Origin of the sequence: Ectorhizobium quercum (assembly GCF_026552795.1) — a bacterium.
Taxonomy (GTDB): Bacteria; Pseudomonadota; Alphaproteobacteria; order Rhizobiales; family Rhizobiaceae; genus Ectorhizobium; species Ectorhizobium quercum.
Window position 1 is genome coordinate 974,549 of sequence record NZ_JANFPI010000001.1, and the last position, 55,225, is coordinate 1,029,773.

53 protein-coding genes (2 of these 53 cut by a window edge) are annotated in these 55,225 nt (G+C 66.1%); 22 read left to right on the top strand and 31 right to left on the bottom strand.

Features of this window, described 5'->3' with window-relative positions:
* On the top strand, positions 1 to 394 hold the 3' end of the coding sequence (glyS, locus tag NOF55_RS04390; protein ID WP_306410083.1) for a glycine--tRNA ligase subunit beta. It extends 1,781 nt beyond the left edge of the window; the window shows 394 of its 2,175 coding nt (coding positions 1,782–2,175); its start codon lies beyond the left edge, outside the window; its stop codon occupies positions 392 to 394.
* A gap of 222 nt (positions 395 to 616) precedes the next feature.
* Here glyS and NOF55_RS04395 read toward each other — a convergent pair whose 3' ends face one another.
* Positions 617 to 1,087, bottom strand: a complete 471-nt coding sequence (locus tag NOF55_RS04395; RefSeq protein ID WP_306410084.1) for a plant virulence effector HPE1-like domain-containing protein — start codon at positions 1,085 to 1,087, stop codon at positions 617 to 619.
* Positions 1,088 to 1,260: 173 nt separating this feature from the next.
* Positions 1,261 to 2,532, bottom strand: coding sequence for a phosphoribosylamine--glycine ligase (purD, locus tag NOF55_RS04400; RefSeq protein WP_306410085.1), 1,272 nt, complete (start codon positions 2,530 to 2,532; stop codon positions 1,261 to 1,263).
* A gap of 316 nt (positions 2,533 to 2,848) precedes the next feature.
* Between purD and NOF55_RS04405 the strand changes: the two genes are divergently transcribed.
* The 4 genes from NOF55_RS04405 (at position 2,849) to ubiA (ending at position 8,566) form a co-directional block, all read left to right on the top strand.
* A complete protein-coding gene (locus tag NOF55_RS04405; RefSeq protein ID WP_306410086.1) occupies positions 2,849 to 5,155 on the top strand; it encodes a Tex family protein in 2,307 nt (768 codons plus the stop codon).
* A gap of 126 nt (positions 5,156 to 5,281) precedes the next feature.
* Complete coding sequence (locus NOF55_RS04410; protein WP_306410087.1) at positions 5,282 to 6,538, top strand: cyclopropane fatty acid synthase; 1,257 nt, start codon at positions 5,282 to 5,284, stop codon at positions 6,536 to 6,538.
* A gap of 124 nt (positions 6,539 to 6,662) precedes the next feature.
* The gene (locus NOF55_RS04415; RefSeq protein ID WP_306410088.1) at positions 6,663 to 7,466 is read left to right on the top strand and encodes a MipA/OmpV family protein; all 804 of its coding nucleotides are present in this window, start codon (positions 6,663 to 6,665) and stop codon (positions 7,464 to 7,466) included.
* Between the two features lie 140 nt (positions 7,467 to 7,606).
* A complete protein-coding gene (gene ubiA / locus NOF55_RS04420; RefSeq protein WP_306410089.1) occupies positions 7,607 to 8,566 on the top strand; it encodes a 4-hydroxybenzoate octaprenyltransferase in 960 nt (319 codons plus the stop codon).
* 99 nt (positions 8,567 to 8,665) lie between these two features.
* Here ubiA and NOF55_RS04425 read toward each other — a convergent pair whose 3' ends face one another.
* On the bottom strand, positions 8,666 to 9,232 hold the full coding sequence (locus tag NOF55_RS04425) for a DUF6101 family protein (RefSeq protein ID WP_306410090.1): 567 nt from the start codon (positions 9,230 to 9,232) through the stop codon (positions 8,666 to 8,668).
* A gap of 350 nt (positions 9,233 to 9,582) precedes the next feature.
* On the opposite strand from NOF55_RS04425, the gene NOF55_RS04430 reads away from it, so the two are divergent.
* The 4 genes from NOF55_RS04430 to modC all read left to right on the top strand — a co-directional run bounded on the left by NOF55_RS04430 (position 9,583) and on the right by modC (position 14,898).
* Positions 9,583 to 12,114 carry a DUF1217 domain-containing protein gene (locus tag NOF55_RS04430; protein ID WP_306410091.1) on the top strand — a complete coding sequence of 844 codons (2,532 nt, stop codon included), beginning with the start codon at positions 9,583 to 9,585 and terminating at the stop codon, positions 12,112 to 12,114.
* Positions 12,115 to 12,250: 136 nt separating this feature from the next.
* On the top strand, positions 12,251 to 13,036 hold the full coding sequence (modA, locus tag NOF55_RS04435) for a molybdate ABC transporter substrate-binding protein (protein WP_306410092.1): 786 nt from the start codon (positions 12,251 to 12,253) through the stop codon (positions 13,034 to 13,036).
* A gap of 6 nt (positions 13,037 to 13,042) precedes the next feature.
* Positions 13,043 to 13,732: a molybdate ABC transporter permease subunit gene (gene modB, locus NOF55_RS04440; protein ID WP_306410093.1), complete on the top strand. Its 690-nt coding sequence runs from the start codon at positions 13,043 to 13,045 to the stop codon at positions 13,730 to 13,732.
* Complete coding sequence (gene modC, locus NOF55_RS04445; protein WP_306410094.1) at positions 13,729 to 14,898, top strand: molybdenum ABC transporter ATP-binding protein; 1,170 nt, start codon at positions 13,729 to 13,731, stop codon at positions 14,896 to 14,898. Before modB ends, modC begins: the two co-directional genes overlap by 4 nt.
* Here modC and NOF55_RS04450 read toward each other — a convergent pair.
* From NOF55_RS04450 to NOF55_RS04460, 3 genes are read right to left on the bottom strand one after another with little or no spacing between them, the layout of a single operon-like run.
* Positions 14,805 to 15,170: a winged helix-turn-helix domain-containing protein gene (locus NOF55_RS04450; RefSeq protein WP_306410095.1), complete on the bottom strand. Its 366-nt coding sequence runs from the start codon at positions 15,168 to 15,170 to the stop codon at positions 14,805 to 14,807. The genes modC and NOF55_RS04450 overlap by 94 nt on opposite strands.
* A complete protein-coding gene (locus NOF55_RS04455) occupies positions 15,167 to 16,609 on the bottom strand; it encodes an FAD-binding oxidoreductase (protein WP_306410096.1) in 1,443 nt (480 codons plus the stop codon). Before NOF55_RS04455 ends, NOF55_RS04450 begins: the two co-directional genes overlap by 4 nt.
* Positions 16,606 to 17,601, bottom strand: a complete 996-nt coding sequence (locus NOF55_RS04460) for an L-threonylcarbamoyladenylate synthase (protein ID WP_306410097.1) — start codon at positions 17,599 to 17,601, stop codon at positions 16,606 to 16,608. The genes NOF55_RS04455 and NOF55_RS04460 overlap by 4 nt, the downstream gene beginning before the upstream one ends.
* Positions 17,602 to 17,830: 229 nt before the next feature.
* Here NOF55_RS04460 and NOF55_RS04465 point away from each other — a divergent pair, with 229 nt between their 5' ends.
* The gene (locus NOF55_RS04465; RefSeq protein WP_306410098.1) at positions 17,831 to 18,334 is read left to right on the top strand and encodes a BA14K family protein; all 504 of its coding nucleotides are present in this window, start codon (positions 17,831 to 17,833) and stop codon (positions 18,332 to 18,334) included.
* 216 nt (positions 18,335 to 18,550) lie between these two features.
* On the top strand, positions 18,551 to 19,309 hold the full coding sequence (locus NOF55_RS04470; RefSeq protein WP_306410099.1) for a crotonase/enoyl-CoA hydratase family protein: 759 nt from the start codon (positions 18,551 to 18,553) through the stop codon (positions 19,307 to 19,309).
* 33 nt (positions 19,310 to 19,342) lie between these two features.
* Here the strand turns inward: NOF55_RS04470 and NOF55_RS04475 are convergent, their stop codons facing one another.
* Together NOF55_RS04475 and NOF55_RS04480 are read right to left on the bottom strand one after the other, a co-directional pair.
* The gene (locus tag NOF55_RS04475) at positions 19,343 to 20,593 is read right to left on the bottom strand and encodes a class I SAM-dependent RNA methyltransferase (RefSeq protein WP_306410100.1); all 1,251 of its coding nucleotides are present in this window, start codon (positions 20,591 to 20,593) and stop codon (positions 19,343 to 19,345) included.
* Positions 20,590 to 21,342 (bottom strand): TlyA family RNA methyltransferase, encoded by a 753-nt coding sequence (locus tag NOF55_RS04480; protein WP_306410101.1) that lies wholly within the window; start codon positions 21,340 to 21,342, stop codon positions 20,590 to 20,592. The genes NOF55_RS04475 and NOF55_RS04480 overlap by 4 nt, the downstream gene beginning before the upstream one ends.
* A 299-nt stretch (positions 21,343 to 21,641) precedes the next feature.
* Here NOF55_RS04480 and NOF55_RS04485 point away from each other — a divergent pair, with 299 nt between their 5' ends.
* Together NOF55_RS04485 and NOF55_RS04490 are read left to right on the top strand one after the other, a co-directional pair.
* The gene (locus tag NOF55_RS04485; RefSeq protein ID WP_306410102.1) at positions 21,642 to 23,687 is read left to right on the top strand and encodes a methyl-accepting chemotaxis protein; all 2,046 of its coding nucleotides are present in this window, start codon (positions 21,642 to 21,644) and stop codon (positions 23,685 to 23,687) included.
* 111 nt (positions 23,688 to 23,798) lie between these two features.
* Entirely contained in the window at positions 23,799 to 24,698 is a 900-nt protein-coding gene (locus NOF55_RS04490; protein WP_306410103.1) for a GGDEF domain-containing protein, read from the top strand.
* A 34-nt stretch (positions 24,699 to 24,732) separates the two neighbouring features.
* Here NOF55_RS04490 and dxs read toward each other — a convergent pair whose 3' ends face one another.
* From dxs to NOF55_RS04525, 7 genes are all read right to left on the bottom strand, one after another.
* Positions 24,733 to 26,667, bottom strand: a complete 1,935-nt coding sequence (gene dxs / locus NOF55_RS04495) for a 1-deoxy-D-xylulose-5-phosphate synthase (protein ID WP_306410104.1) — start codon at positions 26,665 to 26,667, stop codon at positions 24,733 to 24,735.
* Positions 26,668 to 26,767: 100 nt separating this feature from the next.
* Entirely contained in the window at positions 26,768 to 27,691 is a 924-nt protein-coding gene (locus NOF55_RS04500) for a pirin family protein (RefSeq protein ID WP_306410105.1), read from the bottom strand.
* 75 nt (positions 27,692 to 27,766) lie between these two features.
* On the bottom strand, positions 27,767 to 28,135 hold the full coding sequence (locus NOF55_RS04505) for a DUF1850 domain-containing protein (protein ID WP_306410106.1): 369 nt from the start codon (positions 28,133 to 28,135) through the stop codon (positions 27,767 to 27,769).
* On the bottom strand, positions 28,132 to 30,237 hold the full coding sequence (locus NOF55_RS04510) for a TRAP transporter permease (RefSeq protein WP_306410107.1): 2,106 nt from the start codon (positions 30,235 to 30,237) through the stop codon (positions 28,132 to 28,134). The genes NOF55_RS04505 and NOF55_RS04510 overlap by 4 nt, the downstream gene beginning before the upstream one ends.
* Positions 30,238 to 30,384: 147 nt before the next feature.
* Positions 30,385 to 31,344 (bottom strand): TAXI family TRAP transporter solute-binding subunit, encoded by a 960-nt coding sequence (locus tag NOF55_RS04515; RefSeq protein ID WP_306410108.1) that lies wholly within the window; start codon positions 31,342 to 31,344, stop codon positions 30,385 to 30,387.
* 134 nt (positions 31,345 to 31,478) lie between these two features.
* Positions 31,479 to 31,733 (bottom strand): exodeoxyribonuclease VII small subunit, encoded by a 255-nt coding sequence (locus NOF55_RS04520; RefSeq protein ID WP_306410109.1) that lies wholly within the window; start codon positions 31,731 to 31,733, stop codon positions 31,479 to 31,481.
* A 2-nt stretch (positions 31,734 to 31,735) separates the two neighbouring features.
* Positions 31,736 to 32,671, bottom strand: coding sequence for a histone deacetylase family protein (locus NOF55_RS04525; RefSeq protein WP_306410110.1), 936 nt, complete (start codon positions 32,669 to 32,671; stop codon positions 31,736 to 31,738).
* A 79-nt stretch (positions 32,672 to 32,750) separates the two neighbouring features.
* Between NOF55_RS04525 and NOF55_RS04530 the strand changes: the two genes are divergently transcribed.
* Positions 32,751 to 33,152: an acyl-CoA thioesterase gene (locus tag NOF55_RS04530; protein WP_306410111.1), complete on the top strand. Its 402-nt coding sequence runs from the start codon at positions 32,751 to 32,753 to the stop codon at positions 33,150 to 33,152.
* Positions 33,153 to 33,337: 185 nt separating this feature from the next.
* Here the strand turns inward: NOF55_RS04530 and NOF55_RS04535 are convergent, their stop codons facing one another.
* The 3 genes from NOF55_RS04535 to NOF55_RS04545 are packed head-to-tail and all read right to left on the bottom strand — an operon-like array spanning position 33,338 to position 35,211.
* Positions 33,338 to 33,901 carry a biotin transporter BioY gene (locus NOF55_RS04535; RefSeq protein WP_306410112.1) on the bottom strand — a complete coding sequence of 188 codons (564 nt, stop codon included), beginning with the start codon at positions 33,899 to 33,901 and terminating at the stop codon, positions 33,338 to 33,340.
* Positions 33,902 to 33,931: 30 nt separating this feature from the next.
* On the bottom strand, positions 33,932 to 34,534 hold the full coding sequence (locus NOF55_RS04540; RefSeq protein ID WP_306410113.1) for a CbiQ family ECF transporter T component: 603 nt from the start codon (positions 34,532 to 34,534) through the stop codon (positions 33,932 to 33,934).
* Positions 34,531 to 35,211 (bottom strand): energy-coupling factor ABC transporter ATP-binding protein, encoded by a 681-nt coding sequence (locus NOF55_RS04545; RefSeq protein ID WP_306410114.1) that lies wholly within the window; start codon positions 35,209 to 35,211, stop codon positions 34,531 to 34,533. Before NOF55_RS04545 ends, NOF55_RS04540 begins: the two co-directional genes overlap by 4 nt.
* A gap of 111 nt (positions 35,212 to 35,322) precedes the next feature.
* On the opposite strand from NOF55_RS04545, the gene NOF55_RS04550 reads away from it, so the two are divergent.
* Positions 35,323 to 36,513 (top strand): winged helix-turn-helix domain-containing protein, encoded by a 1,191-nt coding sequence (locus NOF55_RS04550; RefSeq protein WP_306410115.1) that lies wholly within the window; start codon positions 35,323 to 35,325, stop codon positions 36,511 to 36,513.
* Between the two features lie 223 nt (positions 36,514 to 36,736).
* Here NOF55_RS04550 and ribB read toward each other — a convergent pair whose 3' ends face one another.
* The 3 genes from ribB to NOF55_RS04565 form a co-directional block, all read right to left on the bottom strand.
* Positions 36,737 to 37,837, bottom strand: coding sequence for a 3,4-dihydroxy-2-butanone-4-phosphate synthase (gene ribB, locus NOF55_RS04555; protein WP_306410116.1), 1,101 nt, complete (start codon positions 37,835 to 37,837; stop codon positions 36,737 to 36,739).
* A 16-nt stretch (positions 37,838 to 37,853) separates the two neighbouring features.
* The gene (aroC, locus tag NOF55_RS04560; protein ID WP_306410117.1) at positions 37,854 to 38,951 is read right to left on the bottom strand and encodes a chorismate synthase; all 1,098 of its coding nucleotides are present in this window, start codon (positions 38,949 to 38,951) and stop codon (positions 37,854 to 37,856) included.
* Between the two features lie 124 nt (positions 38,952 to 39,075).
* Entirely contained in the window at positions 39,076 to 42,204 is a 3,129-nt protein-coding gene (locus NOF55_RS04565; protein ID WP_306410118.1) for a bifunctional diguanylate cyclase/phosphodiesterase, read from the bottom strand.
* Positions 42,205 to 42,482: 278 nt separating this feature from the next.
* On the opposite strand from NOF55_RS04565, the gene NOF55_RS04570 reads away from it, so the two are divergent.
* Positions 42,483 to 42,764 (top strand): DUF1344 domain-containing protein, encoded by a 282-nt coding sequence (locus tag NOF55_RS04570; RefSeq protein ID WP_306410119.1) that lies wholly within the window; start codon positions 42,483 to 42,485, stop codon positions 42,762 to 42,764.
* Between the two features lie 106 nt (positions 42,765 to 42,870).
* Here the strand turns inward: NOF55_RS04570 and NOF55_RS04575 are convergent, their stop codons facing one another.
* The 4 genes from NOF55_RS04575 to NOF55_RS04590 all read right to left on the bottom strand — a co-directional run bounded on the left by NOF55_RS04575 (position 42,871) and on the right by NOF55_RS04590 (position 46,408).
* Positions 42,871 to 43,461 carry a histidine phosphatase family protein gene (locus tag NOF55_RS04575; RefSeq protein ID WP_306410120.1) on the bottom strand — a complete coding sequence of 197 codons (591 nt, stop codon included), beginning with the start codon at positions 43,459 to 43,461 and terminating at the stop codon, positions 42,871 to 42,873.
* Between the two features lie 127 nt (positions 43,462 to 43,588).
* Positions 43,589 to 44,407, bottom strand: coding sequence for an enoyl-ACP reductase FabI (fabI, locus tag NOF55_RS04580; RefSeq protein WP_306410121.1), 819 nt, complete (start codon positions 44,405 to 44,407; stop codon positions 43,589 to 43,591).
* Positions 44,408 to 44,623: 216 nt separating this feature from the next.
* On the bottom strand, positions 44,624 to 45,820 hold the full coding sequence (locus tag NOF55_RS04585; protein WP_306410122.1) for a DnaJ C-terminal domain-containing protein: 1,197 nt from the start codon (positions 45,818 to 45,820) through the stop codon (positions 44,624 to 44,626).
* A 141-nt stretch (positions 45,821 to 45,961) separates the two neighbouring features.
* On the bottom strand, positions 45,962 to 46,408 hold the full coding sequence (locus tag NOF55_RS04590; RefSeq protein WP_370868915.1) for an RT0821/Lpp0805 family surface protein: 447 nt from the start codon (positions 46,406 to 46,408) through the stop codon (positions 45,962 to 45,964).
* Between the two features lie 54 nt (positions 46,409 to 46,462).
* On the opposite strand from NOF55_RS04590, the gene pdxH reads away from it, so the two are divergent.
* On the top strand, positions 46,463 to 47,083 hold the full coding sequence (gene pdxH, locus NOF55_RS04595) for a pyridoxamine 5'-phosphate oxidase (protein ID WP_306410124.1): 621 nt from the start codon (positions 46,463 to 46,465) through the stop codon (positions 47,081 to 47,083).
* Between the two features lie 27 nt (positions 47,084 to 47,110).
* Here pdxH and NOF55_RS04600 read toward each other — a convergent pair whose 3' ends face one another.
* On the bottom strand, positions 47,111 to 47,863 hold the full coding sequence (locus tag NOF55_RS04600; RefSeq protein WP_306410125.1) for a sulfite exporter TauE/SafE family protein: 753 nt from the start codon (positions 47,861 to 47,863) through the stop codon (positions 47,111 to 47,113).
* Between the two features lie 187 nt (positions 47,864 to 48,050).
* Between NOF55_RS04600 and NOF55_RS04605 the strand changes: the two genes are divergently transcribed.
* Positions 48,051 to 48,359, top strand: coding sequence for a MazG nucleotide pyrophosphohydrolase domain-containing protein (locus NOF55_RS04605; protein WP_306410126.1), 309 nt, complete (start codon positions 48,051 to 48,053; stop codon positions 48,357 to 48,359).
* Between the two features lie 6 nt (positions 48,360 to 48,365).
* Here the strand turns inward: NOF55_RS04605 and NOF55_RS04610 are convergent, their stop codons facing one another.
* From NOF55_RS04610 to NOF55_RS04620, 3 genes are read right to left on the bottom strand one after another with little or no spacing between them, the layout of a single operon-like run.
* Entirely contained in the window at positions 48,366 to 48,779 is a 414-nt protein-coding gene (locus NOF55_RS04610; protein WP_306410127.1) for a bleomycin resistance protein, read from the bottom strand.
* The gene (tldD, locus tag NOF55_RS04615; protein WP_306410128.1) at positions 48,779 to 50,197 is read right to left on the bottom strand and encodes a metalloprotease TldD; all 1,419 of its coding nucleotides are present in this window, start codon (positions 50,195 to 50,197) and stop codon (positions 48,779 to 48,781) included. The genes NOF55_RS04610 and tldD overlap by 1 nt, the downstream gene beginning before the upstream one ends.
* 57 nt (positions 50,198 to 50,254) lie before the next feature.
* Positions 50,255 to 50,827, bottom strand: coding sequence for an invasion associated locus B family protein (locus tag NOF55_RS04620; RefSeq protein ID WP_306410129.1), 573 nt, complete (start codon positions 50,825 to 50,827; stop codon positions 50,255 to 50,257).
* A 214-nt stretch (positions 50,828 to 51,041) separates the two neighbouring features.
* Here NOF55_RS04620 and ispH point away from each other — a divergent pair, with 214 nt between their 5' ends.
* From ispH to NOF55_RS04640, 4 genes are all read left to right on the top strand, one after another.
* Complete coding sequence (ispH, locus tag NOF55_RS04625; protein WP_306410198.1) at positions 51,042 to 52,073, top strand: 4-hydroxy-3-methylbut-2-enyl diphosphate reductase; 1,032 nt, start codon at positions 51,042 to 51,044, stop codon at positions 52,071 to 52,073.
* Between the two features lie 114 nt (positions 52,074 to 52,187).
* Entirely contained in the window at positions 52,188 to 53,153 is a 966-nt protein-coding gene (locus NOF55_RS04630; RefSeq protein WP_306410130.1) for a homoserine kinase, read from the top strand.
* Positions 53,153 to 53,593 carry a ribonuclease HI gene (rnhA, locus tag NOF55_RS04635; protein WP_306410131.1) on the top strand — a complete coding sequence of 147 codons (441 nt, stop codon included), beginning with the start codon at positions 53,153 to 53,155 and terminating at the stop codon, positions 53,591 to 53,593. Before NOF55_RS04630 ends, rnhA begins: the two co-directional genes overlap by 1 nt.
* A gap of 49 nt (positions 53,594 to 53,642) precedes the next feature.
* The gene (locus NOF55_RS04640) at positions 53,643 to 53,951 is read left to right on the top strand and encodes a Dabb family protein (protein WP_306410132.1); all 309 of its coding nucleotides are present in this window, start codon (positions 53,643 to 53,645) and stop codon (positions 53,949 to 53,951) included.
* A 199-nt stretch (positions 53,952 to 54,150) separates the two neighbouring features.
* Here NOF55_RS04640 and NOF55_RS04645 read toward each other — a convergent pair whose 3' ends face one another.
* Together NOF55_RS04645 and NOF55_RS04650 are read right to left on the bottom strand one after the other, a co-directional pair.
* Complete coding sequence (locus NOF55_RS04645) at positions 54,151 to 54,636, bottom strand: peroxiredoxin (protein WP_306410133.1); 486 nt, start codon at positions 54,634 to 54,636, stop codon at positions 54,151 to 54,153.
* A 70-nt stretch (positions 54,637 to 54,706) separates the two neighbouring features.
* A protein-coding gene (locus NOF55_RS04650; RefSeq protein WP_306410134.1) for a protein-disulfide reductase DsbD domain-containing protein crosses the window boundary here: on the bottom strand, positions 54,707 to 55,225 show its 3' portion. The gene runs 273 nt beyond the window's last position; 519 of the gene's 792 nt are visible here — the last part of the coding sequence; its start codon lies beyond the right edge, outside the window — the gene reads right to left on this strand; the stop codon is at positions 54,707 to 54,709.

Consider the following 55,225-nt stretch of genomic DNA (forward strand, 5'->3'; position numbering starts at 1 on the left):
CGTCGAGGCGTTGACGGCCTTCATCACCGGCGATGAGGGGTTGAACCTTCTGGCCGGAACCAAGCGCGCCACCCAGCTTCTCGCGGCGGAAGAGAAGAAGGGAGCCGTCGTCGGCGATACGATCGACGAGGCGCTTCTGAAGCTCGATGCGGAAAAGGCGCTCCACGCGGCAATCCGCACCGCCTCGGCCCAGGCGGCGGAAGCCGTGCAGGCGGAAGACTTCCGTGGCGCGATGAAGGCCCTGTCGGCGCTGCGCGCCCCGGTCGACCGCTTCTTCGAGGACGTGCTGGTCAACGACGAAGACCCGGCCATCCGCGCCAACCGCCTGGCGCTGCTGAAAGCGATCCGCGCCGCAACCGGCACGGTCGCCGATTTCTCGAAGATCGCCGGCTAAGGGGGCTGCCGTAGCATACAGAAGCCGCCGGAGTGACGCGGCGGTTCAAACTGCTGACAAACGGTTCATTGCCCACTTTCGTCATGGTCGGGCTTGACCCGACCATCCACCGCGCCGCTTGCGGCGTGGAGCCTTGGGGCTCGAGCCCGAGGGTGACAAAGGAGAGGGTACGTCAATACATTAAGCCGCCGGATCGCTTCGGCGGCTTTTTTTATCGCATTTCTACCGCAGGCGCAGTTCGAAGTCCGGGAAGTCGTTCGGCGGTGCGGCGGGGGCTTGCGGGGCGACGGCGGCGGTCGTTGCGGTGGAGTCGATGCCGTCGGCGGGGGGCGGGGCGGCGGCGACGGGGGGCGTATCGGTGCCGATCAGCGGCTTGCCGGTCATGGCCGCTTCCATTTCGGGCGTCAGCCTCTGGTAGAACACGGCCGGCGAGCCGCCCATCCACCTGTCGGTGCGCATGATGACGCGCTCGCCGTGGAAATCGCGGATTTCCTCTTTCTGCACGCCGCTTTCCAGCACGGGCACCTTGTATCCGGAATAGGTTTCCGGCGGCTTCGGCGCCGGGCAGTCGGGGCAGCTCATGCGGATGATGCTGCCGTTTCCAAGGCGCGTGCCGTTGATCACCTCGATGGACGAAGCGAAGGACGGTGCGGCGGCAAAGGTTGCGATGGCGGTCAGGGCAATCACGCGCATGACAGTTTCTCCCTCATCATGGGGAGACGATAGCGCCGCTTCGTTTCGATCCCGTCAGAAGAAAGGGTAAAATTTGAATGAAGCGGCCGCTTCCGGGCAAAAACGGCGGCGCGTGAGCAGCCCTTTCGCCCGTTCGTGCGCCAGAACGGGGCAGTATTCGTTTGCCCCGGGGCTCAGACCTTTTCGCGGGCCACGGCGCGCCAGCCGATGTCGCGGCGGCAGAAGCCGTTTTCCCAGTCGATGCGGTCGACGAGCGCATAGGCACGGGCCTGCGCCTCGGCCACGGTCGCGCCGGTCGCCGTCACGTTGAGAACGCGCCCGCCGGTCGCCACCAGTTGGCCGGACTTCAGAGCCGTTCCGGCGTGGAAGATCTTCTCGCCTTCGCCGGTTTCCGGCAGCGGGGCGATCGGCGTGTTCTTCTCGTAGGAGCCCGGATAGCCCTTCGAGGCCATGACGATCGTCAGCGCCGGGCCATCGTGCCATTCGGCGCTCACCCGGTCGAGCGTGCCGGTGGCGGTAGCGTGAAGGAGCGGCAGGAGGTCGGATTTCAGCCGCGTCATCAGCACCTGGCATTCCGGATCGCCGAAGCGGACATTGTATTCGATCAGTTCGGGGCCTTTTGCGGTGATCATCAGCCCGGCGAAGAAAACGCCGCTGAACGGATGGCCGTCCGCCGCCATCCCGGCGATCGTCGGCTCGATGATCTCCCTCATGGTGCGCTCGACCATCTCCGGCGTCATGACCGGGGCGGGGGAATAGGCGCCCATGCCGCCGGTGTTCGGGCCGGTGTCGCCGTCGCCGACGCGCTTGTGGTCCTGCGCGGTCGCCAGCGCCAGCGCGTGCGTGCCATCGGACAGCACGAAGAAGCTCGCCTCCTCGCCGTCGAGAAAGGCCTCGACCACCACTTCTGCACCCGCTTCGCCGAACGTGCCGGAGAAGCAGTCGTCGATGGCCGCCAGCGCCTCGTCGAGCGTCATGGACACCGTTACGCCCTTGCCGGCGGCAAGGCCGTCGGCCTTCACGACGATGGGCGCGCCCTGTTCGCGCACATAGGCTTTCGCGCTTTCGGCGTCCCTGAAGCGCTGATAGGCGCCGGTCGGGATGCCGTGGCGGGCGCAGAGATCCTTGGTGAAGCCCTTCGAGCCTTCGAGCTGTGCGGCGGCGGCGGAGGGACCGAAGACGGCGATGCCGTCGGCCCGCAGCCGGTCGGCAAGACCGGCGACCAGCGGTGCTTCCGGCCCGACGACGACGAGGTCGATACCCTTTTCCGTCGCGAAGGCGGAAACGGCGGCGTGCTCGTCCGGGTCGATGCCGGCAGGCTCGGCGTGCTCGAAAATGCCGGGATTACCCGGCGCGGCATAGAGCGTTTCGAGAAGCGGCGACTGCGCCAGCTTCCAGGCCAGCGCATGCTCGCGTCCGCCCGATCCGATCAGGAGCACTTTCATGGTCAAATCCCCGCGAGAGCCTTTAGTGCGTAAGACAAAACGTACCTTACAGGGGCGGTTAAGGGCAGGGGGCGAAAAGGTCAAGCGGAGATTGGGATTGAGCCCCCCTCATCCGGCTGCCGGGACCTTCTCCCCGTCGGGGAGAAGGGGAAAACGGAGACCTCGTGGCATACCCCTTCTACCCTTGGGGAGAAGGTGGCGGCAGCCGGATGAGGGGGGCTCCCCGGCTTTCCCTGTGGAATCGAACACCCCCGCGTTGCCATGCCGCATTTCCCCGCTAGATTGCCGGCTCCTCATAACGAATCCGAGAGTGACGATGGCCAACGACATTCAATCCCTGAGCGTGACGATCGCGGCGGTTATCGGTGCGAAGCCGGCGCAGGCAGCGGCCGCCATCGAGCTTCTGGACGGCGGCGCGACGGTGCCGTTCATCGCCCGCTACCGCAAGGAAGTGACCGGCGGTCTGGACGACACGCAATTGCGCGATTTGTCCGAACGCCTCGTCTATCTGCGCGAACTGAACGCGCGCCGCGCGTCCATCGTCGAATCGATCCAGACGCAGGGCAGGATGACGGACGAGCTTCTGGGCAAGCTCAACGCTGCCGCCACCAAGGCCGAACTGGAAGACCTCTACCTGCCCTACAAGCCGAAGCGCCGCACCCGCGCCGAAATCGCCCGCGAACGCGGCCTCGGGCCGCTGGCCGAAGCGATCCTCGAAAACCGCGCCGCCGACCCGTCGAAGCTTGCGGAAGCCTATCTCACGCAGGAGGTGCCGGACGTGAAGACGGCGCTGGACGGCGCGCGCGATATCGTCGCCGAGGGCATCGCCGAAAACGCCGATCTGCTGAAGGTGCTGCGCGACCATATGAAGGCCCGCGCCGTGCTGCGGTCGAAGGTGGTGGACGGCAAGCAGGAGGCGGGCGCGAAATTCTCCGATTATTTCGACCATGTCGAACGCTGGGCCACCGTTCCCGGCCACCGGGCGCTCGCCATGCTGCGCGGCTGGAACGAGGAAGTGCTGTCGCTGACCATCGAGGTGGATCAGGACGATCCCTCGCCGGTCAAGCCGGCCCAGGCGAAGATTGCGGCCGCTTGCGATATCCGTGATCGCGGCCCGGCCGACCGCTGGCTGATGGATGTCGCCGGCTGGACCTGGCGCGTCAAGCTGTCCGTTTCGCTCTCGCTCGACCTGATGCGCGAGATGCGCGAGCGGGCGGAGGAAGAGGCGATCCACGTTTTTGCCCGCAATCTCAAGGACCTGCTGCTGGCCGCACCCGCCGGCTCCCGCGCGACGATGGGGCTCGATCCGGGCATCCGCACCGGCGTCAAGGTGGCGGTGGTGGACGGCACCGGCAAGCTTCTGGAAACCGCGACGGTCTATCCCTTCCAGCCGCGGAACGACGTGCGCGGCGCGCAGGCCGAGCTGGCAGGACTCATCCGCCGGCACAAGGTGGAACTGATCGCCATCGGCAACGGCACGGCCAGCCGCGAGACCGAGCGGCTCGTCGCCGACCTGCTGGCGGACCTGCCCGCGCCGAAACCCACCAAGGTGATCGTTTCGGAGGCGGGGGCTTCCGTCTATTCGGCATCGCAGACGGCGGCGAACGAGTTTCCCGGCCTCGACGTGTCGCTGCGCGGCGCGGTGTCCATCGCCCGCCGCCTTCAGGACCCGCTGGCCGAACTCGTCAAGATCGAGCCGAAATCCATCGGCGTCGGCCAGTACCAGCACGATGTCGACCAGGGCAGGCTCGGCCGCTCGCTCGATGCCGTGGTGGAGGATGCGGTGAACGCCGTCGGCGTCGATCTCAACACGGCCTCGGCGCCGTTGCTCGCCCGGGTTTCCGGCCTCGGCGGCTCGCTGGCGGAAGCCATCGTCGCCCATCGCGATCAGGAAGGCCCGTTCCGCAGCCGCAAGGAGCTGATGAAGGTGCCGCGCCTCGGTGCCCGCACCTTCGAGCAATGCGCCGGCTTCCTGCGCATCCCGAACGGCGCGGAGCCGCTCGACGCCTCCGCCGTCCATCCGGAAGCCTATGACGTGGCGCGCCGCATCGTCGCCGCCTGCGGCCGCGACCTGCGCGCGCTGATGGGCGACAGCGCGGCCTTGAAGGCGCTCGACCCGCGCCGCTTCATCGACGGGAAATTCGGCCTGCCGACCGTGAAGGACATTCTTTCCGAGCTTGAGAAGCCGGGCCGCGACCCGCGTCCGAGCTTCAGGACCGCGACCTTTGCGGACGGGGTGAACGAGATTTCTGACCTGAAGCCCGGCATGATGCTGGAGGGCACGGTGACGAACGTCGCCGCCTTCGGCGCCTTCGTCGATATCGGCGTTCATCAGGACGGGCTCGTCCACGTCTCGCAGCTTGCCGACCGGTTCGTGAAGGACCCGCACGAGGTGGTGAAGGCGGGCGACGTGGTGAAGGTGCGCGTGGTGGAGGTCGATGCGAAGCGCAAGCGAATCGGCCTTTCCATGCGCAAGGACGACGGCAGCACGTCAGCGGCCTCGCCGCGCGGCGAGCGCCCGGCGCCCGGCGGGCGGCCGCCGGCGAAAATGTCGACCCGGCCGGAAAAGCCCGCGCAGGGCGCGCTCGGCGCCGCACTTGCAGAAGCATTGAAAAAGCGTTGAGAAAAACTCATCATGACGCGATCACTCAGAAGTGATTTCGTCACTTCAAAGGGCTTGCCTCGCTGGCGCAAGGGATTAAGTTTCATGACACGGGCATGAAAGTTAATGCGGTTCCGGGGGTGTTGAATGACCTCTTCCTTGCGTTTGCTATTGCATAAAATCATTGCGACCGGCTCCCTCCGGTTGACGGACCATTCAGGAGCGACGGAAACCTACGGAGATGGCAGCGGAAAGGCCGTCGCCATCCGCTTCACGGACGAGGAGGCGGAGGAGGCCGTCGCCAACGACCCGCTCCTCAAGCTCGGCGAAATGTACATGGACGGCCGGATGGTGCTCGAAGAGGGCGACATCTACGACTTTCTGGCGCTGGTGAAGGAAAATACCCGCAGCGAGGCGCTCACCTGGAAGATGGTCGGCCTCACCGTCGCTCGCATCGCCGCCGCACAGGTCAGGTCCCGGCTGCCGGTCAACCACAACCGCCGCAATGTCGCGCACCATTACGATCTGAACGCCAGGCTCTTCGACCTTTTCCTGGATCGGGACTGGCAATATTCCTGTGCCTATTTCAATCCGCCGGGCATTTCGCTGGATGAGGCGCAGCAGGCCAAGAAACGCCATATCGCCTCCAAGCTTCTGCTCGAGCCCGGGCAGAAGGTGCTTGAGATCGGCTCCGGCTGGGGCGGGATGGCGATGTATCTGGCGGAGGCCGCGGCTGTCGACGTCACCGGCATCACGCTTTCGGAGGAGCAGTTGCGCGTCTCGCGGAACCGGGCCGAAAAACGCGCACTGGCCGACACGGTGCGCTTCAAGCTTCAGGATTATCGCTATCTGCCGCCGCAGAAATACGACCGCATCGTTTCGGTCGGCATGTTCGAGCATGTCGGCATCGGCAATTACGGCCGCTTCTTCGGCAAGGTGGCCGAGGTGCTGGACGACAACGGCGTGATGCTGCTGCATTCCATCGGCCGACCGAAGCCGAGCTATGTCACCAACCCCTTCATCGAGAAGTATATTTTCCCGGGCGGCTATATTCCGGCCGTCGGCGAGGTGCTGCCTGCCATCGAGAAGGCCGATCTTCTCATTCGCGACGTGGAAATCCTGCCGCTGCACTACGGCCATACGCTGCGTCACTGGCGCGAGCGATTCGTGGCGCGCAAGGAGGAGGCGGTCGCCCTTTACGACGAGCGTTTCTTCCGCATGTGGGAGTTCTATCTGGCCGGCTCGGAAATGGCCTTTACCCACGAGGAACTGTTCATCTTCCAGATCCAGATCGCCAGGAACCAGAACGTCGTGCCTGACAACCGCGATTACATCGCCGAGGCCGAGGCCCGGTATCGCACCTTCGAGGCGGGCCGCCCGCCGCTGGAGCCGGTCGCGTTCTGAGCGTCGCGGGTCTCTTCGCGCCCCGCCGGTTAACGCGACGGTAAGCCTAACGGATTATTCTCCGCGCAGTTGAGCGGCCCCGCCGGTGGGCCGTTTTGTATTGCGTTTTCCGGAGACATGATCTGTGTTCAAGCCCGCATTCGTTCTTCTCGCCCTCGGTTTCCCTCTTCTCCATGCCGGAACCGCTGCCGCGGAAGGCAGTCTCTGGTCCGGAAACTGGGCGTTGACGCTCGGTGGAACCGGCTTCGTCGGCCCGAAATTCGAGGGCTCGAAGAAGAGTTCGTTCCAGTTCTCGCCGATCATTTCGCTCGGCAAGCAAGGGGAGGGCCCGCGTTACGTCTCCCGCAACGACAACGCGTCCGTGTCCCTGTTCGACCAAGGCGCCTTCCGCGCGGGTATCGCCGGCAAGCTCGTCATGCCGCGCGATGCCGACGACGAGCGGGAATTGCAGGGCATGCGGGATATCAAGCTCGGCGTGGAACTCGGCGGTTTCGCGGAAGTCTATCCGACGGAGAATTTGCGCGTCCGCGGCGAAGTGCGGCAGGGCTTCCGTAGCCATCACGGTGTCGTGGCCGATGTCGCGGCTGATGCCTTTGTCGATGTCACGCCGAACATCCGGGTTTCCGCCGGCCCGCGCATCCGCTTCGCCAGCGCCGACTACTTCGACCACTATTACGGCGTTTCCGCCGCGCAGGCGGCGTCGGGCGGCCCGAGCGCCTACAATCCGGGCGGCGGCGTTCATTCGGTCGCCGTCGGCGGCGCCATCGATTGGAAGCCGACCGACAGGTTCACGGCGTCCTCCTTCGTGGAATATCGCCGCCTGACGGGCCCCGCCGCCGATTCCAGCCTTGTGCGTGAACGCGGCTCGGCCAACCAGTTCGTGGTCGGCCTGTCCGCCAGCTACAAGTTCAATTTCACGCTGGATTAGACGCGGCTCTGGCCCGACCGGGATCGCGCCGGCCGCGTGAGGCTTGACCACGGCCGGGGCGGGCCGGTACTGGAAAGGGCAGGGGAGCCGCCGCATCGTGCCGGCAGCGCAGTCCCCGTCTTCGGGTACGGGAGCCTTCGATGGCGGAAAGTGCAGGCAAGGACTGGCGCGTGTCGGACGCGCCGTCTGAAAACTGGGTCTATCGTTTCCTGCCGCGCGGCCTTTGGCCCTATGCGCAGCTTGCGCGCTGGGACAGGCCGATCGGCTGGCAGCTTCTGATGTGGCCCTGCTTCTGGTCGTCGGCGCTCGCCGCCAACGTCGCCAAGGCGGAGCATCAGTTTTACCTGCCGCTGTTCGTCTTCCATCTGTTCCTGTTCTTCGCCGGCGCGGTCGCCATGCGCGGCGCGGGCTGCACCTGGAACGACCTCGCCGATCACGACATCGACGCGCAGGTCGCGCGCACCCGGTCGCGGCCGCTGCCCTCCGGGCGCGTCACCCGCTTTCAGGCGAAGCTTTTCATGGCCGCGCAGCTTGCCGTCGGGCTGCTGGTCCTGCTCCAGTTCAATACATTCTCCATCCTGCTGGCCATCTCCTCGCTGCTGGTCGTGGCGGTCTATCCCTTCGCCAAGCGCTTCACCGACTGGCCGCAGCTCTTTCTCGGCCTTGCCTTCTCCTGGGGCGCGCTGATGGGCTGGGCCGGCATGTTCGGCACGCTCTCGGTCGCCGCCGTCCTGCTTTATGCGGGAGCGGTCGTCTGGACCATCGGCTACGACACGATCTACGCCCATCAGGACAAGGAGGACGACGCGCTGGTCGGCGTGCGCTCGACGGCCCGGTTGTTCGGAAGCCGGACGAAGATCTGGCTCTGGCGGCTTTACGGCGCGACTTTCGTCGCCATCGCGGCCTCCTTCGCGCTGGCCGGTGTCGGCGCGGCCGCCTATCTCGGCCTCCTCGCCGCCGCCGCCGTGCTGGTCTGGCAGATCGTCGTGCTCGATATCGACGATCCCGTGCAATGCCTCGCCCTGTTCAAGGCCAACGGCCGGGTCGGCGCGCTGGTCTTCGCCGGATTGGTGCTTGCCCTTTTCTTCCTCCCGGGCTGAGCCGGGAGGCGAAACGGAAAGGACCCGGCTTCGTGGGAAGCCGGGCCCGGTCATGCGCGGGGCGGTGGATGTGCCGGAACCGGAGAGCGATCCCGCGGTTCAGGTCCGCGCGATGATCTCCTTGCCCTCGATCTTCATCGCCACGCCGAGCGAGCCGGTCTTGCGGCGAACGAGGAAGCGCGGGCGGCGGTTGGCGAAATAGGAATGGCGCCGGCGTTGCGTCGCCATGTCGGGGCGCGGCTCGCCGATATGGTCTTCCAGCGGGCGGGCGATGCCGTCGGCCTCGACCATCAGCATCGGCAGGCGGAAGGCCACCGACCATGTGCGCCAGTCGGCGGCGATGTCGCAGAGATCGTGCGCGACCAGCAGCGGAATGCACAGGTTCGGGTCCTGGTGGTGAAGCTCCAGCGTCACCGTCATGCCGCCGTCGCCGTGGTCGATGGCGCGGGCGGCAATGCCCTTGAATGCGCGGGTCGGCAGGGCGAAGGAGATCGGCAGGCCGCTGGAGGGCAGCATCCGGCGCAGGACGGCGCCGCGCTCGTCGAGCGTCACGCTGACATTGCCGTTTTCTCCGCTCAGCGCGTACTCCACCTGCTGTGGAAAACGGGCCGGATCGATCCGGAGTGCTGCTTCTGCCCATGCGGGCTTGAGAACCGTGTTAGCCATCGAGATTCTTTCCCTTGTCTTGCCTTCGGAGTCTTCCGCTCCTGAAGTGGCGGGACGTTTTCGTCCTCTGATGGCTCTCACGATATCGCCGCTCCGTTCGATACCGCTTAAAAATCGCGGTAAAGAAACCCTTGCCGTTTCTGATGGTTAGCGGTTTTGCCAACGGACAGGGTTGAGAAAGTGTTTCCTCCTGTCCCGCAAGGAGACGCAAGCGCCAGCCGGCCGGGCCGGGAATGTGTAAAGCTTCGGTTAAGGAAGCGGCGCTAGAATGGCCGCCTGATCGTGCGACGCGATGTTTGCGTTACGATACGGGCCATGACCTCGGCCTTTTCCATCAAAGGAATTGTTGCGTGGCCCTGTCGACCTATACCAGCTACCTCATCGTTTCGAAGGACGTGAACACGTCGCTCAACCGGGTGGCATCGCAGGCGATGGTCAAGCGCGACACGGAGTATTATCAGGCCAATATCGGCAACGTGACCTCCGTCGACGAGTTCATGGCCGACTACCGCCTCTATTCCTATGCGACGAAGGCTTACGGTCTGGAAGACATGACCTATGCCAAGGCGTTCATCCGCAAGGTGCTGGAAAGCGACCTGACGGACAGCAACAGCTTCGCCAACAAGCTGACCGACAAGCGCTACCAGGAATTCGCCGCCGCCTTCAATTTTACCGGCGGCACCAGGGCGGCCCAGTCCGGCGCCCAGGAGGCCGACCTGCTGGCGGCCTACGAGGCGTCGTTCAGTGCGCAGGAAGCCGGGATCAACGCCGAGACGAGCTATTACGATACAACCATCGACGCCATCACCAGCGTCGACGGTCTGGTGAACAACAGCCGGCTGATGAGCTACGTGCTCAAGGCCAACGGCGTCTATTCGGATTACTACTCGCAGGACAAGCTGAGGCAGTTCCTGACCAGCGACATGGACGATCCGTCGAGCTATGCCAATGTCGAATATGTGCAGAAGCGCGCGACGCTGCTTCAGGACAACAGCGACATGCAGCAGATCACCAGCGTGATCTCCAGCCGCAACACCCTCGTCAACGCCAATGCGAACATCGACGCGCAGCTCAACAATCCGGACTCGACGCTGACGGCAGAACAGCGCCAGCAGCTCGAGGCGACCAGAGCCGCCAACCAGCAGACGATCGCCGGTTACGACAGCACCCTTCAAAGTGCCGTGGGCACCACGGACACCGCCGAACTGGCCGCCATCCGCTCGCGCTACAGCGCGGCGATCAGCGAGAACACGCGCCTCGTCGGGGTCATCGATTCCTTCCTGGCGCTGAAGGAGCAGTTTTCCTTCAACGCCGACGGCTCGCTGGCGGGCGCCACCGCGCAGACGGCGGAACAGAAGGAGGCGGTGACGACGGCCTATCTTCAGAACGTCTCCACCGGCCCGTCCTACACGCTCTTTACCGCCAACAAGGCGCATTACGAGCAGGTCATCGCCAATGCCACGACCGTCGACGATCTGGTCAACGACGCGCGTGTCGTGGAATATATCAAGACGGCCTACGGCATCAGCGCCATCACCGACGCATCGACCCTTCGCGGCATGCTGCTGAGCGACCCGGACAATTCCGGCAGTGCCGCCGCGATCAAGGGCTTCCAGGATTTCCCGCGCCTGTTCAACTTCAATTCCGACGGCACCGTGAAAAGCGGCATGACCGCGCAGAGCAACGAGACGATCACCTACACGAATGCGCGGGGCGTCGAGGTGACGGTCAACCCGCTGGCGGATAGTGCGTCCCGCTACAGGGCGAACTATCTCACGGCCTTCCAGGACGACATCGACGTCGCGATGGAGAACTACGAGAAGCGCATCGACGCGGTGCAGTCGGTCGACGATCTTTTCACCACGAACACGAGCTACTGGCAGAGCAATTCCGTCCAGTCCAGCGACTATGCGACCTACAGCAAGCAGCCGGAACTCTGGCAGATGGCGCTGGATGCATTCGGCGTGGATTCGACCAAATATTCCGAACACAAGCTTCGCCGCATCCTGACCAGCGACCTCGACGATCCGAAGAGCTACGTCTATTCGTTCAAGGACGAGAACCTGGTGAAATTCGCCAAGGCGTTCAACTTCGACACCCAGGGCAATATCGACGTGCCGCAGCAGGCGCAGTCGGAGCAGGTCGTCAACGATCTCACCTCGGAATACAAGTCCCGCATGGTCCGCTTCCTCTCCGGCAAGGAAGCCGAGACTGCCGCCGAGAAGGCCGATGCGGAGATCGGATACTACAAGGAGCAGGTCGCGCGCATCACGACGGTCGACGAGCTTCTCGCCGACTCGCGGCTCGTGAACGTCATGCTCCAGTCGCGCGGCATCGACCCGACGTCGGTCACGACCGCCGATCTGAAGAAGATGTTCCTGTCGGATCTGTCCGATCCGAAGAGTTTCGTGAACCAGCAGGACAACAGGGAACTGGCGGAGCTGGTCGCCTCGTTCAACTTCGACAGCGAGGGCAATCTCACTCAGGACAAGGACGTCATCGGCACCGTGCAGCAGCGCGGAGACGTGATCGAGACCATCAACCTCTATGTCCGCCAGACGCTGGAGGAGAACGAAGGCAATGCCTCCGAGGGCGTGCGCCTGGCGCTCTATTTCCAGCGCAAGGCGCCGGACATCACCACCGCCTACAACTTCCTCGCCGACACCGCGCTGACGCAGTTCTTCACCACGGCCTTCAGCCTGTCCGACTATTTCTCCAGCATGGACGTGGATCGCCAGAAGGAGATGGTCGAGAGGATGGTCGACGTGAAGCGGCTGGGCGATCCGGATTACGTGCGCACGCTGGTCCAGCGCTACACGGCCCTCTACGATGCGGCCAATAACACCGTTTCCTCCGCGGCACTGACCCTGCTGACGTCGTAGTGCCGCGCCGGTTTTTCACAGCCTTTTTTCCGGGCCGGTTCGCATGCACCGGCCTCTTTCATATTCGCGGATTCGAGGCGTTGACGTATTTCGGCCTTCGATATATTCGGTGAAACATATCGAAAGGAAGATTGCCATGAAACGTTTCACCGTGTCCGCCCGCCTTGGCGGCTTCATGCTCATGCTGCTGGCGCTGTTCGCCACTGTCCCCGCCCAGGCCGCCGAAAAGGTCACGGTGTTCGCCGCCGCCAGCCTCAAGGACGTGCTCACCGCCATTTCCGACGACTGGAAGGCGGAAACCGGCAACGATGTCGTCCTGTCCTTCGCCGGCAGTTCGGCGCTCGCCAAGCAGATTGGCGAGGGCGCGCCGGCCGACGTGTTCATCTCCGCCGACCTCGACTGGATGGATAATGTCGAGCAGCAGGATCTCCTGAAGGAGGGCACGCGCTTCTCGCTGCTCGCCAACCGCATCGTGCTGGTCGCACCCGCCGATTCCACCGCTGCGCTGACGATCGCGCCCGGCTTCGACCTGGCCGGCACGCTCGGCGACGAGAAGCTTGCGATGGCCAACACGGACAGCGTTCCCGCCGGCAAGTACGGCAAGGCCGCGCTGGAGAAGCTCGGCGTCTGGGATGCCGTCGCACCCAAGGTTGCGCAGGCCGAGAACGTCCGCGCCGCGCTGCTGCTCGTCGCCCGCGGCGAAGCGCCGCTCGGCATCGTCTACGAAACCGATGCCAAGGTCGATCCGCAGGTGAAGATCGTCGACCGTTTCCCCGAGGATACGCACGCGCCGATCATCTATCCCGCCGCCGTTCTCAAGGATGCCAGCTCCCCGGTCGCCACCGCGTTCCTCGACGCGCTGAAGACGGACAAGGCGAAAGAGGCCTTCGAAGCCGCCGGTTTCACCGTTCTGGCGCAGTAAGCCGGAATGGACCTGTCCGATGCCGAATGGGTCGCCGTCGCGCTCAGCCTGAAGGTGGCGGTGGTTGCCGTCGCCTTTTCCCTGCCCGTCGGCGTGGCCGTGGCTGTGCTCCTGTCACGCAGCCGGCTGCCGGGCATGGGCATCCTCAACGGGCTCGTGCATCTGCCACTCATCCTGCCGCCGGTCGTCACGGGCTATCTGTTGCTGATCGCCTTCGGGCGGCGCGGCTTCTTCGGCGCGTTTCTCGACCAGTGGTTCGGGCTGGTCTTCTCCTTCCGGTGGACGGGGGCGGCCCTTGCCGCCGCCGTCATGGGCTTTCCGCTCATGGTGCGCTCCATCCGGCTTTCGCTGGATGCGGTGGACCGCAAGCTGGAGGCGGCGGCCGCGACGCTCGGCGCCAGCCCCGTGAAGGTCTTTTTCACGGTCACGCTGCCGCTCATCCTGCCCGGCATCGTCGCAGGCGCCATTCTCGGCTTCGCCAAGGCGCTCGGCGAATTCGGCGCCACGATCACCTTCGTCTCGAACATTCCGGGTGAAACCCAGACGCTCGCCGCAGCCATCTACACCTACACCCAGGTTCCCGGCGGCGATGCGGGCGCGGCGCGGCTGACGGCGATCTCGATCGTCATATCGCTTGCCGCCCTGATCGGCTCCGAATTCCTGTCGCGGCGGATCGCGCGGAGGGTCGGCGCATGACGTTGCAGGTCGACATCACCCAGAAGCAGGGCGATTTCACGCTCCGGGCCGCTTTTTCCGGCGCGGACGGCCTCACGGCGCTGTCCGGGCCGTCCGGTTCCGGCAAGACGACGCTCATCAACCTGATCGCCGGCCTCGTGCCGCTCCAGGAAGGCCGCATCGTCTTCGGCGGCACGGTGTGGAACGACACGCGCAAGGGCATCTTCGTGCCGCCGCACCGGCGCCGGATCGGCTATGTCTTTCAGGAGGCGCGGCTCTTTCCGCATATCAGCGTGCGTGCCAATCTGGCCTATGGCATGGGCCGCGTTCCCAAGGCCGAACGCCCGGCGCGCATGGCGCGCGTCGCCGGCCTGCTGCGGATCGACCATCTGCTGGATCGCCGTCCGTCCGGCCTCTCCGGCGGCGAGAAGCAGCGCGTCGCGCTTGGCCGCGCGCTTCTGTCGGCGCCCGACCTTCTGCTGATGGACGAGCCGCTATCGGCCCTCGACGCCGCGCTCAAGGCGGAAATCCTGCCCGATATCGAACGCATCCGCGATGCCGAAGGCATTCCCATCCTCTATATCAGCCACTCGATGGAAGAGGTGGCGCGGCTCGCGACGCGGGTCGTGGCGATGGAGGCGGGTCGCGTCGTCGCAACCGGCGGCCCGGAAGCGGCGCTCGCCAGCGCGATCCCGGGAAAGCGTGCCGGCGCCTTCCTTGACGCGACGATCGCCGAGATCATGGACGGGGAGGGGCTGATGCTGGCCCGCTCCGCCGCCGGGCCGCTCTATCTGCTTGCCGCGCCGGTTTCCGTCGGAAAGGCGGTGCGCGTCTTCGTGCCGGCGTCGGAGGTGATGCTGTCCGTCGGGCTGCCGCAGGAAATCTCCGCCCTCAACCGTCTTTCCGGAACCGTTGCCGGCGTCAAGGAAGGGGCGGCGTCCGTCACCGTGGAACTGGATTGCGGCGGCGAGACCGTGCTTGCCGAAGTCACCCGCCGCTCGGCCGAGCGGCTGGGGATCGCGCCGGGCGTGGCGCTCAACGCACTGTTCAAGGCGGTGCGCATGGAGCCCGAAAGCCTGTTCCGGCAGACGGGTCAGCCGGACCTTTCCGAAGCGGCCAGCGCCGAAGCGAGACAGTCTAGGTCGCTTTCGATGGTGCTGCGCGTCGCCTGCTCCATGCGGCGGTAGCGGGCGAGAAGTTCCTGACCGAACGGGGTCAGTTCCGCGCCGCCGCCGGCCTTGCCGCCGTGTCGCGTCACCACCGAAGGCTCGCGGAACATGCGGTTGATCTCATCGACCAGCATCCAGGCGCGGCGATAGGACATGTCCATCGCCGCCCCGGCCGCGCTGATCGAGCCGTGCCGCTCCACGAGTTCGAGAAGATCGGCCTTGCCCGGCCCGAGACGGAAACCGTTCGGAAAATCGATGCGCAGCGACGTTCTCGCAACCCCTTCGTTCATGATTGCGCCTTGAGCACCTTGTCCGGGTTCATGATGCCCGCCGGATCGAAGGCGGACTTGATGCGGCGCATGAGCTGCATCTCGATGCCATCGCCGCGCACCTCCGCCAGTTCGTCGCGCTTGATCTGGCCGATGCCGTGTTCGGCGGAAATGGAGCCGCCATGCCGGATGACGATGGCGTGGACGATGCGGTTGATCTCGTGCCAGCGGGCGAGGAAGGCCTGCTTGTCGGCGCCGATGGGTTGCGAGACGTTGTAGTGGATATTGCCGTCGCCCATGTGGCCGAAGGCGCAGATGCGCGCGCCGGGGATCGCCTCCATGACAGCGTCGCCCGCCTCGGCGATGAAGGCGGGTATCCGCGAAACGGGCACGGAAACGTCGTGCTTGATCGAGCCGCCTTCGGGGCGCTGCGATTCCGACATGCTCTCGCGCAGGTGCCACAACGCATCCTGCTGGGCGACGGAGGAGGCGATCACGGCGTCGTTGATGATGCCGCGCTCGAAGGCCTGTTCGAGAACGCTGGTCATCATCGCGGCGGCCGTTTCCTCGGAATCGGCGGTGGAGATGTCGATCAGCGCGTACCAGGGATGCACGCCATCGGGCAGCGGGTCGCGCACGCCCTCGATGTGCCTGACGGTGAATTCGAGACCGATGCGGGCGATGATCTCGAAGCCGGTCAGCGCCGTGTGGCACAGGCCGGAGGCGAGATCGAACAGGGCCAGCGCGTCTTCCGGCGTATTCAGCCCGGCAAAGGCCACCTGATGGCCGACGGGGCGGGGGAAGAGCTTCAGCACCGCCCCGGTGATGACGCCGAGCGTGCCTTCCGAGCCGATGAAGAGGTCGCGCAGGTCGTAGCCGGTATTGTCCTTCTTCAGCCGGCGCAGCCCGTCCCAGATCTCGCCGGTCGGCAGCACCACCTCAAGGCCGAGGCAGAGGTTGCGGGTGTTGCCATAGGCGAGAACGCCGGTTCCTCCCGCATTGGTCGCAAGGTTGCCGCCGATGCGGCAGGATCCTTCCGCGCCGAGCGACAGCGGAAACAGTCGGTTGACGCCTTCCGCCGCCTTCTGAACATCGGCCAGGATGACGCCGGCGTCGCAGACCAGCACGTTGGCCACCGGGTCGACATCGCGGATGCGGTTCATACGCTCGATCGAAAGCACCACGTCCGGCTTGTCCCGGCGCGGGATCTGCCCGCCGACGAGGCCGGTATTGCCGCTCTGCGGCACGATGGCCGTGCCGGTTTCGCTGGCAAGTTTCAGGATCGCCGCGACCTCCTGCACCGAGCCGGGGCGCAGGACGAGGGGCGAGGCGGCCGGGTAGAAGGCGCGCGGCTCGCGCAGATAGGGTTCCTGCGCCGCCGGTTCGCGGATCGCATAGGCGCTGCCGACGATGGCGGCGAAACGGTCGAGAAGGGCGCTGGAGGGAGCGGCGTCGGTCATGATGCTTCGTCTTTTTCCGGTCTCGGGGCGGCGGCGCGGGCCAGCCGGTCGTTGACGGCCTCGCCAAGGCCGGTCGGGGGAATGGGGGAAACGGCGATGGAGGTGGCGCCGGTCTCGTCGGCCCGCTTCATCAGTTCGAACAGGCGGGAGGCGGCCTCCGCCGGATCGCCCGCGGCGCTGAGCGCGAAGACGGCGACGGCCGCGTCCTCGCCCGGAACGGCAGCGGAGCCGAATTTCAGGAACGCCTCGCCGGGGCGCACCTCGGTGGCGCCGATGCGCACGGCGGCGCGCGGCGCGTAATGCGAGGCCAGCATGCCCGGCGCCTCGATGGCCGCCGACGCGGCCTGGCCGCGGCTGACCGGCACGCCCGCGACGCGCTCGATGTCGTCGACGGAAAGCCCGCCGGGCCGCAGGAGCCTCAGCGTGCCGTCGCCCTCCACCTTGACGATGGTGGATTCGACCCCGACCCGGGCCGGGCCGCCGTCGAGAATGAGTTCGATCCGCTCGCCCAGTCCCGCCTCGACATGGGCGGCGGTCGTCGGGCTGATCCGTCCGGAGGGATTGGCGCTCGGCGCGGCGAGCGGCTTTCCATAGGCGGCGATCAGCCTGCCGGCAAAGCCGCGTGGAACGCGGATGCCGACGCTCGGCAGGCCGGCGGTGGCTTCCGGCGCGATCGGGCTGCCGGCCCTGAGCGGCAGGACGAGGGTGAGCGGGCCGGGCCAGAAGGCTTCCGCCAGCCGCCGCGACAAGGGGTCGAAATCGGCATGACGCTCGGCCATGACGAGATCGGACATGTGGCAGATCAGCGGGTTGACGCTCGGCCGGCCCTTGACGGCGTAGATGGTGCGCACGGCGCCGGAATCGGTGGCGTCGGCGGCGAGCCCGTAGACGGTCTCGGTGGGGATCGCGACCGGCAGGCCGCGTGCGAGCACGGCAACCGCCTGCGCGAGCGAGGCTTCCTCCTGCCCTTCGATCTGAAGCGTTTTCGCCATTCCGTTCCGCCTTCCGAAGGCCCGAGTCCTTAGCGCGGAACGATACGGGCAATCAATCGTTTTAGCCGTGCAGGCGACGCGCAAAAGCACTTTTTCGTTGAGCGCTCTGTTCCCCCGCGGCATCGTGGGGGTGGGAGGTTCCGTTAATGCGCGGTTCAGGCGGCGCAGGCTAGAACGGATACATCAAGAGGTCGGCAGGCGCCGACCGATAACTGGAGGGATGCAAAAGATGAGCAGGCTTACCAAGACGCTTCTCTCGGCCGGTCTTTCGGCGATCATGGTTGTCGGCACGCTTCTGCCGGTCCAGGCCATGCCGCTGGTCAGGGCCCCGGCTGCGGTCGATGCCAATATTGAACTCGCCCAGTGGGACCGGAGGGACTACCGCCACAGGCCGCCGCCGCGCTACGACGACCGTCGGGGGCCGCCGCGCAACTTCAATCGCGCGCCGCCGCCGCGCCAGGGTTGGCATAACGGCCACCGCGGCTATCGCCAGGCGCGTCCGGGCTACCGTTATCACAACGGCTACTGGTTCCCGCTTGCGGCCTTCGCGGCCGGCGCCATCATCGGCGGCGCGGCTTCCCAGCCGACGGTTCCGCGTGCGGCTCCGTCCTCGGGCATCAACCCGCGGCATTACGACTGGTGTTCGTCGCGCTACCGCTCGTACCGGTCCTACGACAACACGTTCCAGCCCTATAACGGGCCGCGCCAGCAGTGCTATTCGCCCTATTTCTGAGCGCGGGAACGGTTTTCCATCCTTCGACGCCCGGCCTTCGTGCCGGGCGTTTGCATGTCCGGCACACTCTTTATTTGACGTTTACGTAAAATCCTCTTAACAGAAAACGGAAACGTTTCGCTAAAAGCTTTGCAAAGCGTTTCAGGGATTGGCAGGAAGTTCTTGCGATGCTCGACGGAGGCTGGGATCGCGAAACGCGCCGGAGGAGAGATATCGATGTCCGAACACCACATTCTCCTGGAACGGGTGGAAACCTATCCGGGTGTGCAGATCATCCGCTTCAACAGGCCGGAGAAGAAGAACGCGATCACCGAGGCCATGTATGCCCGCATGGCGGAGGCGCTGACGACGGCGAACACGGATTCCGCCGTCCGCGCCATCGCCTTTCTCGGCACCGACGGCTGTTTTACCGCCGGCAACGACATGAAGGATTTTCTCGCCTATGCGATGGGCGGTTCGCTGGCCCGTCCCGTCGCCTTCGACTTCCTCCAGGAACTGGCCGATAGCGCCAAGCCCATCGTCTCCGGCGTCGACGGCCTCGCCATCGGCATCGGCACGACGATCAACATGCATTGCGACCTGACCGTCGCTTCGCCGCGCAGCCTGTTCAAGGCGCCCTTCGTCGATCTCGGCCTGGTTCCCGAGGCGGGATCGAGCCTGATCGCGCCGCGCGTCATGGGCTACCAGCGCGCCTTCGCCCTGCTTGTCGCCGGCGAAGGCTTTTCCGGCGTCGAGGCGAAGGATGCCGGGCTGGTCTACCGCGTCGTCGAACCGGACGAGGTGGCGCCGGAAACCCTGCGCCTCGCCGCGCGCCTCGCCAGCCTGCCGCCGGAGGCGCTCGCCATCTCCCGGCAACTGCTGCGTGGTGATCGCGGCCCGCTGATGGAACGGATGAACGAGGAACTGGTCTCTTTCGCCGCCCGCCTCAGGAGCGCGGAAGCCCGCCGCGCCTTCGAAGCCTTCCTCAACCGGTGACGGAGCGGCGGCAGGGGACGGTCCCCCGCCGGTTCATTTCGAAAGCAGCGCCACCGTTTCCACATGCGTCGACCAGAGGAATTGGTCGATGGGCGTGACGCTGTTAATGCGATAGCCGCCGTCCGTGAGAAGTTTCAGGTCGCGGGCAAGCGTCAGCGGATTGCAGGAAACGGCCGCGACCCGCGAAATGCCCGAGCGCACCAGCTCTTTCACCTGCGCTTCCGCTCCGGCGCGGGGCGGATCGAAGACGAGGCCGTCATAGGCCTTGAGTTCGCTGGTCATCAGCGGCCGGCGGAAAAGATCGCGCTTCTCCACCGTCACCGGCTTCAGCCCCTGCGTGTTGCGTGCCGCATGGTCCAGTGCCGCCAGCGCCTTGCCGTCGCCCTCGACGGCGTGGACTCTCGTCCGGCGCGCCAGCCGCAGCGCGAACGTGCCGGCGCCGGCAAACAGGTCGGCGACCTTCTTTGCCTTCGAAAGATGCCCGAGCACGAGTTCGGCCATCGCGTCTTCCGCCGGCCGGGTGGCCTGCGTGAAGCCGGCGGGCGGCGGCACGACGGGAATGCCGCCGAAATCGATGAGCGGCTTCACCGGCTCGATCAGGATTTCGCCGTCGAGCGAGACGCGGGCGATGCCCCTGAGTTTCAGAACGGTCTGGGTCATGGCCCGGCGCTCCCTGTCGCCGGCCTTGCGGATGCCTTCGAAGCCGAGGTCGAGCCCGGTCGAGGTTTCCAGGACGGTGACGCGGAATGGATCGGGACCGGTCGCCAGCGAGGCGGCGATGGCACGGATATCGGCAAGCCGCGCCACGATGCCCGGCGCGGCGATGGGACATTCCGCAATCGCGATGATGTGGTGGCTGCCGGCCTGGTTGAAGCCGAGCAGCATGTCCTTTTCCGTCCGGCGCAGGGTGAAGACGGTGCGCCGCCGCTCGCCCGGCCGGGCGGGAATAAGCGCGCCGACCTCGGTGTCGAGGCCTTTGGCCTTCAGCGCATCCGCCACCAGCGCGCGCTTGAAGGCGCGGTAGGGCGCGTCGGCGTAATGTTGCAGCGAACAGCCGCCGCAGGCCCCGCCCTCGGCATCGGGGCCGAAGTGGCGACAGGGCGGTTCGCGCCGGTCGGGAGAGGCAACGGAAAGCGACATGATCGTGCCGTGGTTCCTGACCCGCGCGATGGCCGCGACCTCGCCGGGCAGGGCGAAGGGCACATAGACCGTGCCGCTGGCGGTGTGGGCGATGCCGTCGCCTTCGGCCCCGAGGCTGGCGATCGTGACCGTTTCCGTGCTCATGCTTTTCTCCCGGCGAGCAGGAACTCGCGGTTGCCGTCGCCGCCCTCGATGGGCGAGGGGATCAGTCCGAGGCTCGTCCAGCCCATGTCGAGCACCAGCCAGTCTTCCAGCCCGGCGGCGACGGCGGGCGCCGTTTCCGGCTCCTTCAGAAGTCCCGCCTTGCTGATCGCCTCCCGCCCCGCCTCGAACTGCGGCTTGACCAGCAGGACGCAGGACGCGCCGGGGCGCGCGAGCGTGAGCGCCGGCGCCAGCGCCAGTTTCAGCGAGATGAAGGAAACGTCGGAGACGATGAAGCCCACCGCAACGTTACCGATGTCGCCGGCCGTCAGGTGGCGCGCGTTCAGGCCCTCGATGTTCGCGACCTTCGGATGGGCGGCAAGCGTCGGATGCATCTGGCCGTGCCCGACATCGACGGCGGTGACGCGATCCGCGCCGCGTTCGAGCAGCACCTGCGTGAAGCCGCCGGTAGATGCGCCGACGTCGAGGCAGGACAGGCCCGCCGGCGACAGCGCGAAAGTGTCGAGCGCCGCCACGAGCTTCAGCGCCGCGCGCGACACATAGGCCTGCGCCGGGTCGTCGATGGCGATATCCGCATCGGCCGCGACGTTCGCCGCGGGCTTCGTCACCGTGCGGCCGTTCACCGTCACCGTGCCGCGCTGCACGGCGTCGCGGGCCCGCGAGCGGCTTTCGAAAAGGCCGCGTGCCAGCAGAAGCTGGTCGAGCCGCAAATCTTCGGTTTTCTGTCCCATGCGACCGTCAATGACCGGCCTTTGCGGCGCGCGCAAGAAAATTGTTGTGCAAAACCGCCCGGCGCGCCGCGAAAATCCGCCATGCGGCGGAACGCCGCGCGGGGAGGGCACTTTCTTGGGGAAGCGGGTTAACATGATTTCAATACAAGCGCCGGACACTTGGCAGCGAGTTTACTGCCGGACATTACGGCAGCGCCGCCATGAGGGCGGCCATCTCCCACTTCGTGTCAACGCAAGCATGCGGCGGCAACGCCGGTTCCGGCGGCGCCTCGCCGGCCATAGTTCTGGAATTAAGTCCGATGTCCCTGAAGAATCTCTCGCTCAACCTGAAACTGGTTCTGACGTTCATGGCCATCATGAGCGTGTGCGCCTTCGCGTCGGCCTGGGTCTTCTGGAGTTCCATGCAGAACAACATGGCATCCGACGAGGTCGACCGCTTCAGCGAGGTGATGCTGAAGGCCGACGATGCGCAGGCTGCGATGCTGGAACAGGCCGTCAACCAGCGCGGCTACCTGTTGCTGCGCAGCGAGGGTGCCTACAACGACGTTTTCGCCAGCCGCGACAGGATGCTGGCGGCGCTGGACGACGCCGCCCGGCTGGCCGACGGAGACGCGCAGGCGCTGGCCGGGCTGTCGGCCATGCGCCAGGCCGCCGACGCCTTCCACACGCAACTGGCCGTGCCGCAGCTTGCGGCCCGCAAGGATACCGGCATGCCGGTATCGGAAATCGTCGAGATCGGCGGGAGTGCCGCGCGTAATCATCTCGACGCCTTCCGCCAGGCCTTCACCGGCTTCCGGGAGGATGTCGGCGGGCGCCGGGAACTGCTGATGGCCGAGCAGAACGTGCGCCAGACCGGCATCTACATCGCGCTCGGGCTCGGCGGCACGCTGGCGGGCGTCGTCGCCCTCCTGCTCGTCTGGCTCCTGTCGCGCTCCATCGTCACGCCGGTCGTGGGCATGACGGCGGCCATGAGCCGGCTGGCCGAGGGCGACCACGACATCGAGGTGCCTGCCGTCGACCGCGGCGACGAGGTGGGCCGCATGGCGCGGGCCGTTCTGGTCTTCAAGCAGGCCGCCATCGACAAGGAGCGTCTTTCGGGCGAGACCGAGCGCATGCGTACCGAGAGCGAGGAAGAGCGCCGCCGCAACGATGCGGACCGCGCCGAGCGCGACGGCCAGACCCGTTTCGCCGTCGAGCAGCTGGCCGACGGTCTGCGGGCGCTGTCGGACGGCGATGTCTCCTATCGCCTCGACAGGGATTTCGCGCCGCATCTGGACGAGCTGCGCGTCGACTTCAACAATGCGCTGGAGAAATTGCAGGCGACGTTGAGGGCGGTCGGCACGACCGCCGCCACCCTGCGGGCCGGCGCCTCCGAAATCCTCTCGGCAACGGACGACCTCGCCCACCGCACCGAGCAGCAGGCGGCCTCCGTGGAGGAGACGGCGGCGGCGCTGGAGCAGGTCACGACCACCGTGCGCGATTCGGCCAAGGGTGCCGAACAGGCCGGCCAGCTCGTCGCCAAGGCGAAGGGCGAGGCGGAGAAGTCCGGCGATGTCATGCGCCGCGCCGTCTCGGCCATGCGGGAGATCGAGAAGTCGTCGGCGGCGATCGGCAGCATCATCGGCGTCATCGACGAGATCGCCTTCCAGACCAATCTTCTGGCGCTCAATGCCGGGGTCGAGGCGGCCCGTGCCGGCGATGCCGGCAAGGGCTTCGCCGTCGTGGCGCAGGAGGTGCGCGAACTCGCCCAGCGCTCGGCCAATGCGGCCAAGGAGATCAAGACCCTGATCAACGCGTCGAGCCAGCAGGTGCTCAACGGCGTCAACCTCGTCGACGAGACCGGCAAGGCACTGGAGGCGATCATCGTCGAGGTCGAGGAGATCGACGCCCATGTGTCGACCATCGTGATCGCTGCGCGGGAACAGGCGACGGGCCTTCAGGAAATCAATGCCGCCGTCAACACGATGGATCAGGGCACGCAGAAGAACGCCGCGATGGTGGAGCAGCAGACGGCGGCAAGCCATACGCTGGCCGGCGAGGCGCAGTCGCTGAACGACTTGCTCGCGCAGTTCAGGATCGACGGGGAAGCCGCCGTCGCCGGCGCTCCGCAGCCGCGCGCGCAGGGTTTTTCGCCCGCCGGGGCATCCGGTGCCGCCGCATCGCGTCCGGCGGCCCAGCCGGTCGCGCGCCAGCCGGTCCGCAAGATCACGACGCCGCAGGCCGCGCCCGAGACGGCCCGCCCGGTTCCCTCGCCGGCCCATGCGCTCGGCCAGAAGCTTGCCGGTGCGTTCGGCGCCCGGCAGGAAGAGGGCGGCAGGAGCGATCCGGACTGGACGGAGTTCTGAACCGCCCTGTCGCGACGGTTGCCTGCCGGAGCGTTTCGAGCAAAAATGTGAAGCGGTTTTGCGTTCGGAAAGGACGGGTGGACGATCCGGCGAACACGAAAGGGGATGGGAATGTTGTCCGAAAAGGTTCTCAGGGAGGCGCTGGCCGACCTCTTCGATTTCTCCCCCGTTCCCTTTTCCATTTCGACGATCGAGCATAATTCCCGCTATGTGAAGGTGAACCAGGCCTATCTTTCGCTGGTCGGGCGGAGCTGGCCGCAACTGGAGGGCCAGTCGCTGTCCATCGACCTTCCCTACGGCCTAGACGATCCGGCCCGGCTGCAACGCATGCATCTTCTGGAAACGCAGGGCTTTTACGACCTGGCCGAGGTCGAGATGATCGATTCCGGCAATCGGCTCATTCCAACACTGATCAGCGCGCAGAGGCGCCGCATTCATGGCGAGAGCTTCGACATCGAGTTCATCCTCGACAATTCCGCCCGAAAGGCTTTCGAGCATTCGATCATCGAGGCTGCCTTCACGGATTCCCTGACGGGCCTGCCCAATCGCCGCGCCTTCGACGACGCGCTGGCGAAGGCGCTCGACCGCCAGACGCCGCAGCAGAGCCTCGTTCTGGTCTATATCGACCTCAACGGCTTCAAGGGCGTCAACGATATCTACGGACACGCGGTCGGGGACGAATTGCTGCGCATTGTCGCCAAACGCCTGCGGGCCGCCATGAACGCCAGGGACTTCGTGGCACGGCTCGGCGGCGACGAGTTCGCGGCGATCCTGACGGTCCCGCGCGACAGAAAGCCGGTCGCGAGCCGCTTTTACGAGCTGGCGCAGGGCATCGTCGGCAATGTCGATCTCGATGGCGTCGCCCTGCCGGTCGGCGCCGCCGTCGGCGTGTCGGTCGCCGATGCCGTCGCCACGGCCGATTCCTTTCTCAACCACGCGGATTCGCTGATGTATCTGGCAAAGTCGAGCGGGAAGAGTATCGACGTGCGGATCGCGCCGTTCATGTCCTGAACGGTTCCCCGGGTGAGGGAGGCGCCATGCCCCCTCAGCCGGCGGTGCCGAAGCTGATCGCCTTGTGGTCGAGCGCGGCGAACACCGTCTTGACGATGCCGGTGCGGTCGAGCCCGGCATTGGCATACATGGATTCCGGCTTCGCCTGCTCCACCCATTCGTCGGGCATCGTCAGACAGCGCACCTTCAATCCGCTGTCGAGCAGGCCCTCGCCGGTCATGAAATGCAGCACCTGCGAGGCGAAGCCGCCGGCGGCGCCTTCCTCCACGGTCACGATGATTTCGTGATGTCGGGCAAGCTGGCGGATGAGATCGGTGTCGAGCGGCTTGGCGAAGCGCGCATCGGCGACAGTCGTCGAAAGGCCGGCGGCGTCGAGGTCCTCGGCAGCGTGCAGGCATTCGGCCAGCCGGGTTCCGAACGACAGCAGCGCCACCTTCGACCCCTGCTTGACGACGCGGCCCTTGCCGATGGCGAGGACCTCGCCGCGCGCGGGCATGTCGATGCCGACGCCCTCGCCGCGCGGGTAGCGGAAGGCGATCGGGCCGTCGTCGTAAGCGGCGGCGGTGCGCACCATGTGCTTCAACTCGGCCTCGTCGGCGGCGGCCATCACCACCATGCCCGGCAGCGTGGCGAGGAAGGCGGTGTCGAACGAGCCGGCATGCGTCGGCCCGTCGGCCCCGACGAAGCCGGCGCGGTCGATGGGGAAGCGCACGGGCAGCTTTTGCAGCGCCACGTCGTGGACGACCTGATCGTAGGCGCGCTGGAGGAAGGTCGAATAGAGCGCGCAGAACGGCTTGAAGCCCTCGGTCGCGAGGCCGGCGGCGAAGGTCACGGCATGCTGCTCGGCGATGCCGACATCGAAGCAGCGCTCCGGGAAAACCTCGGCGAGCTTGTCGAGGCCGGTGCCGGACGGCATGGCGGCGGTGATGCCGACGATCTTGTCGTCCTGGCGGGCTTCCTCCACCAGCGCATCGGCGAAGACGGAGGTGTAGCTCGGCGCGTTCGGCTTGGCCTTGGCCTGCGCGCCGGTGATGACGTCGAACTTGTTGACGCCGTGATACTTGTCGGCGGCCTCCTCGGCCGGGGCATAGCCCTTGCCCTTCTGCGTCACCACATGGATCAGCACCGGGCCCCGGGCGTTGTCGCGCACGTTGCGCAGCACCGGAAGCAGATGGTCGAAGGAATGGCCGTCGATCGGGCCGATATGGTAGAAGCCCAGTTCCTCGAACAGCGTTCCGCCCGTCACATAGCCGCGTGCATGGCCGACGGCGCGGGTGATCGCCCGGTCGATGGTCTTGCCGAGATAGGCCGTCAGCTTCCGCCCCAGGTCGCGGATGCCCATGTAGGTGCGGCCGGAGGCGAGCCGGGCCAGATAGGCGCTCATCGCCCCGGTCGGCGGGGCGATCGACATGTCGTTGTCGTTGAGGATGACGATCAGGCGGGCATCCAGCGCCCCGGCATTGTTCAGCGCCTCGAAGGCCATGCCGGCCGACATGGCGCCGTCGCCGATGATGGCGATGACCTTGCGGTCCGAGCGGTCGAGATCGGCAGCGACCGCCATGCCGAGGCCGGCGGAAATCGAGGTCGAGGAATGGCCAGCGCCGAAATTGTCGTATTCGCTCTCTGCCCTGCGGGTGAAGCCGGAAAGGCCGCCTTCCTGCCGCAGCGTGCGCATGCGCTCGCGCCGTCCGGTCAGGATCTTGTGCGGATAGCACTGGTGGCCGACATCGAAGATCAGCCGGTCGTCCGGCGTGTCGAACACCTTGTGGATGGCGATCGTCAGTTCCACCACGCCGAGGCCCGCGCCGAGATGGCCGCCGGTGCGGGACACGGAGTCGATCATCTCATCGCGCAGTTCGCGGGCGAGTTGCGGCAGGTCGCGGTCGTCGATCGTCTTCAGGTCCGACGGATAGTGGACCTGATCGAGAAGCGGCGTCTGCGGGGCGGGGGTGGATGTGGATTGCGTCACTGGCGGTTCTCTTTACTGGGTCCAGTCCGGGCGGTTCCGCTCGTTTCATCGGAGTTGGGCGATGGGCGGAATACGCTCGTCCGAACCGTTCTAGCGCAAATCAGCCCTGCGGCAAGGGGACAAACTCGTCTTCGTCGCCCGGAACGATGTCAAAACGCCCCGTGCGCCACTCTTCCTTGGCCTTTTCGATGCGCTCCCGCGAGGAGGAAACGAAGTTCCACCAGATGTGGCGCGGCGAATTCAGCGCGGCACCGCCGAACAGCATGATGTGACATCCCTCCGGCCCGCCTTCCAGCGTGATCGCGTCGCCGGGGCGGAACACGAGCAGCTGATCGGCGGCGAAACGGTCGCCCGCGACGCCGAGGCTGCCGGAAAGGATGTAGAGCGCCCGCTCCTCCTGCTTGGCGGGGAAGGGAAAACGCGCGCCGGCCTCAAGCGTCAGGTCGACATAGAGCGTGTCGGAAAAGGCCCGGACCGGCGATGCCAGTCCCTCGAACGAACCGATCACGACGCGACCGCGCGCCCCTTCGGCGGAAAATTCCGGCATGGAGGCGGCTTCGGTATGGGTGAATTCCGGGTCCATCTCCTCCAGCCTGTCGGGCAGGGCCAGCCAGGTTTGCAGGCCGGAGATGGAATGCGGATGGCCGCGCAGCTTTTCCGGCGTGCGTTCGGAATGCACGATGCCCTTGCCGGCGGTCATCAGGTTGATGTCGCCGGGCTTGATGACGAGTTCGGTGCCGAGGCTGTCGCGGTGCTTGATCTGGCCGTCGAACAGATAGGTGACGGTCGAAAGGCCGATATGCGGATGCGGTTGCACGTCGAGCGCCTGATCGGCCCTCAGCAGCGCCGGGCCCATGCGGTCGAAGAAGATGAACGGGCCGACGAGCCGCCGCCGGCGCGAGGGAAGCGCGCGGCGCACCTCGAAATTGCCGAGATCGCTGGTGCGCGGAATGATCAGGCTCTCGATGGCCGAGCAGGAAAAGGCGTCGCCCGCAACGGGATCGTCTCCGGGAAAGAAGGACATCGGTTCTCGCTCCTCGCTGGGGTTCCTCCAGACATCATATAGGTGTCCTCCCGGCCTGCACCAGCCCGCCGCGGTTCAATCGTCGTCGCAGACGCTCAACACTGTGTCTTCGCCGGCGCGGCTTCCCAGTTGGAGGCAGCCACCGTCGTGGCAGAGCTGCCAGCCGCCGCCGGTGGCGCCCGAAGCGGCCAGCGCGAGGGAGGGCAGGGGCTTCGTCCGCGGATGCCAGACGAGCCATCCGTCCCGCGCCACCGCGCCTTCGCCCGGCTCCATGCCGGCGCCCGAACCCCTGATCATCGCGGTTTCGAGCACCAGCCCGGCGGGCGTGATCCGCCATTCTTCGCGCCATCCGGTTTTCTGCACCGAATGCGTCCAGCCGAGGGAGAAGAGGCTGACGGCGAGCGTCACGGTCTTTCCCCCGGCAAGGATGCAGAGCGCGCTCATGTCGCCGGGGAAACGGCGCTTCTCGCTCGCCACCAGTGCTGGGCGATGATGAGGGCGGCGAGCGCGAAGCCGATTTCGTCGGTCAGCGGCAGGGAAAGCACGAGAAGCACGCCGGCCGCCAGCGCCAGCCCCCGTTCCCATAGTGCCGCCGGGCGGATGAGGAAGCCGACGACCGCCATGCCCCACAGGCCGATGGCCAGGCACGCCTTGGTGAAGACATAGGCCACTTCCACCGGATAGCCCCAGGCTTCCGCCATCGGCCCGGCGTCCTGAAGCATGAGCGAGGGCGTGTAGACGGCCATGAAGGGCACGACGAAACCGGCGGTGGCGAGCTTGGTCGCCTGTAGCGAGATGCGCAGCCCCGATGTCTTGGCCATCGGCGCGGCGGCGAAGCAGGCGAGCGCCACGGGCGGCGTCAGGTCCGCCATGATGCCGAAATAGAAGACGAACATGTGGCTGACGATCAGCGGCACGTCGAGCGCCAGCAGGGCGGGGCCGGCCAGCGACGAGGTGATGATGTAGTTCGGAATGGTGGGAATGCCCATGCCGAGCACGAGGCAGGTGATCATCGTCAGCACCAGCGAGAGGAACAGGTTGTTCTCGCCGATCCGGATGATCGCGCCGATGAAGGTGGAGGCGATGCCGGTCAGCGTCAGCGTGCCGATGACGATGCCGACGATGGCGCAGGCGATGCCCACCGGCAGGGCGTTCTTGGCGCCTTCGGCAAGCGAATCGCGGCAGATGATCAGCGTTTCGCGCCCGCCCTGCACGAAGAAGCAGGCGGCGACCAGCGCGGCGATGACGAGGAACAGGATGTTCACGCCGAATTTCAGGAAGGCCGAGGCCGCGACGCCGAGCGCCACCCAGAAGACGATGCGGAAGGCGAACGGGCCGATGCGGGCGGCCAGCGGCGTGCCGAGGATCAGCACCACCACCAGCGCCAGCCCCATCGTGCCGGCGAAGATCGGCGTGTAACCGGCAAACAGCAGGTAGACCAGCGCCCCGAGCGGCAGCATGAGCGCCCAGTCCTTCCTCAGCGCTTTCCACGGGTTCGGCAGGATGGCCCGGTCCATGCCGGACAGCTTCGCCTTGCCGGCCTCCAGATAGACCATCCAGAAACAGACGCCGAAATAGAGGACGGCCGGGATCAGCGCCGCCTTGACGACATCCGCATAGGGCACGTTCAGCGTTTCGGCCATGATGAAGGCGACCGCGCCCATCACCGGCGGCATGATCTGCCCGCCCATCGAGGAGGTCGCCTCCACGCCGCCCGAAAAGGCCGAGGAGAAGCCGAACCGCTTCATCAGCGGAATGGTGAACTGGCCGGAGGCGACGACATTGGCCACGCCCGAGCCGGACACGGTGCCCATCAGCGCCGAGGACATGACGCAGACCTGCGCCGGCCCGCCGCGCCAGGAGCCGACAAGCCCGAGCGCCAGGTCGTTGAACAGGTTCAGCATCCCGGCCCGTTCGAGGAAGGCGGCGAAGACGACGAAGATGAAGATATAGGCCGAGGAGACGTAGATCGGCGTGCCGTAGATGCCTTCGGTGCCGAAGCCGAAATGCTCGACGATCAGCTCGAAATCATAGCCGCGATGCTGGAACGGCGCGGGCAGGTATTGCCCGAAGAAGCAGTAGGCGAGGAATATGCCGGAGATGATGGTGAGCGGCAGGCCCATGAGGCGGCGCGCGCCCTCGAACACCAGCACGACCATGAGGCTTGCCACCACCAGGTCGAGGTCGGTGTGGAAGCCCGAGCGCTGGATCAGGTCGACATAGAAGATCCAGTTGTAGAGGCCGGTCGAAAAGCCGAGCAGCCCGAGCGTCCAGAACCAGACCTTGCCGGCGGTGCTTTTGGCCACCAGATTGCCGAGCAGGGTGAAGCCGAGCAGCAGCAGGAAGCCGACATGCATGGCGCGCACCACCTGGCTCGGCAGGCTGCCATAGGCCGCCGCCCATATCTGGAACAGCGAGAAGACGATGGCGATGGTGAAGACGGTCTTGCCGGCAAGGCCCTCGCCGAAACCGGACGGCAGGCCTTCGATGGCCTCCTCCGCGCTGCGCGGTGGGGCATTCGGGGCAGGTTGGGCGCTGATGCTCAATGTCGTTCCTCCGGCGACGTCGAATGGGCATGGCCACCGCCCGGTCCGGGCGGCAGGCGGTGCGCGCGGCCCTCCTCCCTGGCCGCGCGCGCAGCGCCCCCGCATCCGAAAGGGCCGGGGCACTGTCGGGAAACGGGACGGCGCCCCTTACTTGAGGACGCCGATCTCCCGGTAATAGCGCTCCGCGCCGGGATGCAGCGGCACAGGCATGCCCTCGATCGCCTTCGTCACGTCGATGGCCGTCGCGGCGGCATGCGAGGCCGCCAGCCGGTCGACATTCTCGAACAGCAGCTTCGTCATCTGATAGGCGGTTTCGTCCGAAACGCCCTCGTGGGTGATGAGGAAGTTGCCGACCGTTGCCGTTTCCACATCCTCCGTCTGGCCGTCATAGGTCCCGGCGGGAATGATGGCGGCGACATAGGGCGCGCCGATCTTCTCCACATCGGCGGCGGGCACCGCCACGACGTTGATCGGCAGAGAGGTCGCAAGGTCGCGGATCGAGGCGACGCCGAGGCCCGCCGATTGCAGCGTGGCGTCGAGCTGGCGGTTCTTGATCAGCTCCACCGATTCGGCGAAGGGCAGGTATTCGAGCTTGCCGAGATCGCCGTAGGCAAGACCGGCGGCCCTGAAGATCGCGCGGGCGTTGAGTTCCGTGCCGGAGGCAGGCGCCCCCACCGAAAGGCTCTTGCCCTTGAGGTCGGCCAGCGTCGTCACGCCTGAATCCTTCGAGGCGACGATCTGGATATAGTTGGAATAGATGCCGGCGATGCCGCGCAGCTTGTCGAGCTTGCCGGGAAAGCCCGCTTCGGTGTTGCCTTCCCAGGCCTCCTGAACGCTGTCACCCAGCGAGAAACCGAGCTCGCCGCGCCCGCGCTGCAACAGGTTGAGATTTTCGACCGACGCCTTGGTGGCCTGGACCTGGGTGCGCACCCCCGGGATCTTCTCGCTGTAGATTTCCGAAAGCGCGACGCCGAGCGGATAATAGACCCCCGAGGTGCCGCCGGTCAGAACGTTGATGAATTCGTCCGCGCGCGCGGTCGCAACGGTTGCGAGGCTCGAAAGAGCCACGATGCCTGCGCATGCAATACGGGTTGTGATATGCGTCATGATTGCTCCTCCCAAAACAAATCCTTCGGCTGCGACGATTTGACCGGATGGGAGGAGAAAGGTCAATGACCCCAAGGGGAAATTCTGTTGCCGTGCCGAAAGTCCGCGCCTTGCCCGGCGCGGGGCATGGACAATCAGCCGTTGTCCAGCGGTTCCGTGCCCTGCGGCTTGCCGGCGCGGTCGATGCGGATCTTCTCGATGCGGTTCTCGGCGGCGGAAAGAAGGGTCTCGCAATGCTTCTTCAGCGCTTCGCCGCGTTCGTAGATGGCGATGGATTCGTCCAGCGCCACGTCGCCGCGCTCCAGCCGCGCCACGATGTTTTCCAGTTCTGCCACCGCCTTTTCGAAGGAAAGGCCGGTGATGTCGGCGGGCGTGGCGATGTCGGTCATGGTCAACCCCGGATCAGTCTTGAAATATGCAGGCCGGCCGACTCGGCCAGACCTTCAAGATCATAGCCGCCTTCGAGCAGGCTGACGACCCGGTTGCCGGCGCTATCCTCGGCAATTTCCATCAGCCGGCCCGTCGCCCAGTCGAAATCCTCGCCGGTGAGGTTCAGATGGCCGGCCCTGTCGCGGTGATGCGCGTCGAAGCCGGCGGAAACGATGACGATGTCCGGGCTGAAGTTGCGAAGCGCCCGGAGGATGCGGTCGCGGAAGGCTTCGCGGAACTGGTCGCCGGAAGAACCGGCGGAAAGCGGAACGTTGACGACGTTTCCGGCGATGCCGGTTTCCTCCACCCGGCCGGAGAAGGGATAGAGCGGCGCCTCGTGGATCGAGGCGAACAGCGTGTCGGGATCGTTCCAGACGATCTCCTGCGTGCCGTCGCCGTGGTGGACGTCCCAGTCGACGATGGCGATGCGCTCGGCCCCGTGGGCGGCGCGGGCGTGCGCGGCGGCGATGGCCGCGTTGTTGAACAGGCAGAAGCCGGCGGTGCGGGCGCGGCCCGCATGATGCCCCGGCGGGCGGGAGGCGACGAAGGCGTTGTCGGCCGTGCCGGCAAACACGTCGTCGACCGCCGCTATCGCCCCGCCGACGGCGCGAAGCGCTGCCTGAAGCGTGCCGGCGGACCCGTAGGTATCCTCGGCCACCCTGCGGATGTCGCTCTCTTCCTCCGGCATCGAGCGCATGATGTGCTGTAAATACTCTTCCGTATGGGCCATCAGGACGGCGTCCTCGCTGGCGCGCGGCGCTTCCGCCCGCTCAAGCCGCGCGAAATTCGGATGTTCGAGCGCGAGCGCCAGCGCCCGCAGCCGGTCCGGATGCTCCGGATGGCCTTTCGGCACCTCGTGCCTGAGAAAATCCGCATGTTCGTAAAGGCGTGTCGTCATGCCGCTCGTCCGTTGGCGAAGGGAGTCTTGTTCTTTTCCCCGTCGACGTTTTAGATGCGGTTAAAGCTGGGGAAAAACAATGGCCACGAACGACGCTTTCGATACGATGGACATTCGCGTCGCCTATCGCGACGTCGACATGCAGGGGCAGATGCACAACGCCGCCTATCTGACGCTGGCGGAACAGGCGCTGGTCGATTTCTGGAGCCAGCGCCCGACGGTGGAGAGCGAGCCGGCTTTCGCGATGAAGCGCATGGAATGCGTCTTTCACAAGCCGCTCCACTATGACGATATCGCCCGCCTGCGGGTGGAGATCGACAAGATCGGCATGCAGACGGTCGGCTTTGCCGTGCTCATCGAGCGGGACGGCACGCTTGCCGCCCGCGTTGAAATCGTCTGGACGGCCTATGACCGGGACAAGGGCGAGGAGGCCCGCCTGCCGGAAGCCCTGCGCGACTGGCTCTACGATTTCCTGCCCTGAAACGGCAAGGCCGCTCCGGACCGCTGACAAAGGCTGTATCGCTCTCGTTCGTCATGGTCGGGCCTGACCCGTCCATCCACCGCGCCGCCTGCGGCGTGGATCCTTGGGCTCGAGCTCGAGGGTGACGAGGGAGTGGGGTGGTGGATACGTTGAGGCCGCCCGCAGGCGGCCCCGGTGTCTCCGATTTACCGGCGGACCGGCAGAAGCGGGTAGCCGGCCTGCACGGCGCGGGCGGCGAGCGCTGCGACGCCCGCCTTGACGAGATCGCCCGGGATGAAGGCCAGCGAGCCGGCGAAGGCCTTGGCGAAGGGCAGTCCCGTGACCAGCATCACGCCGAGGATGCCGCAGGCATAGAGCACGACCACGCCGCCGGCGACGGCGGCGATGAAGAAGTTGGCAAGCTGGGCGACGCTGCCCTGCGTGCTGTTGACGAAGCGCTGGGACAGAAGGCCGGTGACGAAGGCGGCGGGCAGCCAGCCGAGGAGGAAGCCGACGGTTGGCTGGGAGAAGACGCCGAGGCCGCCGCGGCCGCCTGACAGCACGGGCAGGCCGACGATGACGAGAAGGATGACCAGAGCCACGGCGAGCGCGCCGCGCTTCGCCCCGAGGATGACGCCCGCCAGCATGACGCCGAGCGATTGCGCCGTGATCGGCACGGGAATGAAGCCGAGCGGGATCGGCGGCAGCAGGCCGAGCGCCACGATGATGGCGGCAAACAGTGAAACGAGAACGAGATCGCGGGTATTCATGGTCTGGGAAACCTCCACTTCATTGACGTCTTAATGGCGGCGAAGGCCGCGCGCGTCAATGGCGGCGGCGATCTGGTCGGCCTCGCGGAGGGTCAGAATCACCAGGGGTGCGACCAAAGTCAGGGGCCGGACCTTCAGCCCGCGTGCCTTGTGCGCCTCGCGGATGGCTTCGTAGCGGGCGAGGATTTCCGGCACGAATCGCACGACCAGCCCGAAGGCCAGCCCGATATCGGCGGCGCGGACGAGGCCCGCCCGTTCCAGCGGCTGCGCCAGCCGGGTGATCTCGTCGATGAAATCCCCGACCGTCGTGGTGGCGGTGACGGCGGCGGCAAACAGCATCAGCGTCGTCAGCCGCAGCAGTTGCAGCAGCGCCTCTTCCGCCGAATTGACCATGAAACTGAAGGCGGCGACGATGGCGATGGTCAGGAAGACCGGGCGAAGGCGCCTGAGCGCCTCGGCCGCCGGCAGGCCGAGCGTGAAATAGACGAGCGCGCCGAGTGCGGGGCCGATAAGCAGAAGCAGCGGGTTGCGCGTCAGGAACAGGCTGATGCCGAGCAGGGCGAGAAACACGAGTTTCGGCCGGACGGGCAGGCGGTGGAGCGGGCTCGTGCCTTCGACGTAGAGCGACTTCATGCGCCGGCGATCTCTAGATAGCGGGCGACGGCCTCGGCCGGTGGCGCATCCGCCGCAAGCCGGCCCTCGTGGAAAAGAAGCACGCGGTCGAAACCGTCGAGCAGCGCCAGATCGTGGCTGATGACGATGAGCTGCTGCGAAAGCCCGGCCATCGTCCGTTCGACGAGGCGCCGGTTCTTCAGATCGAGCTGGTTGGTGGGCTCGTCGAGAATGACGAGGTCGGGGCCGGTGACGAGCACGGCGGCCAGCGCCGCAAGCTGAAGCTCGCCGCCGGACAGCTCGTGCGCCCGGCGCCGTTCCAGATGGGCGATGGCGAGCGCCTCCAGCGTTTCCGCGATCTTCGCCGCCCGCTGCGCCTTGTCGAGCCCGCGGTTCTTCAGGCCGAAATCCATGTCTTCGGCGACGATCGGCATGATGATCTGGTTGGCCGGGTTCTGGAAGATGTAGCCCGTGCGGCCTGCCAGCGTTTTCGCATCGGCCACCGTGTCGAGGCCGTCGAGCGTGATGCGGCCCCGGCTCGGCGCCACGAGCCCGTTGATCAGCCGCGCGAAGGTCGATTTTCCAGAGCCGTTGAGGCCGATCACGCCGATGCGGCGCTCGGCGAGCGAAAGCGTGAGCGGCTGAAGCACCGTGCGGTCGCCGAAATCGACGCCTGCGCCCTCGAAACGAATGTTCACGCTCTCTCCTTCCATCGGACCCGCAGGCTTATACTCCCTGGAGAATGAAAAGAGAAATCGGAACATAAAAAGAACATTGTCTTTTTGCGCCGTCTTTTCTACGCTGGTTTCATGGCGATTCCGGTTTCGAACAAAGATGCAAGGCGGTTTTTCATCGAAAGGCAGGGGCTTTCCGGCCCGCCCGGCCGTTCGCTCGGCAAGGAGGGGCTGTACGATCTCGTCACCCGGCTCGGTTTCGTGCAGGTGGACAGCATCCGCACGGTCGAGCGCGCCCATCACATGATCCTGTTCGCCCGTAACCAGACCTATCGCCCGGCCCATCTCGACGCGCTGATTGAGAAGGACCGGCTGCTGTTCGAGCACTGGACGCATGATGCGTCGATCCTGCCGTCCGCCTTTTTCCCCTACTGGAAATGGCGCTTCCTGCGCGAGGAGCCCCGTATCCGCGAAGGGTGGAGGAAGTGGCGCGGCGAGGGCTTCGAGGCCGTCTTCGAGGAGACGCTCGAACGCATCCGCACGAACGGCCCGGTCATGGCCCGCGACCTCAAGGCCGAGGATCACGTTTCGGGCGGCTGGTGGAACTGGCACCCCTCGAAGACCGCGCTGGAGTTCCTCTGGCGCACCGGCCATCTGGCAATTGCCGGACGCACGAACTTCCAGAAAGTCTACGATCTGTCCTCGCGGGTCCTGCCCGCCGACCTGCATGCCGCCGAGGTCGATCACGACGCCTTCGTGGATTTCGCCTGCCGCGGCGCGCTCATGCGGCTGGGCTTTGCCACGCCCGGTGAAATCGCCGCCTTTTTCGCGCTCGTCAGCCCGCAGGAGGCCCGGGACTGGGTTGCCGCCCATCGCGACGAGCTTGAGGAGGTCGCCATCGCACCGGCAGCGGGGGAAAAGCCGCGCCCGGCCTTCGCCTTCGCGGGCATTGCTGGCAGGATCGGGCAGGCGCCGGAACCGCCGGCCCGCATCCGGGTGCTTTCGCCGTTCGATCCGCTCTTACGCGACCGCAGCCGTGCCGAGCGCCTGTTCGGCTTCTTCTACCGCATCGAGGTCTTCGTGCCGGAAGGGAAGCGGCAATACGGCTATTATGTCTTCCCGCTCATCGAGGGCGACCGGCTGATCGGCCGCATCGACATGAAGGCCGAGCGCGGGGAAGGGGTCCTCTCGGTCCGGCGCCTGTGGTTGGAACCCGGCGTGCGGGCCTCGTCCGGCCGGCTCGAGAAGCTCGACGCCGAATTGCAGCGCGTCGCCCGCTTCTGCGGGGTGGAGCGGGTGGATTATCGGGACGGGTGGCGGGGGTAGCGGATATGCGGGCGGTTTACGCTTCCGAGGTCGCTCGTGTCACGCCGCCTCCGGCTACCCGCAATCTCCCCACAAGGGGGCAAAACGAAAGATGCGCCGGTTTCCCGGTTCGCAGGCGTTGAAGAGAGCCGGGCGATTGCCGCGGTTTTCTCCCCCCTTGTGGGGAGAGATGGCGGCAGCCAGAGGGGGTATCCGCCCGCCGCCGCTTCTTTTGCCTTGGAGGTCAGCCGATATCCGTCGCGGTGATCTTGATGCCGAAGCCTTCGAGGCCGACATAGTGGCGCTCGCGGGTGGTCAGCAGGCGGATCGAGGAAATGCCGAGATCCTTGAGGATCTGGGCGCCGAGGCCGATTTCCAGCCATTCATGCTCGCGGGAGCGGGCCTGCTCGTGGTCTTCCGGCAGGCTGCGCACCTTGCGCGCCCGCTCGCTCTGGCCGACGCCGACGGAGCCCTCGCGGAGGTAGACGATGACGCCGCGGCCGGCCTCGGAAATCTTCTGCATGTAATGCGCCACCGGCTGGCCGGCGCCGAACACGTCGTTGGCGACGTCTTCCGGGTGCAGGCGCACCGGAATGTCCTCGCCGTCGCGAATGTCGCCGAAGATGACGGCCATGTGCTGCATCGGGTCCCAGGGCAGCGAATAGGTCTGCGCCCGGGCCGGGCCGAAGGGCGTTTCGATGGTGAAGCTCGATTCCAGCTCGACCAGCGTTTCCTTGCGCTGGCGATAGGCGATCAGGTCGGCGACCGAAACCTGCTTTAACCCGTGCCGTTCGGCGAAATCGGCAACCTGCGGGCCGCGCGTGACGGTGCCGTCGTCGTTGACGAGTTCGCAGATCACGCCGATGGGCGGCAGGCCGGCCAGCTTGCACAGGTCGACGGCGGCTTCGGTATGGCCGGAGCGCATCAGCACGCCGCCCTCGCGCGCCACTAGCGGAAAGATGTGGCCGGGGCGGGTGAAGTCGGTGGGGCCGACATTCGGATTGGCGAGGTTGCGTACCGTCAGCGTCCGGTCCTCGGCGGAAATGCCGGTGGTGGTGCCGTGCTTGAAGTCGACGGTGACAGTGAAGGCAGTGGTGTGGGCGCTGTCGTTTTCCGCAACCATCGCGTTGAGGTTGAGGCGCTTGGCCTCCTCCTTCGGCATGGGCGCGCAGACGATGCCCGAGGTGTGGCGCACGATGAACGCCATCTTTTCCGCCGTACAATGAACGGCAGCGACGATCAGGTCGCCTTCGTTTTCACGGTCGTCGTCATCGGTGACGACGACGATTTCACCAGCTTCGAAGGCGCGGATGGCGTCCACGACGCGCTTCTGGTCAAAGCTCATCTCGGTTGTCCTTGCGTTATTTCAGGCGGCCGGTCTGGCCGCGGTCTCTCAGGTAATGGTCGGCGATGGCGCAGGCGAGCATCGCTTCGCCGACGGGCACGGCGCGGATGCCGACGCAGGGGTCGTGGCGGCCCTTGGTGCGCACCTCGACCTGCTGCCCGTCCGCGTCGATGGACTGGCGCGGCGTGAGGATCGACGAGGTCGGCTTGACGGCGAAGCGGGCGACGATCGGCGCGCCCGTCGAGATGCCGCCGAGAATGCCGCCGGCGTGGTTGGACAGGAAGAGCGGCTTGCCGTCGTTGCCCATGCGCATCTCGTCGGCGTTTTCCTCGCCGGTGATTTCGGCGGCCTCGAAGCCGTTGCCGATCTCCACGCCCTTGACGGCGTTGATCGACATCAGCAGCGAGGCGATGTCCTGGTCCAGCTTGCCGTAGAGCGGCGCGCCGAGCCCGGCGGGCACGCCGTCGGCGACCACCTCCACCACGGCGCCGACCGAGGAGCCGGCCTTGCGGATGCCGTCGAGATAGTCTTCCCAGACCGGCACGGTTCCGGGGTCAGGGCAGAAGAACGGGTTGCGCTCGACCTCGGCCCAGTCGAAGCGGCTGCGGTCGATCCTGTGCTTGCCGATCTGCACCAGCGCGCCGCGGATCGTCACGCCGGGCACGACCAGCCGGGCGAGCGCGCCGGCCGCCACGCGCGCCGCCGTCTCGCGGGCCGAGGAGCGCCCGCCGCCGCGATAGTCGCGGATGCCGTATTTGACGTCGTAGGTATAGTCTGCGTGCCCGGGACGGTACTGGCGGGCGATCTCGCCGTAGTCCTTGGAGCGCTGGTCGGTGTTCTCGATCAAAAGCGAGACCGGCGTGCCGGTGGTGGTGTGGCCCTGGCCGTCCGGGGAGGGCATGACGCCGGACAGGATGCGCACCTCGTCCGCCTCGCGGCGCTGCGTCACGAAACGGGACTGGCCGGGCTTGCGCCTGTCGAGAAAGGACTGGATGTCGGCGGAGGTGAAGGTCAGGCCGGGAGGGCAGCCGTCGACCACGCATCCGAGTGCCGGGCCGTGGCTCTCGCCCCAGGTGGTGACGCGGAAAAGATGACCGAACGTATTGTGCGACATGGGTATCCGAAATGCTTCTTGAGGCGCGATCGACGGGCACACTCTTAGTGGAAAACGCCCCTCAAGCAAAAGGCTTTATTTCCTTCAAGGGGTGACACAGCGGGCGTTTTTTCCGGACAATGCCTCACACGGCGAATTTCCAGCCCGTCTCGATGGTGCGCTGGGCGAAGTCCTCGAAGGACAGCGGCTTGGCGAAGGCGTAGCCCTGAAGCATGTCGCAGCCCAGATCGGCGAGCATGCGCGCGTGATCGAGCGTCTCGACCCCTTCGGCGACCGTTTCCACGCCGAGCGAGCGGGCGATGTCGATGATCGAGCGCACCAGCGCCCGCTCGCGCGTCGACGCCAGGATCGGCATGACGAGCTGGCGGTCGATCTTCAGCCGCTTCGGCTTCAGTTTCAGAAGGCTGACGATGGAGGTATGGCCGGTGCCGAAATCGTCGATCTCGATGTCGATGCCCAGCGCCTTTATCTGCTCCAGATTGATGTCGGTGATCGCCTCGCGGTCGTCGAGGAAGATGGATTCCACCAGTTCGAAGCAGAGTTCGCCCGGCGTGATCGACAGGCCCTTGAGGGTTTCGATCAGCGCCTCGTCGTGCAGCCGGCGCAGCGATACGTTGACGGAAACCTTGGGCACGTTGATGCCCATCGCCGCCCAGCGCATCCGGTCCTTCAGCGCCGTCTGCATCACCATCCGGTCGAGCGTGGCGACGACATTGAGTTCCTCGGCGATGCTCAGGAAGCGGTCCGGCGTGATGAGACCGTGGGTCGGATGATGCCAGCGCACGAGCGCCTCGACGCCGGTCAGCTGCATGGTCTTGGCGCAGAATTGCGGCTGATACCAGGCGGTGAACTCGTTGTTGTCGATGCCGGCGAGGATTTCGTCGGCCATGCGCTTGGCGTTGATGATTTCGGCCTGAAGGTTCTGGGTGAAGAACTCGTAGCGGTTCCGGCCCATGCGCTTGGCGCGGTAAAGGGCGATGTCGGCGTTGATGAGCACCCTGCGCGCGTCGACGTCGGTGCCCGAACCCTGCGCGATGCCGATGGAAACGCCGCAGCGGCAGGAGAAGCCGTCGATCTCCACCGGCTGGCGGATTTCCTGGACGATGCGGTTGGCCAGCGCCGTCAGGGCCGTGCGCGAATCCGTTCCCGGCAGGAGGATGACGAATTCGTCGCCGCCGATGCGGGCGACGAGGTTCGCCGCCGGCTCCGGCGTCAGGTGGCCGACATTCGACGTCAGGACCCGCGCCACATGGTTGAGCATCGCGTCGCCGGCGGCGTGCCCCAGCGTGTCGTTGATCTGCTTGAAGCGGTCGAGGTCGAGATGGAGGATGGCGAAGCTGACGCGCTTTCCCGCGCTTTCCTGTGAAAGCCGCTCGAGTTCGAGGTCCAGCTTGCGGCGGTTGCCGAGCGCGGTCAGCGGATCGTGGAGCGCGTTGTGCTCGATGCGGCTCTTGGCCGCTTCCAGCTCGACGTTCTTGACGTCGGCTTCCTGCTTGGCCGATTTCAGCGCCTGCGTCAGCAGCGTGTCTTCCGTCACGTCGATGGCGATGCCGATGATCTTGCGGCTGCCGTCGCGCCCGACATGCATCTGGCCGACGGAGCGGATGTAGCGGGTCTCGCCGTCGGGGCGGATGACGCGCACCACGAGCGCTTTCGTGCGTGCGCCGGGCTCGAATTCCGCAATGTTGGTTCGTGCCAGCACGCGGTCGTCGGGATGGATGGCGTCGAGCCAGTCCTTGTGGGTCACGATGCACCGTTCCGGCGGCACGCCGTAAAGCTGGCACATGCGTGCATCCCAGTATTCGGTTCCGTTCTCCAGATTGGCTTCCCATATGCCGCAATGATAGGATTCCAGCGCCAGGTCGAGCTTGCGCGAAAGGTCTTCGAGCTCCTGCTCGCGGCTGGAAAGCTCCTGCAAGGCGAGTTCGAGTTCGGCGTTCTTGATGTCGCTGAGTTCCTTCGCCTCGCGTAGCGTCTGGTTCAGCATCTCGTCCGATGTCACGTCCCAGATGATGCCGGTCGTGCGGGTCGAGGTGCCGACGCTTTCGTAACGCGAGCCGACCGAGCGCAGGCAGCGGATGGAGCCGTCGCTGGTCTGGATGCGGTAGGTCGTATTGTAGGTGCAGCCCGTCAGCTTGTCGTCGCAGAAATGCGCCCGCACCTTGTCGCGGTCCTCGGGCACGACGCGCATCAGCCATTGCTCCAGCGGGCTGACGATTTCCTCCGGCAGCTCGCCGTGCAGCATCGCCGCGCGCTCGTCCCAGTAGATGTCGTCCGAGCCGTCCTGCATCTCCCAGATGCCGATGTGGGAGGATTCCATCGCCAGGTTGTAGCGCTGCGAAAGCTCCAGCAGCCGGGCCTCGCGGCCCTGGAGCGCGACGATGTTGCTGTTGCGCTCCGCGATCAGCATGCTGGCGCCGAAGATCGGGATAATGATGGCGCAGCCGGCCAGCACGAGGGCGAAGCGGAACGCCGCCGCCTTGGCCCACGGGATGTCCCAGCCCGTTGCCGGCATGACCATGACTTCCAGCGCGCCGCCGTCGAAGGGAACGCGGCGGACCACCGGCGTCTCGCCCGCCATCTCCGGATCGCCGAACAGATAGGTCGGCGCGATGCCGTTGCCGCGTCCGGAAATATCGCGGATGGCCACGCGCATGTCGCGGATCTCGTGGAAGATCTCCGGGGTCATGACGGTAAAGCCGGCGGCATTGAAGAAATGGTTTTCGGCGATGATGATTTCGACCGTGCCCCAGAAGGTGCCGGTCGACTGGTTGAGCGGGTTGATCATCACCGGCGTCAGCAGGACCAGCTGGCCCTCCTGCGTCGCGATCAGCGAGGGCCGGCCCTTGTGGAGATTGGCTTCGGCATGCCGCATCTGGCGGCCCTCGCCGGCATAGCGCTCCGTCAGCGAAAGACCCGCCAGCCCGGTTTCGGGATGTTGCGGGAAGCTGTAGGCCAGCCTGGCCGCGGGCGCGATGTCGATCCGGGTGAAATAGGGGTTGGTGGCCAGAACGAACTGCGCCTCGTCGGCGAACCGGTGCATGGCCTCGTCGGGGTTCAGCGCAAAGGCGCGGGCGAGATTGCGCGCGGTGTTCTGGTCGGCCTTGATCTGGCCGGACAGGCGCTGCTGGAGGAAGAAGGCGGTCCGGTCGGCGTCCTCGTGCAGAGCGGTGCGATAGGTCTGGCTGTTCTGGCGGTCGAGGGCGACGCTAATGGCGACGATGGACAGCGCAATCAGACCCGCGCCAGCCACGGCGACGCCCGTTCGCTGCATGAAATCGCGGAAACGCCGTCGTTGGATAGCCCAGTAATTCAAACCCCGTCCCTTTTCGTTTCAAGGAAAGACGATAGAAAGGGGAGGTTAATTTAGCATTTCCCCATAATCCTTGAAATAGGCAAGGCAAGCTGAGCATAAACCGGCTACGCCCTTGAAAGGCGCCCGAAATAGGTCCATCAATCGTTGCCCTAATGTCATCTTGCGGGCCGCAATTCGCCATATTCAGGAGAGTATTCTTGCCGCGTCGCTCAAGAATGGATCGTAAGGGAGCCCGCTCCGTGCATATCATCCTAGCTCTGCTGATAACGGTCGGCGTCCTGCTGCCCGTGACCTCGTTCGCCCAGAGCGCCGATGTCGAGGCCAAGATCGCCCGGATCGACACCGACAAGCTGACGATCACGCTCGACGACGGCAAGAACTACGAGGTTCCGGAGGAGTTCAACTTCGGAGGGCTGGCGACCGGGCAGACGGTCGTCGTCTTCTACACCGTCGTGGACGGCCGGCGCATCGTGGACGACCTTCAGGTCAGCGAATAGGGCAGTTCCGGACGCAAAAGCGCGGCAGCGGTATTGCGTCCGGAATTGCGTGAAAACAGGGAAGTCGAGCGGTTTGGTGGTTCGGTGGAACGCCGGGCCGCTCGCGTCAGACCCAGCCGATCCGGCCCTCGCGCGGTGCGACCGACAGGATGCGGTCCTGCGGCGTTTCCGCAACGGCCGCCTGATCGGGCTCCAGACCGCCGACGAGACGGAACAGGCTGCGGATGACGCCGCCGTGGCAGACGCAGACGGTGGGGCGGTTGACGGAGGCGAGCCAGGAGCCTACCCGCCACGACAGAATTTCATAGCTTTCGGCAGCGGGGCCGGGGGGAATGAAATCCCACTTCGAGCGTTCGCGCTCGGCCACCCGCTCGGGAAAGCGCTGCGCGAGCTCCGCCAGCGTGAAGCCTTCCCAATCGCCGAACGAGACTTCCACCAGCCGTGCGTCGGTCGTGTAGTTGCGCGGGTCGAGGCCCATCGCGCTGCGCATGCGCTCCATCGTTTCGCGGGTCCGGCCGAGGGGGCTGGCGACGTAGTCGTAGGCCGCGGCGCTCGCCCCGAGAACCGCCTTCAGCGCCTCGCCGTTGCCGGTCGCCTGCGCCCGTCCGAGGCTGTTCAGCGGAATGTCGCGCTGCCCCTGCATACGCTGCTCGGCGTTCCAGTCCGTCTGGCCGTGGCGGATGACATAGATCAGCATGTCGGCTCCTGGTGGGGTGTTCAGGCGGCGATGGCCGGCGGCTTGCCGTGTCCCGCATCGTCCGGGACGAGGGGGAAAGGCGCCTCGCCGTGCGGCGGAAGCGCCCTGGGTCCCGCCCCTGACGATATCATTCCTTGACGACGGAAATATCCGGGGCGTCCACCGCCTTCATGCCGACCGTGTGATAGCCGGAATCGACGTGATGGACCTCGCCGGTCACGCCGGTCGACAGGTCCGACAGCATGTAGAGCGCCGACTTGCCGACTTCCTCGATGGTGACGGTGCGCTTCAGCGGCGCATTGTATTCGTTCCACTTGAGGATGTAGCGGAAGTCGCCGATGCCGGATGCGGCGAGCGTCTTGATCGGGCCCGCCGAGATCGCGTTGACGCGGATGCCGCGGCCGCCGAGGTCGACGGCCAAGTAGCGCACGGAGGCTTCCAGTGCCGCCTTGGCGACGCCCATGACGTTATAGTGCGGCATCACCTTTTCCGCGCCGTAATAGGTCAGCGTCACCATCGAGCCGCCGTCGTTCATGATGCGCTCGGCCCGCTTGGCGATGGCGGTGAAGGAATAGACAGAAATGTCCATCGTCCTGGTGAAGTTGTCGCGGCTGGTATCGAGATAGCGGCCGGTCAGCTCGTCCTTGTCGGAAAAGGCGATGGCGTGGACCACGAAGTCGATCTTGCCCCACTTCTTTTCCAGCGCGTCGAACACCGTGTCGATGCTTTCGAGATCGGTGACGTCGCAATCGCCGGCCATGAAGGCGTCGAGTTCGCCGGCGAGCGGCTCGACGCGCTTCTTCAGCGCCGTGCCCTGCCAGGTGAGGGCCAGTTCGGCGCCCGCGTCGCGTGCGGCCCTGGCAATGCCCCAGGCGATGGAACGATTGTTCGCAACGCCCATGATGAGGCCGCGTTTGCCTGCCAGCAGACCGGAAAGCTCAGCCATGTATTGCTCCCTGCTTCTTCTGCGCGGCGTCATGAAAAGCGCGGCGCCAGAATCGAAATTGCTATCGAAATGGTTCCGGCCCGGGTCTCTCCGTGGTGTCGGGAGGGTCCGGGCATCTTGAATGATGCCTATGGCATAGCCGGCGGGAGCGTTCAAGCGGGGCCGGATCATCTCGTGTAAGGCGCTGTAACAATGCTTGCTCGGCGCGTGGCGGCCTCAGATATACAGGCCTTCGCGCATGTGGCGCATCAGGTCCGTCACCTTGTCGTCCGGCTTTTCCCACAGGACGAGGCGCAGTTCCACCACCAGGTCGCCGCGCCGGTCTTCCGTTTCCGGCAGGCCCTGGCCCTCGATGCGGATGGAACGGTTGGAATCCGACCACGGCGGGATGCTGATGGCGACCGGCCCCTCGGGCGATTCGACGGTGCTTTCGCAACCCAGCACGGCATTTTCGAGCGTGACCGGAAGAACGGTGTGGATATCGAAACCCTCCACGTCGAAGCGCGGGTCGGGGGCGATCTTCAGCGTGACGCGCACGTCGCCGCGCTGCATGCCCTGGAAGCGGTGCCCCTGGCCCTCGATCCGCACCACATGGTCCCGGGTCATACCGGGCTCGAGCTGGACGCGCACCTCGCGCCCGTCGAACAGCGTCGCGTAGACCTTGCGGCCCGCGATCAGGTCGTCGATGGACACCGTGACGTCCGTGACGATATCGGGCGCCTTTTCCGGCACCGGCTCGATGCCGCGCAGGCGGCGGATCCAGTAGCTGATGAGATCGATCGCCTGAACCGACAGCGGCGCGGAAGATGCGCGGCCGGCCTCGGTCTCCTCGGGGGACGATGTCTGGGTGGTTTCCGTCGTCGCATCCGCGGGCCCGGCGCCGCCGTCATAGGCGCCCTGCTGCGGCGCGGCGTCCTGCTTCGGCGCCGTGTCCTGCGCCGCGCCCGCCGCGCCGGCCTTTTCGCCGGTGCCGAAGATGCGGTTCACCATCGCCTCGGCGCTGTCGTCGGAAGTCGCGCCGGACGTCTCCCGGGCGGCCTGCGCGGCGCGCTGGGCGTTCGCCCGCGCCAGTTCCTCCATCACCCGGGCGGCTTCCTCACGGGCGGCGTGGGCGCGTTCGGCCGCTTCGCGGGCGGCCTGCCGCTTCTGCATGATGGTTTCGCCGTCACCATCGGCCTTGCCGTGGCGGGCGTCGTAGCGGTTGCGTTTCTGCGGGTCGCGCAACAGTTCGTAGGCCGCGCCGATTTCCGCGAAGCGGGCAGCGGCCTGCGGGTCGTCCCGATTGTGGTCGGGATGCACGCTTTTCACCCGGGCCCGCCAGGCTGCCTTGATTTCTTCGTCCTGGGCGTCCTGCCTGACGCCGAGAACGGTATACGGATCGCGCATCGTGGCCACCGAAACTTCGACGGCCATGCCGCCGGTTCGGCACAGCCGCTACTCTACTCGAACACTCGTGCGCACGGCCCACGCAACCGGAAGACATGCCGCGGGCGCACTTACCCTGCTGCCGAGATTAAGCCAGAATTGCTAATCGATAGTTTATGGAGATGGGGGTCAGTTCTGTCGCGTAAAACGCACGAGCTTCCATTCGCCGTTGGCGTCGAGGCAGGTGTCGCCGGTAAAGGCGGCGATGCCGTCATAGGCGTGGCGCGTGGTGGAGAAGCTGCGGCACAGGGTGCCGCCGATGCGGTTCTCGTTGATGGCGGTGACGACGCCGGCGCTGCCGGTCGAGGCGTTGGCCCAGGGCAGGGGAGACTGGCCGAGCTTCGCCAGGTCGGCGGAGGTCACGGCATTGCGCACGGTGGCCTCGTCGGAAACCGCTTCCTGCGATTTCTTCTGCGGCACCGAATTCGTGGTGACGGAGGAGTCCGTGCGCGAATCGAAAAAGTCGAAGCTCATGCAGCCTGAAAGTGCCGCACACAAAAGCGACACGGCAAAAAAAGCACTGCCGATCCGAAGCGCACCCTTTCTGGTGTTCCGGCTTTTTGTTATGACGATCACCTTTCATCGTGTCGCTGGCCCTTGCCGGGCCAAGTTCGGAGCATTTTACTTAATATGACGGAGAATGGGTTAACAAGCGGTGACTTCACCGCCGAAGAGGAGCCGTTCGCCCTGTTCGAACGCTGGCTCAAGGATGCCGAAACCGCGGAAGTCAACGATCCCAACGCGGTGGCGCTCGCCACCGTCGACGAGACCGGCCTGCCGAACGTGCGCATGGTCCTGCTGAAGGGCTACGACACGGCCGGCTTCGTCTTCTATACCAATTTCGAAAGCCGCAAGGGCCGCGAAATCCTCGGCCAGAAGAAGGCCGCCATGTGCTTCCACTGGAAGTCGCTGCGCCGCCAGGTGCGCATCCGCGGGCCGGTCGAGCCGGTGACGGACGCCGAGGCCGATGCCTATTATGCGTCGCGCCCGCGCGGCAGCCGCATCGGCGCCTGGGCCTCGAAGCAGTCGCGCCCGCTCGAAAGCCGCTTCGCGCTGGAAAAGGCCGTGGCCGAATACACCGCGAAATACGCCATCGGCGAGATTCCACGGCCGCAATACTGGTCGGGTTTCCGCATCCGCCCGACCTCCATCGAGTTCTGGCACGACCGGCCTTTCCGTCTGCACGACCGCGTGCTGTTCGAACGCGGCGCGCCGGATGCGCCGTGGGGCAAGGCGCGGCTCTATCCCTGAGCTGTCAGGACATGCGGCCTGCCGGTTTCACCCGAAAACAGGCAGGCCGAGCACGGCAGCGGCGGCGATGAGGCCGAGGCAGATGCGCCGGAAGGTCGCCTCGCTCGCCAGGCCGAACAGCCGCGCGCCGGCGGCGATGCCGAGGCCGAAGCTCGGGCAGGCGATCAGCGCCACGGCGAAGGCTTCCTTCACGAAAAGCCCGTTGGCATAATAGCTCGCCGCTGAAAGCACCGAGCCGAGGCCGAAATAGAGCACGATGCTTGCCCGCATGCGGCTCGCGGGAAGCGCGCGGCCCAGCCAGTAGGCGACGACCGGCGGGCCGCTCAACTGCGCCGCGCCGCCGAAGAAGCCGGCCACCGCTCCCACCAGCACCGTCAGCGGCGTTTTCGGCCGGCCGCGATAGCGCCAGCCGGAAACGAGCAGGACAAGCATCGCGAAGACCAGGATGCAGATGCCCCAGCGCACCGAAAGCGGCGGCAGGTGCGCGAGTGCGGCGGCCCCCGCCGGAACGCCGACGAGCGCGCCGGCCAGCATGACGAAGGTCTCCCGCCGGTTGGCGTTGCGCCAGCCGTTCGGCAGCATGCCGGCGGTCATCACCGCGTCGGCCAGCAGCAGGGCGACGGTCGCGATCCGCGGCCCCACCAGCGCACTGGCCAGCGGCATGAAGATCAGCGCGCCGCCGAACCCCGAAAAACCGCGCGCCAGGCCGGCGAGGAAGGAAACGCCGACGAGAAGGGCGATGGCGCCGCTGGAAAGCCCGGAGGCTTCGAGGAAGGACATGGAACCGGTTTCCGGATGGGAGGCACGAAACGAAGACCGCGTGCCGTCGCAACGGCTACGCGCCCTCCGGTCTAGCGCTCCACGGCGTGGCTTTGCAAGGGTTCTCCCAAGACAGCCGCCCACCGCGAAAACGGTGGACAGCCGGTCCGAATCCTGATTATTTTTGCGTGAACAAATGGAGAACAAAATGTTTGCCGACCTGCAACGCCGCTTCGAGGACGCCTCGCGCCGCTATGCCGATTCGAACGGCATCCGCCGCGATGCCGACTGGTTCCTGCTCAAGCTTCACGAGGAGGTGGGGGAACTGACGCAGGCCTGGAACCGCCTGTCCGGCCGGGGCCGCGCCAAGGGCAGGAGCGAGGAGGAAAGGCGTCGCGATCTGGAGGACGAGACCGCCGACGTGCTGGGGCACATCCTGCTTTTCGCCCACAATAACGGTATCGACCTTGCCGCCGCCGTCGAGCGCAAGTGGCGGTTCAGGCCGGATGACGGTTGACGGGCTTCAGCGTTCGCCGAGGTCTTCGTACAGTCTGAGGAGGTAGCCATCGGGGTCGGCGACGGCGAACTGGCGGTTGCCGGTTTCGCGGGTATCGCGGCGATACCATTTCTCTTCGAGCGGCAGGTAGAGCGGCACGCCTGCCGCCTCGAGCCGGGGGAGGATGGTGCGGACGTCCGGAACGCGGATTTGCAGGTTGAGACCGCGCCCGAGCGGGCGTTCGAGCGGCGCGCCATCGACCGCGAAGGTGCGCCCGAGGCCGATCTGGTCGATCATCAGTTCGGCCTGATCGAGCGTCAGGAAGCTGAAGCCCTCTTCGGGACGCTCGTAGAGCACGGTGAAACCGATGAGGTTGCAATAGAAGGCGCGGCTGGCCTGCCAGTCGGTGACGGCCAGTTCGGGAACGAGCGCATTGCCCATCAGGCCCGGGTGCCGCCCACCGTGATCTGGTCCATGCGCAGGTGCGGCTGGCCGACGCCGACCGGGACCCATTGGCCGGCCTTGCCGCAATTGCCGATGCCGGTGTCGAGTTTCATGTCGTTGCCGACCATCGTGACGCGCTTCATCGCGTCCGGCCCGTTGCCGATCAGCATCGCACCCTTCACCGGCGCGCCGATCTTTCCGTCCTCGATCAGGTAGGCCTCGGTGCAGCCGAACACGAACTTGCCGGAGGTGATGTCCACCTGGCCGCCGCCGAAGGAGACGGCGTAAAGCCCCTTCTTCACCGAGGCGATGATCTCGTCCGGCGTCTTGTCGCCGCCGAGCATGTAGGTGTTGGTCATGCGCGGCATGGGCCGGTGCGAATAGCCCTGCCGGCGGCCGTTGCCGGTCGGCTTCATGCCCATCAGCCGGGCGTTCTGGCGGTCCTGCATGTAGCCGACGAGGCGGCCGTCCTCGATCAGCACGTTGTAGCCGGAGGGCGTTCCCTCGTCGTCGACGGTCAGCGAACCACGGCGCTCGCCGATCGTGCCGTCATCGACGACGGTCACGCCCGGCGCGGCCACCATCTCGCCCAGGAGGCCGGCAAAGGCCGAGGTCTTCTTGCGGTTGAAGTCGCCTTCGAGACCGTGGCCCACGGCCTCGTGCAGCATGACGCCTGGCCAGCCGGCGCCGAGCACCACGTCCATCGTGCCCGCCGGGGCCTCGACGGCCTGAAGATTGACGAGCGCCTGCCGCAGCGCGTCGTCGGCGCCCTTCTGCCAGTGTTCTTCGGTGAGGAAGGCGTCGAAGCCCATGCGTCCGCCGAAGCCGAAGCTGCCCGATTCCTGCCGGTCGCCTTCGCCGGCGACGACGGAGATGTTGAGGCGCGTCATCGGACGGATGTCGCGGACGCGGTGGCCGTCGGCGCGCAGGATCTCGACCACCTGCCAGCTTGCGGCAATGGAGGCCGTGACCTGCCGCACGCGGCTGTCCTTGTCGCGCAGATAGCGGTCGACGGTCTGGAGAAGCCTGGCCTTTTCCTCGAAGCTCGGGCTGCCGATCGGGTTTTCCTCGCCGTAGAGCTTGCGGTTGGTGCCCTGCGGCGGTTCGCTGTAGGTGCCGCCATGCCCGTGCGCGACAGCGCCCGCGGCATCGGCGGCGCGCCTGAGTGCTGCGGCCGACATCTCGCCGGCATGGGCATAGCCCACGGTCTCGCCCGCCACCGCCCGCAGGCCGAAGCCCTGGTCCGTGTTGAACGAGCCGCCCTTCAGCCGTCCGTCGTCGATGGTCAGCGATTCCGCCTGCGCGTGCTCGATATAAAGCTCGCCGTCGTCGGCCCCGTGCAGGGCGGAGGAGACGATGGACTGGATTTCGCTTTCGGAGCAGTCGAAAAGCGAGAGAAGGTCTGTGCTGGTCATGGCGGCTTCCGGGTCTGGCGGGGTCTGCCGCCTATATGGTGTCTGGTGCGGCGGCCCTCAAGGCAGGGAATCGTAACCTTCGGAAAAGCCGGCGAGATCGACCGGTATGCCGATGCGCTCGTCGTTGTCCGGCGATTCCTTCAGCGCGAAGATGGCGACGTCGCCCGCCCGCAGCGATTTCAGAAGGTCGTCCGGCACCTCGAATTCCAGCGTGCAGCCTTCCTGGAAGCAGCGCGTGAAATAGGCGCGGCCGGCCTTCTTGTCGTCGATGTAGAGATCGACGCCGTCGTGCAGCCAGACGCCGAGCGGGGCGAGAATGCGCATCAGGCGCACCTTGCGGTCGGCGGTCTTGAGAACGGCAACGGAAAGGCCCACTTCAGGCCGTTCCTGGTCGATGACGTTCTGCATGAGCAGGCATTGCTCGGCCTGCGCGCCGGGCGGCGTCTCGCACACCTGCGACCAGGCGCCGAAGGTCTTGCCGCCGGGCGGCTGCGCGCCGCTGGTGGACTGGCCGGGAACCGGCTGTCCGTTGCCCGGCGTCGCCTGTTGCGCGCCGGCCGGCACGGCGGCGAGCGCGGTGGCCGCGGCGAGAGCCAGAAGGCCGGCGCGCGCGAAGGAAGAAAGGCCCATGAGTACCTCTGGAATGCGAATCATTGCTGACATTCTTGGCGACCGTCGCCCGATAAGAAAAGGGCTTCCCCTTCATTTCCAACGGAACGGGGCGGAAATAGGACCATTTGGCCCCTTCCTCAAGCCATTGTGAGCGAAAGCGGCGGGTGACGAAATGGCATTGCCGTTTTTCGGCCCGATCTGTAGAGGAAAGAAAATGAAAAGCGGACCGAGCATGACCCCTGATGTGATCAAGCCCTCCCTGACGATACGCCTGTGCGGCCCGCGCGGCTTCTGCGCCGGCGTGGACCGTGCCATCCAGATCGTCGTTCTGGCGCTCAAGGCCTATGGCGCGCCCGTCTACGTGCGCCACGAAATCGTCCATAACCGCTATGTGGTCGAGGGACTGGAAGCCAAGGGCGCCGTCTTCGTCGAGGAACTGGACGAGATCCCGGCCGAACACCGCGCCCAGCCGGTGGTCTTCTCGGCCCACGGCGTGCCGAAATCCGTTCCGGCGGATGCCACCGCCCGCAATCTCTTCTATCTCGACGCGACCTGCCCGCTGGTGTCGAAGGTTCACAAGCAGGCCATGCGCCACCAGCGCCTCGGGCGCCATGTCATTCTGATCGGCCATGCCGGGCATCCTGAAGTGATCGGCACGATGGGCCAGCTTCCCGAAGGCTCCGTCTCGCTGGTCGAGACGGTCGAGGACGCCAGCGTCTGGGAGCCGCCGGTCGATCCGGACAATCTCGGCTTCGTGACGCAGACGACGCTGTCCGTCGACGATACGGCCGGCGTCATCGCAAGGCTTCAGGAGCGGTTCCCGGCCCTTCAGGCACCGGCGGCCGATTCCATCTGCTATGCCACCACCAACCGTCAGGAAGCGGTGAAGCAGGCCGCGCCCGGCTGCGATCTCTTCATCGTCGTCGGCGCGCCCAATTCGTCGAATTCGAAGCGGCTGGTGGAAGTGGCGCTGAAGGCCGGCGCAAAGCGCTCGCTTCTCGTGCAGCGCGCCTCGGAACTCGACTGGGACGAGATAGGCACGATCGGAACGCTCGGCCTGTCGGCCGGCGCATCCGCGCCGGAGGTCATCGTCGACGAGATCATCGCCGCCTTCAAGGAACGATTCGACGCGACCGTCGACCTGGCGATCACGACGGAGGAAAACGAGCATTTCCTCGTCAACCGCGAATTGCGCAGCCTTGAACTCACCGTCGCCGACATGGCCTTCGTCAACGGCGACCAGGCCCCGCCGCCGCGGGTTTGACCGGGCCGGACGTGGCCCCGGAAGCCACGGCCATTCGCTCCGCCCGCTCTTGACCTCGCCCGCCGCCGATGCCATCCCGTTCGGCGAACGAAGCAAAGCGGCGAGTCTTCAGGCGTGGCAGTCTATACCGATATCAACGAGGTCGATCTCAGGAATTTCCTCACCGCATACGATGCGGGGGATCTGCTGTCCTACAAGGGCATCGCGGAAGGGGTCGAGAACTCCAACTTCCTGCTGCACACGACGAAGGCCCCGCTGATCCTGACGCTCTACGAAAAGCGGGTGGACAGGGGCGACCTGCCGTTCTTCCTCGGCCTGATGGAGCATCTGGCAAGCCGCGGGCTGACCTGCCCCCTGCCGCTGCCGCGCAGGGACGGCGCGCTTCTCGGTGAGCTTTCGGGCCGTCCGGCGGCGCTGATCTCCTTTCTCGAGGGCATGTGGCTGCGGAAGCCGGAGGCCCGGCATTGCCGGGAAGTGGGCGCGGCGCTGGCTGCCATGCACCTTGCCGGCGCCGATTTCGCGCTGAAGCGGCCGAATGCCCTGTCGCTGGAAGGCTGGAAGGGCTTGTGGGAGAAATCCGCCGCCCGCGCCGACGAGGTGGAAAAGGGGCTGGAGGACGAAATCGGCGCGGAAATGGCCTTCTTCTCGCAAAACTGGCCGAACGACCTGCCGCAGGGCGTGATCCACGCCGATCTCTTTCCGGACAACGTCTTCTTCCTCGGCGACCGGCTCTCCGGCCTGATCGACTTCTATTTCGCCTGCAACGACATGCTGGCCTATGACGTGTCGATATGCCTGAACGCCTGGTGCTTCGAGAAGAACGGCGACTATAACGTCACCAAGGGCAGGGCGCTTCTGGAAGGCTACCGCTCGGTCCGCGCCCTGAGCGACGCGGAAATCGCCGCCCTGCCGACGCTGGCGCGGGGATCGGCGCTGCGCTTCTTCCTTACCCGCCTCTACGACTGGCTGACGACGCCGGCGGGTGCGCTCGTGGTGAAGAAGGACCCGCTCGAATATCTGGGCAAGCTGCGTTTCCACCGCGGCGTCGTCTCGCCCGGCGAATACGGGATCGACGTGTGATGAAGCATGTCGATATCTTCACCGACGGCGCCTGTTCCGGCAATCCCGGCCCCGGCGGCTGGGGCGCGGTCCTGCGCTATGGCGAGGTCGAGAAGGAATTGTGCGGCGGCGAGGCCGAGACGACCAACAACCGCATGGAGCTGATGGCGGCGATCTCGGCCCTGAACGCCCTGAAGTCGCCTTGCGAGGTCGATCTCTATACCGACAGCGCCTATGTGAAGGACGGCATTTCCAAGTGGATTTTCGGCTGGAAGAAGAACGGCTGGAAGACCGCCGACAGGAAGCCGGTCAAGAATGCCGAACTCTGGCAGGCGCTGGAGGAGGCCCGCGGCCGCCACAAGGTGACGCTGCACTGGGTCAAGGGACATGCCGGCCACCCCGAGAACGAGCGCGCGGACGAGCTTGCCCGGCGCGGCATGGAGCCCTACAGAAGAAAGTAGCGGTTCCGGGGGCTCTGCCCGGAACCGGTTCAAACAGGAGAAGCCGACGATGATCCTGCACTGCGTGTTTCTACGTCTCAAGGCTGCGACGACGGCGGAGGAGAAAGAGGCGCTCTATCGCGATGTCGCGAGCCTCAAGAGCGTGATCCCGGGTGTCGCCAGCATCAAGGCCGGCCCGAACGTCTCGCCGGAGCATCTCGACGGCGGTTTCCTCGACGGTTTCGTCGTGACCTTCGACACCACGGACGCCCGCGACCGCTATCTCGCCCATCCCGCGCACCGCGCCGTCAGCGAGCGGATCGTCCAGTCGCTGGATGGCGGGCTGGCCGGCATCATCGTCTACGATATCGAGATGTGAGACGGAGCGGGGTCCGTGCCTTCGTATTCACCACCTCTCCTTCGTCACCCTCGGCCTTGAGCCGAGGGTCCACGCCGCAAGCGGCGCGGTGGATGGTCGGGTCAGGCCCGACCATGACGAAAGAGAGCGATGAGCCGATTATCGGCTGCTTGAGGCGCGGGCCTTGCATCCCGCGCCTTCGCGTTTCCGCCGGAACGGCTCAGAGCTGCTCGAGGATGGACGAGGCGCTGGAGACCGTGGCCTGACCGGGGTTTTCCTCGACGGCGATGTGCTTCACCACGCCGTCGTCGACGATCATCGCGTAGCGCTTGGAGCGCACGCCGAGGCCGCCGCCGGAAAGGTCGATATCGAGGCCGAGCGCCTTGGTGAAGGAGGCGTCCCAGTCGGCCAGGAAGCGGATCTTGCCGAAGCCGCCGGAGGCCTGCGCCCAGGCACTCATGACGTGCCAGTCGTTGACGGCGACTACGGCGACGTCGTCGATGCCCTTCTCGACGAGCAGGTTGTAGTTTTCGACATAGCCGGGCAGGTGGTTCAGGGTGCAGGTCGGCGTGAAGGCGCCCGGCACCGCGAACAGCACCACCTTCTTGCCCTTGAAGAGCTGTTCGGTGGTGATCTCGGCCGGGCCGTCCGCCGTCTTTTCCTTGAAGGTCGCGGCCGGGATCGTGTCGCCGATGGCAATGGTCATGATAGTCGTCTCCTCGATTGGAGCGCGGCCGGGAAGCCGCGCTTTGCTCTCAAGGGACTATAGGTTGACGTCAGTCAAAAACAAGCGGCGTTTCCATCGCGCGCTGGCCGGAGACGGCAAGAAGCGTCCACGTCTTGCCCGAAAGCGTGTAGCCGCGCGGAAGTTCCTCGACGCGGAAGATCGCGTAGGTGTCGGACTTGCCCCCCTGTTCGAGCGAGGGGTCGAGATAGACGTAGCCTTCCGGGCCGGTCAGGTAGAAGGCGGGCCAGTCCCCGGCCTCGGGCAGGCGGACGGGAACGGTCACGGTCCGGCCGTCCGCGCCGATGCGCGGCTTGCTAGCGAAGAAGTCGGCCGAAGGCGCTTCGGGCAGGCGGGCCTCGGCCTTTTGCACCACGGCCTCCGCCTCGCTGCCCGCCCCTTGCAGCGGCACCTCGAACTCGGCCTGGAAGGGAATGCAGATTTCCTTGCAGATGCCGATGAAGGCGCTGGCCTTGAGCGTTCCGGTCTTCGCGTTTCCCTTGAGGGTGAAGGGCAGGGCGACGGGCCCGTCGTAACCGATGTCGCGCACGCCGTTCTGCCGGAAGGTCTT

Coding starts and splice junctions, on each gene's coding strand:
- NOF55_RS04395 (WP_306410084.1), bottom strand. CDS start 1,087: ATGCGCGTGATTGCCCTGACCGCCATCGCAACCTTTGCCGCCGCACCG.
- purD (WP_306410085.1), bottom strand. CDS start 2,532: ATGAAAGTGCTCCTGATCGGATCGGGCGGACGCGAGCATGCGCTGGCC.
- NOF55_RS04405 (WP_306410086.1), top strand. CDS start 2,849: ATGGCCAACGACATTCAATCCCTGAGCGTGACGATCGCGGCGGTTATC.
- NOF55_RS04410 (WP_306410087.1), top strand. CDS start 5,282: ATGACCTCTTCCTTGCGTTTGCTATTGCATAAAATCATTGCGACCGGC.
- ubiA (WP_306410089.1), top strand. CDS start 7,607: ATGGCGGAAAGTGCAGGCAAGGACTGGCGCGTGTCGGACGCGCCGTCT.
- NOF55_RS04425 (WP_306410090.1), bottom strand. CDS start 9,232: ATGGCTAACACGGTTCTCAAGCCCGCATGGGCAGAAGCAGCACTCCGG.
- modA (WP_306410092.1), top strand. CDS start 12,251: ATGAAACGTTTCACCGTGTCCGCCCGCCTTGGCGGCTTCATGCTCATG.
- modB (WP_306410093.1), top strand. CDS start 13,043: ATGGACCTGTCCGATGCCGAATGGGTCGCCGTCGCGCTCAGCCTGAAG.
- modC (WP_306410094.1), top strand. CDS start 13,729: ATGACGTTGCAGGTCGACATCACCCAGAAGCAGGGCGATTTCACGCTC.
- NOF55_RS04450 (WP_306410095.1), bottom strand. CDS start 15,170: ATGAACGAAGGGGTTGCGAGAACGTCGCTGCGCATCGATTTTCCGAAC.
- NOF55_RS04455 (WP_306410096.1), bottom strand. CDS start 16,609: ATGACCGACGCCGCTCCCTCCAGCGCCCTTCTCGACCGTTTCGCCGCC.
- NOF55_RS04460 (WP_306410097.1), bottom strand. CDS start 17,601: ATGGCGAAAACGCTTCAGATCGAAGGGCAGGAGGAAGCCTCGCTCGCG.
- NOF55_RS04465 (WP_306410098.1), top strand. CDS start 17,831: ATGAGCAGGCTTACCAAGACGCTTCTCTCGGCCGGTCTTTCGGCGATC.
- NOF55_RS04470 (WP_306410099.1), top strand. CDS start 18,551: ATGTCCGAACACCACATTCTCCTGGAACGGGTGGAAACCTATCCGGGT.
- NOF55_RS04475 (WP_306410100.1), bottom strand. CDS start 20,593: ATGAGCACGGAAACGGTCACGATCGCCAGCCTCGGGGCCGAAGGCGAC.
- NOF55_RS04480 (WP_306410101.1), bottom strand. CDS start 21,342: ATGGGACAGAAAACCGAAGATTTGCGGCTCGACCAGCTTCTGCTGGCA.
- NOF55_RS04485 (WP_306410102.1), top strand. CDS start 21,642: ATGTCCCTGAAGAATCTCTCGCTCAACCTGAAACTGGTTCTGACGTTC.
- NOF55_RS04490 (WP_306410103.1), top strand. CDS start 23,799: ATGTTGTCCGAAAAGGTTCTCAGGGAGGCGCTGGCCGACCTCTTCGAT.
- NOF55_RS04500 (WP_306410105.1), bottom strand. CDS start 27,691: ATGTCCTTCTTTCCCGGAGACGATCCCGTTGCGGGCGACGCCTTTTCC.
- NOF55_RS04505 (WP_306410106.1), bottom strand. CDS start 28,135: ATGAGCGCGCTCTGCATCCTTGCCGGGGGAAAGACCGTGACGCTCGCC.
- NOF55_RS04515 (WP_306410108.1), bottom strand. CDS start 31,344: ATGACGCATATCACAACCCGTATTGCATGCGCAGGCATCGTGGCTCTT.
- NOF55_RS04520 (WP_306410109.1), bottom strand. CDS start 31,733: ATGACCGACATCGCCACGCCCGCCGACATCACCGGCCTTTCCTTCGAA.
- NOF55_RS04525 (WP_306410110.1), bottom strand. CDS start 32,671: ATGACGACACGCCTTTACGAACATGCGGATTTTCTCAGGCACGAGGTG.
- NOF55_RS04530 (WP_306410111.1), top strand. CDS start 32,751: ATGGCCACGAACGACGCTTTCGATACGATGGACATTCGCGTCGCCTAT.
- NOF55_RS04535 (WP_306410112.1), bottom strand. CDS start 33,901: ATGAATACCCGCGATCTCGTTCTCGTTTCACTGTTTGCCGCCATCATC.
- NOF55_RS04540 (WP_306410113.1), bottom strand. CDS start 34,534: ATGAAGTCGCTCTACGTCGAAGGCACGAGCCCGCTCCACCGCCTGCCC.
- NOF55_RS04550 (WP_306410115.1), top strand. CDS start 35,323: ATGGCGATTCCGGTTTCGAACAAAGATGCAAGGCGGTTTTTCATCGAA.
- ribB (WP_306410116.1), bottom strand. CDS start 37,837: ATGAGCTTTGACCAGAAGCGCGTCGTGGACGCCATCCGCGCCTTCGAA.
- aroC (WP_306410117.1), bottom strand. CDS start 38,951: ATGTCGCACAATACGTTCGGTCATCTTTTCCGCGTCACCACCTGGGGC.
- NOF55_RS04570 (WP_306410119.1), top strand. CDS start 42,483: ATGGATCGTAAGGGAGCCCGCTCCGTGCATATCATCCTAGCTCTGCTG.
- NOF55_RS04575 (WP_306410120.1), bottom strand. CDS start 43,461: ATGCTGATCTATGTCATCCGCCACGGCCAGACGGACTGGAACGCCGAG.
- fabI (WP_306410121.1), bottom strand. CDS start 44,407: ATGGCTGAGCTTTCCGGTCTGCTGGCAGGCAAACGCGGCCTCATCATG.
- NOF55_RS04585 (WP_306410122.1), bottom strand. CDS start 45,820: ATGGCCGTCGAAGTTTCGGTGGCCACGATGCGCGATCCGTATACCGTT.
- pdxH (WP_306410124.1), top strand. CDS start 46,463: ATGACGGAGAATGGGTTAACAAGCGGTGACTTCACCGCCGAAGAGGAG.
- NOF55_RS04600 (WP_306410125.1), bottom strand. CDS start 47,863: ATGTCCTTCCTCGAAGCCTCCGGGCTTTCCAGCGGCGCCATCGCCCTT.
- NOF55_RS04605 (WP_306410126.1), top strand. CDS start 48,051: ATGTTTGCCGACCTGCAACGCCGCTTCGAGGACGCCTCGCGCCGCTAT.
- NOF55_RS04610 (WP_306410127.1), bottom strand. CDS start 48,779: ATGGGCAATGCGCTCGTTCCCGAACTGGCCGTCACCGACTGGCAGGCC.
- tldD (WP_306410128.1), bottom strand. CDS start 50,197: ATGACCAGCACAGACCTTCTCTCGCTTTTCGACTGCTCCGAAAGCGAA.
- NOF55_RS04620 (WP_306410129.1), bottom strand. CDS start 50,827: ATGGGCCTTTCTTCCTTCGCGCGCGCCGGCCTTCTGGCTCTCGCCGCG.
- ispH (WP_306410198.1), top strand. CDS start 51,042: ATGACCCCTGATGTGATCAAGCCCTCCCTGACGATACGCCTGTGCGGC.
- rnhA (WP_306410131.1), top strand. CDS start 53,153: ATGAAGCATGTCGATATCTTCACCGACGGCGCCTGTTCCGGCAATCCC.
- NOF55_RS04640 (WP_306410132.1), top strand. CDS start 53,643: ATGATCCTGCACTGCGTGTTTCTACGTCTCAAGGCTGCGACGACGGCG.
- NOF55_RS04645 (WP_306410133.1), bottom strand. CDS start 54,636: ATGACCATTGCCATCGGCGACACGATCCCGGCCGCGACCTTCAAGGAA.